At 65.4% G+C, this 56,424-nt stretch carries 55 protein-coding genes, 2 pseudogenes and 1 riboswitch (2 of these 58 running past the window's edge); of the genes and pseudogenes, 31 read left to right on the top strand and 26 right to left on the bottom strand.

What is annotated here, in order from left to right; translation table 11 throughout:
• From AB0J29_RS12755 to AB0J29_RS12745, 3 genes are all read left to right on the top strand, one after another.
• Positions 1-999, top strand: partial view of a cytochrome P450 gene (locus tag AB0J29_RS12755; protein ID WP_364783808.1) — the 3' portion only. 411 nt of this gene lie to the left of the window's left edge; the window shows 999 of its 1,410 coding nt (coding positions 412-1,410); its start codon lies beyond the left edge, outside the window; the stop codon is at positions 997-999.
• Positions 1,000-2,316: 1,317 nt separating this feature from the next.
• On the top strand, positions 2,317-3,393 hold the full coding sequence (locus AB0J29_RS12750) for a F420-dependent hydroxymycolic acid dehydrogenase (protein WP_364783805.1): 1,077 nt from the start codon (positions 2,317-2,319) through the stop codon (positions 3,391-3,393).
• A gap of 274 nt (positions 3,394-3,667) precedes the next feature.
• A complete protein-coding gene (locus AB0J29_RS12745) occupies positions 3,668-3,949 on the top strand; it encodes a hypothetical protein (protein ID WP_364783802.1) in 282 nt (93 codons plus the stop codon).
• Positions 3,950-4,021: 72 nt separating this feature from the next.
• Here AB0J29_RS12745 and AB0J29_RS12740 read toward each other — a convergent pair whose 3' ends face one another.
• Positions 4,022-4,468: a MarR family transcriptional regulator gene (locus AB0J29_RS12740; protein WP_364783799.1), complete on the bottom strand. Its 447-nt coding sequence runs from the start codon at positions 4,466-4,468 to the stop codon at positions 4,022-4,024.
• Positions 4,469-4,597: 129 nt separating this feature from the next.
• On the opposite strand from AB0J29_RS12740, the gene AB0J29_RS12735 reads away from it, so the two are divergent.
• The 3 genes from AB0J29_RS12735 (at position 4,598) to AB0J29_RS12725 (ending at position 6,610) form a co-directional block, all read left to right on the top strand.
• A complete protein-coding gene (locus tag AB0J29_RS12735) occupies positions 4,598-5,032 on the top strand; it encodes an SPW repeat protein (protein WP_364783796.1) in 435 nt (144 codons plus the stop codon).
• Positions 5,033-5,188: 156 nt separating this feature from the next.
• Positions 5,189-6,106 (top strand): alpha/beta hydrolase, encoded by a 918-nt coding sequence (locus AB0J29_RS12730; RefSeq protein WP_364783793.1) that lies wholly within the window; start codon positions 5,189-5,191, stop codon positions 6,104-6,106.
• A gap of 93 nt (positions 6,107-6,199) precedes the next feature.
• Complete coding sequence (locus tag AB0J29_RS12725; protein WP_364783790.1) at positions 6,200-6,610, top strand: hypothetical protein; 411 nt, start codon at positions 6,200-6,202, stop codon at positions 6,608-6,610.
• Positions 6,611-6,854: 244 nt separating this feature from the next.
• Here AB0J29_RS12725 and AB0J29_RS12720 read toward each other — a convergent pair whose 3' ends face one another.
• Positions 6,855-8,156 carry a VWA domain-containing protein gene (locus tag AB0J29_RS12720; RefSeq protein WP_364783787.1) on the bottom strand — a complete coding sequence of 434 codons (1,302 nt, stop codon included), beginning with the start codon at positions 8,154-8,156 and terminating at the stop codon, positions 6,855-6,857.
• Between the two features lie 503 nt (positions 8,157-8,659).
• On the opposite strand from AB0J29_RS12720, the gene AB0J29_RS12715 reads away from it, so the two are divergent.
• From AB0J29_RS12715 to AB0J29_RS12695, 5 genes are all read left to right on the top strand, one after another.
• The gene (locus AB0J29_RS12715; RefSeq protein WP_364783784.1) at positions 8,660-8,815 is read left to right on the top strand and encodes a hypothetical protein; all 156 of its coding nucleotides are present in this window, start codon (positions 8,660-8,662) and stop codon (positions 8,813-8,815) included.
• Positions 8,816-9,229: 414 nt separating this feature from the next.
• Complete coding sequence (locus AB0J29_RS12710) at positions 9,230-10,126, top strand: hypothetical protein (protein WP_364783781.1); 897 nt, start codon at positions 9,230-9,232, stop codon at positions 10,124-10,126.
• A 30-nt stretch (positions 10,127-10,156) separates the two neighbouring features.
• Positions 10,157-10,771: a MarR family transcriptional regulator gene (locus AB0J29_RS12705; RefSeq protein ID WP_364783778.1), complete on the top strand. Its 615-nt coding sequence runs from the start codon at positions 10,157-10,159 to the stop codon at positions 10,769-10,771.
• Positions 10,768-12,276: a pyruvate, phosphate dikinase gene (locus AB0J29_RS12700; protein ID WP_364783775.1), complete on the top strand. Its 1,509-nt coding sequence runs from the start codon at positions 10,768-10,770 to the stop codon at positions 12,274-12,276. The genes AB0J29_RS12705 and AB0J29_RS12700 overlap by 4 nt, the downstream gene beginning before the upstream one ends.
• Positions 12,273-13,883, top strand: a complete 1,611-nt coding sequence (locus tag AB0J29_RS12695) for a PEP-utilizing enzyme (protein ID WP_364783772.1) — start codon at positions 12,273-12,275, stop codon at positions 13,881-13,883. The genes AB0J29_RS12700 and AB0J29_RS12695 overlap by 4 nt, the downstream gene beginning before the upstream one ends.
• A 90-nt stretch (positions 13,884-13,973) precedes the next feature.
• Here AB0J29_RS12695 and AB0J29_RS12690 read toward each other — a convergent pair whose 3' ends face one another.
• Positions 13,974-14,606 carry a TetR/AcrR family transcriptional regulator gene (locus AB0J29_RS12690; RefSeq protein ID WP_364783769.1) on the bottom strand — a complete coding sequence of 211 codons (633 nt, stop codon included), beginning with the start codon at positions 14,604-14,606 and terminating at the stop codon, positions 13,974-13,976.
• Between the two features lie 649 nt (positions 14,607-15,255).
• Here AB0J29_RS12690 and AB0J29_RS12685 point away from each other — a divergent pair.
• Together AB0J29_RS12685 and AB0J29_RS12680 are read left to right on the top strand one after the other, a co-directional pair.
• The gene (locus AB0J29_RS12685; protein ID WP_364783766.1) at positions 15,256-16,503 is read left to right on the top strand and encodes a cytochrome P450; all 1,248 of its coding nucleotides are present in this window, start codon (positions 15,256-15,258) and stop codon (positions 16,501-16,503) included.
• 26 nt (positions 16,504-16,529) lie between these two features.
• Positions 16,530-16,709, top strand: coding sequence for a hypothetical protein (locus tag AB0J29_RS12680; protein WP_364783763.1), 180 nt, complete (start codon positions 16,530-16,532; stop codon positions 16,707-16,709).
• Here the strand turns inward: AB0J29_RS12680 and AB0J29_RS12675 are convergent.
• The 7 genes from AB0J29_RS12675 to AB0J29_RS12645 form a co-directional block, all read right to left on the bottom strand.
• Positions 16,696-16,848, bottom strand: a complete 153-nt coding sequence (locus AB0J29_RS12675) for a hypothetical protein (protein ID WP_364783760.1) — start codon at positions 16,846-16,848, stop codon at positions 16,696-16,698. The two genes, AB0J29_RS12680 and AB0J29_RS12675, sit on opposite strands and share 14 nt — an antisense overlap.
• Positions 16,849-17,058: 210 nt before the next feature.
• The gene (locus tag AB0J29_RS12670; protein ID WP_364783756.1) at positions 17,059-18,111 is read right to left on the bottom strand and encodes an ABC transporter substrate-binding protein; all 1,053 of its coding nucleotides are present in this window, start codon (positions 18,109-18,111) and stop codon (positions 17,059-17,061) included.
• Positions 18,112-18,232: 121 nt separating this feature from the next.
• A complete protein-coding gene (locus tag AB0J29_RS12665) occupies positions 18,233-18,997 on the bottom strand; it encodes an ABC transporter ATP-binding protein (RefSeq protein WP_364783754.1) in 765 nt (254 codons plus the stop codon).
• The gene (locus AB0J29_RS12660; RefSeq protein ID WP_364783849.1) at positions 18,994-19,986 is read right to left on the bottom strand and encodes an iron chelate uptake ABC transporter family permease subunit; all 993 of its coding nucleotides are present in this window, start codon (positions 19,984-19,986) and stop codon (positions 18,994-18,996) included. The genes AB0J29_RS12665 and AB0J29_RS12660 overlap by 4 nt, the downstream gene beginning before the upstream one ends.
• 41 nt (positions 19,987-20,027) lie before the next feature.
• A complete protein-coding gene (locus tag AB0J29_RS12655) occupies positions 20,028-21,065 on the bottom strand; it encodes an ABC transporter substrate-binding protein (protein ID WP_364783752.1) in 1,038 nt (345 codons plus the stop codon).
• Positions 21,066-21,129: 64 nt separating this feature from the next.
• A riboswitch (cobalamin riboswitch) is annotated at positions 21,130-21,198 on the bottom strand.
• 483 nt (positions 21,199-21,681) lie between these two features.
• On the bottom strand, positions 21,682-22,062 hold the full coding sequence (locus AB0J29_RS12650; protein WP_364783749.1) for a hypothetical protein: 381 nt from the start codon (positions 22,060-22,062) through the stop codon (positions 21,682-21,684).
• 447 nt (positions 22,063-22,509) lie between these two features.
• Positions 22,510-23,715, bottom strand: coding sequence for a helix-turn-helix domain-containing protein (locus AB0J29_RS12645; RefSeq protein ID WP_364783746.1), 1,206 nt, complete (start codon positions 23,713-23,715; stop codon positions 22,510-22,512).
• 883 nt (positions 23,716-24,598) lie between these two features.
• On the opposite strand from AB0J29_RS12645, the gene AB0J29_RS12640 reads away from it, so the two are divergent.
• The 5 genes from AB0J29_RS12640 to cyaB are packed head-to-tail and all read left to right on the top strand — an operon-like array spanning position 24,599 to position 27,431.
• Positions 24,599-24,880: a hypothetical protein gene (locus tag AB0J29_RS12640; protein ID WP_364783743.1), complete on the top strand. Its 282-nt coding sequence runs from the start codon at positions 24,599-24,601 to the stop codon at positions 24,878-24,880.
• Positions 24,877-25,209: a hypothetical protein gene (locus AB0J29_RS12635; RefSeq protein ID WP_364783740.1), complete on the top strand. Its 333-nt coding sequence runs from the start codon at positions 24,877-24,879 to the stop codon at positions 25,207-25,209. The genes AB0J29_RS12640 and AB0J29_RS12635 overlap by 4 nt, the downstream gene beginning before the upstream one ends.
• Positions 25,206-25,424, top strand: coding sequence for a hypothetical protein (locus tag AB0J29_RS12630; RefSeq protein ID WP_364783737.1), 219 nt, complete (start codon positions 25,206-25,208; stop codon positions 25,422-25,424). Before AB0J29_RS12635 ends, AB0J29_RS12630 begins: the two co-directional genes overlap by 4 nt.
• 52 nt (positions 25,425-25,476) lie before the next feature.
• Positions 25,477-26,856: a hypothetical protein gene (locus AB0J29_RS12625; protein WP_364783734.1), complete on the top strand. Its 1,380-nt coding sequence runs from the start codon at positions 25,477-25,479 to the stop codon at positions 26,854-26,856.
• Between the two features lie 8 nt (positions 26,857-26,864).
• A complete protein-coding gene (gene cyaB / locus AB0J29_RS12620; RefSeq protein ID WP_364783731.1) occupies positions 26,865-27,431 on the top strand; it encodes a class IV adenylate cyclase in 567 nt (188 codons plus the stop codon).
• Positions 27,432-28,033: 602 nt separating this feature from the next.
• Here the strand turns inward: cyaB and AB0J29_RS12615 are convergent.
• The 3 genes and pseudogenes from AB0J29_RS12615 to AB0J29_RS12605 form a co-directional block, all read right to left on the bottom strand.
• Positions 28,034-30,127 (bottom strand): MFS transporter, encoded by a 2,094-nt coding sequence (locus AB0J29_RS12615; protein ID WP_364783728.1) that lies wholly within the window; start codon positions 30,125-30,127, stop codon positions 28,034-28,036.
• Positions 30,128-30,136: 9 nt separating this feature from the next.
• Positions 30,137-30,265: pseudogene (locus AB0J29_RS12610) on the bottom strand (DUF6423 family protein); the annotation flags it as partial.
• Between the two features lie 131 nt (positions 30,266-30,396).
• Positions 30,397-30,498 (bottom strand): DUF2510 domain-containing protein, encoded by a 102-nt coding sequence (locus tag AB0J29_RS12605; RefSeq protein WP_364783725.1) that lies wholly within the window; start codon positions 30,496-30,498, stop codon positions 30,397-30,399.
• A 479-nt stretch (positions 30,499-30,977) separates the two neighbouring features.
• On the opposite strand from AB0J29_RS12605, the gene AB0J29_RS12600 reads away from it, so the two are divergent.
• Genes AB0J29_RS12600 through AB0J29_RS12585 form a run of 4 tightly spaced genes read left to right on the top strand, consistent with a single transcriptional unit; the run spans position 30,978 to position 35,769 of the window.
• Entirely contained in the window at positions 30,978-31,622 is a 645-nt protein-coding gene (locus AB0J29_RS12600; protein WP_364783722.1) for a Crp/Fnr family transcriptional regulator, read from the top strand.
• 51 nt (positions 31,623-31,673) lie between these two features.
• Positions 31,674-32,414: a hypothetical protein gene (locus AB0J29_RS12595; RefSeq protein WP_364783719.1), complete on the top strand. Its 741-nt coding sequence runs from the start codon at positions 31,674-31,676 to the stop codon at positions 32,412-32,414.
• Positions 32,411-34,684, top strand: coding sequence for a hypothetical protein (locus tag AB0J29_RS12590; RefSeq protein ID WP_364783716.1), 2,274 nt, complete (start codon positions 32,411-32,413; stop codon positions 34,682-34,684). Before AB0J29_RS12595 ends, AB0J29_RS12590 begins: the two co-directional genes overlap by 4 nt.
• Entirely contained in the window at positions 34,681-35,769 is a 1,089-nt protein-coding gene (locus AB0J29_RS12585) for a hypothetical protein (RefSeq protein WP_364783713.1), read from the top strand. The genes AB0J29_RS12590 and AB0J29_RS12585 overlap by 4 nt, the downstream gene beginning before the upstream one ends.
• A 45-nt stretch (positions 35,770-35,814) precedes the next feature.
• Here the strand turns inward: AB0J29_RS12585 and AB0J29_RS12580 are convergent, their stop codons facing one another.
• Positions 35,815-36,297, bottom strand: a complete 483-nt coding sequence (locus AB0J29_RS12580; RefSeq protein ID WP_364783710.1) for a hypothetical protein — start codon at positions 36,295-36,297, stop codon at positions 35,815-35,817.
• 880 nt (positions 36,298-37,177) lie between these two features.
• Between AB0J29_RS12580 and AB0J29_RS12575 the strand changes: the two genes are divergently transcribed.
• On the top strand, positions 37,178-37,843 hold the full coding sequence (locus tag AB0J29_RS12575) for a maleylpyruvate isomerase family mycothiol-dependent enzyme (protein ID WP_364783707.1): 666 nt from the start codon (positions 37,178-37,180) through the stop codon (positions 37,841-37,843).
• Positions 37,844-38,099: 256 nt separating this feature from the next.
• Here AB0J29_RS12575 and AB0J29_RS12570 read toward each other — a convergent pair whose 3' ends face one another.
• Positions 38,100-39,068, bottom strand: coding sequence for an amidohydrolase family protein (locus AB0J29_RS12570; protein ID WP_364783704.1), 969 nt, complete (start codon positions 39,066-39,068; stop codon positions 38,100-38,102).
• A gap of 88 nt (positions 39,069-39,156) precedes the next feature.
• Here AB0J29_RS12570 and AB0J29_RS12565 point away from each other — a divergent pair, with 88 nt between their 5' ends.
• Both AB0J29_RS12565 and AB0J29_RS12560 read left to right on the top strand, forming a co-directional pair.
• Positions 39,157-39,336: a hypothetical protein gene (locus AB0J29_RS12565; protein WP_364783701.1), complete on the top strand. Its 180-nt coding sequence runs from the start codon at positions 39,157-39,159 to the stop codon at positions 39,334-39,336.
• Positions 39,337-39,441: 105 nt separating this feature from the next.
• Positions 39,442-40,464 (top strand): NADP-dependent oxidoreductase, encoded by a 1,023-nt coding sequence (locus tag AB0J29_RS12560; protein ID WP_364783698.1) that lies wholly within the window; start codon positions 39,442-39,444, stop codon positions 40,462-40,464.
• A gap of 305 nt (positions 40,465-40,769) precedes the next feature.
• Here the strand turns inward: AB0J29_RS12560 and AB0J29_RS12555 are convergent, their stop codons facing one another.
• Together AB0J29_RS12555 and AB0J29_RS12550 are read right to left on the bottom strand one after the other, a co-directional pair.
• Positions 40,770-41,147, bottom strand: coding sequence for a DUF4267 domain-containing protein (locus AB0J29_RS12555; RefSeq protein ID WP_364783695.1), 378 nt, complete (start codon positions 41,145-41,147; stop codon positions 40,770-40,772).
• A 195-nt stretch (positions 41,148-41,342) separates the two neighbouring features.
• Positions 41,343-41,984 (bottom strand): hemerythrin domain-containing protein, encoded by a 642-nt coding sequence (locus AB0J29_RS12550; RefSeq protein WP_364783692.1) that lies wholly within the window; start codon positions 41,982-41,984, stop codon positions 41,343-41,345.
• A 120-nt stretch (positions 41,985-42,104) separates the two neighbouring features.
• Here AB0J29_RS12550 and AB0J29_RS12545 point away from each other — a divergent pair, with 120 nt between their 5' ends.
• The 4 genes from AB0J29_RS12545 to AB0J29_RS12530 all read left to right on the top strand — a co-directional run bounded on the left by AB0J29_RS12545 (position 42,105) and on the right by AB0J29_RS12530 (position 47,725).
• On the top strand, positions 42,105-45,413 hold the full coding sequence (locus tag AB0J29_RS12545) for a BTAD domain-containing putative transcriptional regulator (RefSeq protein ID WP_364783689.1): 3,309 nt from the start codon (positions 42,105-42,107) through the stop codon (positions 45,411-45,413).
• Between the two features lie 165 nt (positions 45,414-45,578).
• Positions 45,579-46,496, top strand: a complete 918-nt coding sequence (locus AB0J29_RS12540) for an NADP-dependent oxidoreductase (protein WP_364783686.1) — start codon at positions 45,579-45,581, stop codon at positions 46,494-46,496.
• Between the two features lie 265 nt (positions 46,497-46,761).
• Positions 46,762-47,325, top strand: coding sequence for a cupin domain-containing protein (locus AB0J29_RS12535; protein ID WP_364783683.1), 564 nt, complete (start codon positions 46,762-46,764; stop codon positions 47,323-47,325).
• A gap of 7 nt (positions 47,326-47,332) precedes the next feature.
• The gene (locus AB0J29_RS12530) at positions 47,333-47,725 is read left to right on the top strand and encodes a nuclear transport factor 2 family protein (protein ID WP_364783680.1); all 393 of its coding nucleotides are present in this window, start codon (positions 47,333-47,335) and stop codon (positions 47,723-47,725) included.
• Positions 47,726-47,770: 45 nt separating this feature from the next.
• Here the strand turns inward: AB0J29_RS12530 and AB0J29_RS12525 are convergent, their stop codons facing one another.
• Both AB0J29_RS12525 and AB0J29_RS12520 read right to left on the bottom strand, forming a co-directional pair.
• Positions 47,771-49,009: a helix-turn-helix domain-containing protein gene (locus tag AB0J29_RS12525; RefSeq protein ID WP_364783677.1), complete on the bottom strand. Its 1,239-nt coding sequence runs from the start codon at positions 49,007-49,009 to the stop codon at positions 47,771-47,773.
• A gap of 279 nt (positions 49,010-49,288) precedes the next feature.
• Positions 49,289-49,807: a MarR family transcriptional regulator gene (locus tag AB0J29_RS12520; protein WP_364783674.1), complete on the bottom strand. Its 519-nt coding sequence runs from the start codon at positions 49,805-49,807 to the stop codon at positions 49,289-49,291.
• 139 nt (positions 49,808-49,946) lie between these two features.
• Here AB0J29_RS12520 and AB0J29_RS12515 point away from each other — a divergent pair, with 139 nt between their 5' ends.
• Together AB0J29_RS12515 and AB0J29_RS12510 are read left to right on the top strand one after the other, a co-directional pair.
• Entirely contained in the window at positions 49,947-50,204 is a 258-nt protein-coding gene (locus AB0J29_RS12515) for a (4Fe-4S)-binding protein (protein WP_364783671.1), read from the top strand.
• 316 nt (positions 50,205-50,520) lie between these two features.
• Entirely contained in the window at positions 50,521-51,180 is a 660-nt protein-coding gene (locus tag AB0J29_RS12510; RefSeq protein WP_364783668.1) for an isochorismatase family protein, read from the top strand.
• A 105-nt stretch (positions 51,181-51,285) separates the two neighbouring features.
• Here the strand turns inward: AB0J29_RS12510 and AB0J29_RS12505 are convergent, their stop codons facing one another.
• The 7 genes and pseudogenes from AB0J29_RS12505 to AB0J29_RS12475 all read right to left on the bottom strand — a co-directional run.
• Positions 51,286-52,035, bottom strand: coding sequence for a DUF2071 domain-containing protein (locus tag AB0J29_RS12505; RefSeq protein ID WP_364783665.1), 750 nt, complete (start codon positions 52,033-52,035; stop codon positions 51,286-51,288).
• On the bottom strand, positions 52,019-52,384 hold the full coding sequence (locus tag AB0J29_RS12500) for a metalloregulator ArsR/SmtB family transcription factor (protein WP_364783662.1): 366 nt from the start codon (positions 52,382-52,384) through the stop codon (positions 52,019-52,021). The genes AB0J29_RS12505 and AB0J29_RS12500 overlap by 17 nt, the downstream gene beginning before the upstream one ends.
• 35 nt (positions 52,385-52,419) lie before the next feature.
• Positions 52,420-52,581: pseudogene (locus tag AB0J29_RS12495) on the bottom strand (ISL3 family transposase); the annotation flags it as partial.
• A gap of 105 nt (positions 52,582-52,686) precedes the next feature.
• Entirely contained in the window at positions 52,687-53,805 is a 1,119-nt protein-coding gene (locus AB0J29_RS12490; protein WP_364783659.1) for a glycerate kinase, read from the bottom strand.
• Between the two features lie 41 nt (positions 53,806-53,846).
• Positions 53,847-54,650: an ABC transporter ATP-binding protein gene (locus tag AB0J29_RS12485; protein ID WP_364783656.1), complete on the bottom strand. Its 804-nt coding sequence runs from the start codon at positions 54,648-54,650 to the stop codon at positions 53,847-53,849.
• A gap of 17 nt (positions 54,651-54,667) precedes the next feature.
• The gene (locus tag AB0J29_RS12480; protein WP_364783653.1) at positions 54,668-55,708 is read right to left on the bottom strand and encodes an ABC transporter substrate-binding protein; all 1,041 of its coding nucleotides are present in this window, start codon (positions 55,706-55,708) and stop codon (positions 54,668-54,670) included.
• Positions 55,709-55,751: 43 nt separating this feature from the next.
• Positions 55,752-56,424, bottom strand: the 3' portion of a protein-coding gene (locus AB0J29_RS12475) for an ABC transporter permease (protein ID WP_364783650.1). Its footprint extends 104 nt past the window's final position; the window shows 673 of its 777 coding nt (coding positions 105-777); its start codon lies off the right edge, out of view — the gene reads right to left on this strand; it ends in the stop codon at positions 55,752-55,754.

Here is a 56,424-nt window from a genome sequence, read left to right as displayed (position 1 = left end):
GCGAACGAGTTGGTCGAGTACTGGGCCGGGCGCGTCGGGCAGTGGGTCGACGTGCCGAGCGACACGAACAAGGTGGCGCTGGAGGTGATCGGCCGGGCCGGCTTCGGATACGAGTTCGGTTCGTTCACCCGCACCGACGAGCATCCGTTGGTGGCCGCGATGCTGCGCATCCTCACCTACGTCAACCGGTCCGCCTACTCACATCCACTCGTGGAACGCACCGTGTTCCGGCAGCAGCGGGCTCAGCATCTTGCGGACCTGCGGTTCGTCAACGCCGAGGTCGATGCGGTGATCGCGCAGCGCCAGCGCGATGGCGCGGGCGGGCATGGTGATCTGCTCGACCGAATGCTCACGGTGGCGGACCAGGAAACCGGTGAGCGCTTGGACGCGAAGAACATTCGTCGCCAGATCTTGACGTTCCTCGCGGCCGGACATGAAACGTCGGCGGGTGTCCTGGCGTTCGCACTGCACTACCTCTCATGCTCGCCGGAGATCGCCGAGCAGGCGCGCCGCGAGATTGCCGAGGTCTGGACCGGGGACGAGCTGAGCTACGAGCAAGTCGGTAAGTTGCGGCTGGTCCGGCGCATCGTCGACGAGTCGCTGCGGCTGTGGCCGACCGCGCCGGGCTATTTCCGGAAAGCCAAGAACGACACCATGCTCGCCGGTCGCTACCCATTCGAAAAGGGTGAATGGGTATTCGTGGTGCTGCTGCAACTGCATCGACATCGGTCGTGGGGTGGTGATCCCGAGGCGTTCGACCCGGATCGGTTCCTTCCGGAGCGGGTCAAAGCCCGGCACCCTGAGCTCTACCGGCCGTTCGGGGTCGGGATGCGAGGGTGCATCGGCCGTCAGTTCGCATACCACGAGCTTCAGTTGGTCCTCGCGACGATTCTGCGGAATTTCGATCTGACACCGGACCCGGGTTATCAGCTGCGGGTCAAGGAAACGATCACTCTGAAGCCGGATGGGTTGCGGCTCAGGCTTTCCCGGCGTGACTAGGACTGGTTGCGCTGCCGCTTGTCGAGGCTGCGCATAAGGGCTTGGCGGTCGCTGGAGGTCGACCACCCGTGGCGGCTTCTACGACAGCATCGACTCGCCCTTCCAACCATGTCCCCACCCTGCGGAGAGTCCGGTTGTCTGGTGTCGGCCAATCGTCCTCGGTGTGAGCGGTTGGGCGACCGCGTGGAGTCGCAATGAACAGACCGATGGGGTGTTCCAGCCGGAGTTGCTTGTCACAGAATCGGTTTCGGTGCTCGGCAGTCGAAGCGAAACACTCGCGCCGAAGGTGCCCACAGAAGCAGCCGCAGCCAGGGCGTCACCCGACACGCGGGCCACGTTTGCCGACCTGACCACTTCTGATGCCTCGCGTCATCGAATGTGGCCGTGGTATGGGTATGGGGTTTCTGTGGTTGTTGTCGTCGGAGCTGGCTGCTCAGTTGGCGGCTGCAGCGCAGGCGCCGCCCCCGGACCGTCGAAGGAGCGGACGGGATGGTGCTGTAGCTGGTGGAAACCGTCGCCTCGACACAGCCCCGACCGGTGTCCCGGATAGGCAGCCTGGGTGTTGAGGACGGCGCGGCCCCGAAAGACCGGGCTGGCATCCGCGCAGGTGCCATTGTTGTCCCCGCACCGTCCGCCGGAGAAATGGCTGGGCACTTGTGGGAGTTCAACGGTCGGCGTACTCACCGGAGCGCCGAACGCGATCACTGTCGCGGCCGCAAGGGATCCGAGCACGACGATAGTGGTCCGGAAAATCTTCGGCGGATGCACTGACCGACTGCCGTGACCGCCGCCGTGTTCGGGTGATCCGGCCCTCCGGGGGAGGTGGTGGGCAGTCGGCTCGTGCCGATGTACCGGCTCATGCTGGTGTGCGGGCTCCTGCGGCCAGGAGTCATGGTCGTGAGATGTCGTCATTGTGTGCTCCGCAGCGAATCGGGGACACGGCCCAGCACCGGCAGTGCCGATCGCTCCGGTGCTGTCCGCCGTTGCCGGTGGGGTGTGGTCGGAGTAATCATGAGCAGTTCCTGATGCGTGGACCGATACGACCCGTGCGCATCGGCATATTCACTGTCTCCCGGCACGATGCCCCGGAAACAGGGCAATTCGGCTCCTCCGGGCAGGGCCAGAGGTCTATCCACGAGGGCGCTGCACCCATTAGCATTTCCGGCGAAGACATGGATCCAGCCTGCTGTGAGTGGATCCCGGTTGCGAAAGGGACGGGGGAGGGTGAGGCAATAGACGTTTGTTCAGTTCGCGCGTCGGTGTGTGCTCGAGACAGGCGAACCGATTGCGGTCGGGCTGTCCGGGTATGTTGGGCGCATGAGCGGCGTCTCCCGGCGATCGCTGGGTCGAGCGGCAGCCACGACGGTAGTCGCGGGGGCCATGGCCGCGTATGGCGGGCCTTCCTCGTCGAGCGGGCCCGCCGTCGGGCCGGATGTCGGAATGGTGCTGTCGCACGAGCAATTTCCGACGTCTGTGCTGGTCGATCAGGCACAGCGGGCAGAGGCGGCCGGCTTTCGATACGTGTGGGCCAGTGATCATCTGCAGCCGTGGCAGGATGACCAGGGCCATGCGATGTCGCCGTGGCTGACGCTGGCGTTGGTGGGCGAGCGCACCACGCGACTGTCCTTCGGAACCGGCGTCACCTGCCCGATATATCGGCACCACCCGACCGATGTCGCACAGGCTTTCGCCTCGTTGGCGGTGCTGGCGCCCGGGCGGGTATTTCTCGGGGTGGGTACCGGGGAGCGGCTCAACGAACAGGCCGGGACAGGAGAATTCGGTGCCTATCGTGAGCGGCACGACCGCCTGGTGGAAGCCATTGAATTGATGCGACAGCTGTGGGCCGGTGGACGGATCTCCTTCCGCGGCAAATACTTTCGGACCGAACAGCTGAAGCTCTACGACCTGCCCGCTACGCCGCCACCGATCTACGTCGCGGCGAGCGGTCCGCGCAGTGCGCGCCTGGCCGGACAGTACGGTGACGGCTGGATCAGCCAGCCTGCCGGGGTGATGGACCCGATGCTGTCGGCCGCCTTCGCCGCGGGTGCGCAGGCATCGGGCCGCGACCCAGCGCGAATGGGCAAGCGGGTCGAATTGTTTGCGGTGGTCGGCGACCGCGATGAGGTGGACTCGGCCGCACAGCTGTGGCGGTTCGGGCCGTCCGCATCAGCCATCGATCAACCCGATCCGGTCGCGATCGAGCGAGCCGCCGCGGCAACGCCGCTCGAGCAGGTCACCTCGACGTGGGCCACCGGTACCGATCCGGCGCCGCACGTGGCGGCGGCACAGCGTGTGCTGGATTCCGGCGCGACGCCGTTTCTGCACTTCCCGCAGCACGATCCGGTCGCCGCGATCGGCTTCTATCGCGATCACGTACTACCCGCACTGCACTGATTTCACTGTCCACGGCAGTCGGGCGACAGGCTCTGCGCCCGGCCCCGCACCAGGAACTCCGCCAACGCCTGCGACACCACCAGCACCCCCCGCTGACGGCCGGTCTCCGACACGTGGTCCTGGGCATTGACGCGGGTTCGGGTGATCTCGCATGGTTGACAAGCATGAGCACTGCCGACTTCACCTCTGTCGGAGGCGGGCACGGCGGCTACAACCCCGACCACGAATTCTTCGGCCACTACCAATCCATCTGACCCGGAGACGGAGTAACGCGATGGTCCCACGTATCACGATAGAGCCCGTCATCGAGCACGAATACCGCGTCCGCATCGATGACGAGCACGGTGACACCGTCGAATCCGAGATCATCGTCGCGCCCGACGTCCTCACCGACCTCGGATTCACCTCGGCCGACGAACGTCGCGTCGTGCAACACACCGCGGCGTTCCTCATCGAACGCCAACCCGTCATCGACTTCCCGGCGCTGGTCTACCTCGACGAAGTCGCCGCCGCCTACGACGACTACCCCGAACAACTACACCACCGGCTCAGCTGACACCACCCAGACGCCCGCGCCCGCATGAATTGACGGGCGGATGCGCGGAATATGGATCTGGAAAGGGTGCGGCTATCCCGCCTGCGGGATGGCGACGGTCGGGTCGGTCAGTGCGTCGACGAGAGGGGTCAGTCGCCGAAGTTCTTCCAGGTGTGTGGCGCTGAGCAGGGCGAGGGTTTGTTTGCCTGCCTCGGTCAGGGTGAGGCGGACGACGCGGCGGTCCTTGCCCTCTTCCCGGTTGCGGGCGACGAGCCCGAGTTGCTCGGTGCGATCGATCAGCTGCACCACGCTGTGGTGCCGGGTGCTCAAATATTCCGCGATTTCGCCGATGCTGGGCCCGCCCGGGTCGAGATGGCCTCGGATCGCCAGTAGCAGTTGGTGCTGAGCGCCGGTGAGTCCGACGTCCGCCGCTTGGTGCTCACTCCAGCGCAGGAACCGGCGCAGTCCGGTGCGGAACGCCAACAGTTTCGAGTACTCCTGGTCGGTGAGTACAAGCGATGACATCGACTCATATGTCATAACGTGATAATATCATGCTATGACATATGAATCGGCGGTTGATTCGGACCGGTTCCGCCTCCTGTCGTAGCCGATCTCAGCCATCCGGTTCGAGTGCCTTCAATGCGCGTCCGAAGGGTGGTGGAAGATATGGCTAGTGAAGCCATGAATATGAGCCTGCATCCCGATATCGTGGAGTTGCGGGCCAAGCATGAGAAGTATGAACTCGCCGCGATGGAACCGGTCGCCCAAGCGGTCACCGGCCTGATGTTCCTGACCGGGCTCTACATCGCGATCTCCGCGTGGGTTGTCGGATTCAACCGGTTCCCGACCTTGACCGCGAACAACGTGATCGTCGGGATCGCCCTGGCGGTGCTGGCACTGGGGTTCGCCTCGATGTACGGGCGGGTTCACGGCATCGTCTGGACCGCTCCGCTGATCGGCGTGTGGATGATCATCAGTCCCTGGGTCGTCAGCGGCGATGTCGCCCATACCGCGACGATCTGGAGCAACGTGGTGGCCGGTGCGCTGGCCTTGCTGCTCGGGCTGGGCTCGATGGCGCTCGGCATGCGCCGGACCCGTTGAGCGCGAACGGCCTTCCATAGTGCGAGCCGGGCTATCACCAGGTTCGGCTCGCACCTCACACTCACGCGGATGACGCAATCGTCTCCTGCGGCGAAGTCAACCTGGATACCGGCCGGTTGAAACAGGCCGGGCGGTGACCCGGCATCGCTCTGATCGATGTCGTCGTGGGCACGCCGGTCGGGCTGCTCCTCCGCGGACAACGAAGTCCAGAAAGAGGCGATGACAATGATGTCAGCTACCAGCCGGCCCACGACCCTACCGCCGCTGAAAGCCCTGCACACCGGGTCCGGCGAACCCCTTCTGCTGCTGCACGGGTTCATGATGTCCCCACGCTGCTGGGCGCCGGTCGCGGCGCGGCTGTCGGGCACGTGCGAGGTGTTCGCTCCGGCTTTGATGGGGCATTGGGGCGGACCCGAGCTGCGGGGCGGATACCTGGATGTGACGGCGCTGGCCGACGAGATCGAAAACCAGCTCGATGAATTGGGTTGGCGCACTTGCCATATCGCTGGCAATTCGCTCGGTGCCTGGGTCGGTTTCGAACTGGCCGGCCGGGGCCGCGCTCGCACCCGCACTGCGATCGCGCCGGCCGGCGGCTGGCGTTGCCCGTCGCTGCTGCAACTGCGGGTGGGGCTGAAGTTCCTGGCGCTGGTGCCGGTCGTGCAGCTCGGCAAGCGCCTCGGGCCGGCGCTGCGATTCAGCGCTCCCGCCCGCCGGCTCGCGAAGCTGGCGCTGAGCGGCGATTCCTCGACGGTCCCGGCCCCCGCGGTGACCACGGCGATCACCGCGGCGCTGCACTGCTCAGCCATGCTGCCGTTGCTGCTCGGCGGCCTGCGCATGCCCGGACCGGATCACCTGTCGACGCTGAAAACCCCGGTACGGCTGCTGATCTGCGAATGCGACCGGGTGACACCCCACCGTGCCTACGCCCAACGTTTCCTGCGCGAGCTGCCCGACTCGGCCGACCGCATTCTGGTGCACGGCGCCGGACACGTCCCCATGCTGGAGGCGCCCGACCGCATCGCTGCCCTGATCGCCGAGCACGTCCACGCCGGCGTGTATCAGCGTGCCGGGTGAAGCGGTAGCCGCGGAGCATGACCCATTCATTCGGTAAGAGTCAACACCTGCGTGGGCGTGGAACGCGCTGCGTTGGGGTGGCAGGCTGGCTGTGTGGTTTCTTTGACGCTTACTGCCATCGAGCAGGCCCTGCGTGGTAGCTGGGCTGCTGACACGTGTTCGCCCGACGATATGGCCAGGGCGGCATGGGAGTTCAGTAATCCGGCGTGGGGGCATTGCGATATCACCGCACTGGTCGTGCATGACGTGTTCGGCGGTGATCTCATGCTCGGCGAGGTGTATTTGGACGGTGAGCAGCGTGGTTATCACTGGTGGAACCGGCTGCCGGACGGGGTGGAAGTCGACCTGACCTTGGACCAGTTCAGGCTCGGGGAAACCGTCACGAATCGCCGGATTGTGCCGCGGCCTCCGGGGCCGCTACGGCGCAGGGCCGAAGAGTACGACTTGCTGCGCCGTCGTGTCGCCGACCGCATCGGCGTTGCATGGCCTCCGTCCGAGTGCTGAGGAGTGCCGCGTAGCGGCTCGAGCGGCGGTGGACTCCGGAAGTCGGTAGGGCTGCGTGGTTTTCAGCATGGCGTAGCGGACGGCGCATCGGCGTCGGGCCGGGCAGATGAGAGCGGCGTTGTGTTTCTTGCCTCATCGCGGTGAGGTCGGCCCGGAACGCCGATGTCTATCGCCTGATCAAGTCAGCAACGCTCACGGAGAGTTCTGTCGCCATGACGTATACGGCTCGAACTCGTATGGCTGGTCAGTGCAGTATTCCGGCGGACTTCGCTGCGCGCAGCCAGTCGGGAAATTCATCGAGAAGCCGGTCGTATAGATCGGTGTCTGTCAGGATGTCGATGTCGTCGACGGCAAAGAAGCCGGCGTTGTCGACGCGGCGCCCGGCCATTGTGTCCAGATTGTGCAGCAGCCCGTAGTCGGCGTGGCCGAGGCCGATGAACTGCCAGAACGCGGGAAGTGCGGAGGCTTCACGCATCAGTGCAGTGATCTTGGCTCGCTCTCGGAACCCGCCGTCGGTGAAGAACAACACCAGGGTTGGTTCGGTGTGCCGGGTCAGGGAGGCGATGATCTCACGCATGATCGGGAGCTCGTTGTTGGAGCCGCCGATCTCTGCGTAGTCGATGCCGCCATGGCGGCCACGGATGTGTAGGTACTCCGCGGCCCATTCCTCAGCTCGGTCCACGGTGATGTCGGGCAGTTCGGCGTAGTCGGCGGCGTAGAGGTAGGGCCTGAGGCGGCCGTCGACATCGAGCTGGACGGCGACCGGGATCATACGTTCGACGACGCGCTGGATGGTTCCGCTGTTATAGAGGTGTCGCATGCTGCCCGTCTTGTCGATCACGAGGACAACCCGGGCACGAATGCTGCGAACGCCCTTGCCGAGTAGTACTTTGGCTACTTGTCGTTTCCGGAGGTCGAGCTTCTCGCGCTTCTCCAGCGACAGCTTCTGTTCCCCATGGGCGGTGCGTATGTCGGCTGCGGTGGCAGGTTGTTGTGTTGTGTGCGTTGGCCAGCTCGAAGGGGACGCCGCCGAGGAGTCGTCGTTCACGACGACTCCGTGATCGGTCAGCAATTCTGCGAGGCCACCCGCATACCCTTGACCGACAGCTCGGACCTTCCAGTTGCCCGAACGGCGGTACATCTCGACGGCGACAACGTTGGTCTCGCTGCCGAGGCCCTCCATCCGGTATTCGTAGATCCTGTTTCCGGCGGTGTCGATCACTGCTGCGATAGGGGCAGGGAGCTGACCGAATGTCGTGTTCGGTGCGTCGAGAGCGACCACCGCACGGATCTGGGTGATATCGGCCGGCACCGCGGTGAGCGAGACCGCCAGCACGCCTGGCCGTCCGTCGGAGCCGGGTTGCAGTCGGACTCCGGGCCCGGACAGTTGGTTGAAGAACACGAAGTCGGCATCCGAGCGGACCGTACTCTTGTCCGTGACCAGCAACGCGGCCAGATCTGCCGCTGCGGCGACTTCGACCGAGATCGACAAGTCGGTGAGGGGGAGGGGGCCATTCTGGCCTTTGGTCAGTTGTGCCGTCGCCATGGGTGTCCTTCGCCTGGAAAGTGTGTCGCTCGAGGGGCAATCGTCGTAACCATGCGATCTGTTGCCGGTCCGAGCTAGAGGTGGGCATAGTCGATGGCCTGCCGAGGATGTGGTCGGCATGTTTGCATGTGCAGGCGCGTGTAGTTGCTGTTGATGTCGGTCAACTCGTCGGACGCGACGGTTTGTCGCCGCGCTCGATCGCCGCGCTCGATCGCCGCGCTCGATCGCGCACCATCAACGGCAAGCAGACCTGACAGACCTCGGCGGTCTCACGCAGATGAGATGTTCTGACTCGCATCACTCTTCGAACCCGGTTGCCCTGTCTCACACGCTGTGCGTGGCCAGTGCATAAATTGACACCCCCGTCATTTCGTGGATAGCCTCACTTCTGCGCAGTGACTCTGAGCGTCGGCGTGATCAGCCGTCACAACCATATTCCTGTGCAGCCGTTCACTGTTCGTGTCCGCGCGTATCCACGCGGCGCCGACAACCGGAGGTGCGTCATGGGCGTCGAGGTCGGGCTCGCGAGTGTGGCCGAGCCGCCTGGCTCACAGTGGATTCGGCAGGATGCTTCGTTGCCTCTGCCCGCCGGGGAGGTCAGCGGGCTACTCGTGCGCAGCGAACGCGTCCGCGAGATCATGCCCGCCCTGCCCGAGTAACCGACCACGCGAGATGGACGAATCGAACGACGTGCCCGCGTCGGTCTGCCGTCGCACCGGGATGAGCCCGACACCGGCGTCCTCGTCCGCACTGTCGGCCCGGTGCGGGTTCCGCTGATGTTCCTGGCCCCGGAACTCGTCGTCGGCGCAACGATGGGCCGTGCCGTGCGGCCTGAGAGTGACGGTCCCTCTACGTCAACAACATCGATCCCGGCACCCGGGCCATGGACGCGACACCGTCCGCGCGTGGATTACGCAGCCGGATCTACCGTGACCGACGACACTGACCGTGTCGGACCGCAACAGCTGTATCCAACTGCGCCACAAGTACATACGACACCTGCATCGGAGCTGCCGAACCCGCCCAATGAATCCGCATTTCGTCCGCGCATCCGAAATCAGAAGGGACCCTCGATGACATCCGTGACACCAACTGAGCGAAGTTGGGGCCAGCTTTCCGAGCCGATCCACACCGACGCCGCAGGCGCGGGCGACCCGGTCTGGAAGGACAATGCCTACTTCTCGTTCTGGGACCCCGCCGCACAGGTATTCGGCACAGTGCACGTCTCGACCTCACCGAACGCGCCGAGTGCCCGCCGCGCCCGCTTCAGCATCTCGGTGGCAGGTCGGGTCACCGAGGTGATCGAACCGCTGGGGGAGGGCACATTCAGCAGCGGCAGCCTCCATTTCGGTCTCGACGGCCGGGTCCGGGTCGATCACCCGAGCGTTCAGGCCGAACTCGTCAACGCTCCGCTGTTCGTCGCCGCCGACTACGGCACGAACAATGTCATTCCGCCGCTGGTGCCCGGCCAACCGCTCCAGCACTTCCAGCAGGCATGCACCGTCGTAGGCAGCGTGACGGTCGACGGGACGACGGTCGCCGTCACAGGTCACGGTATGCGCGACCGCACCTGGGGCTTCCGTGACGAATCGTCGCAGTGGGTCGAGTTCGCCGCGCTGTTCATGGTCGACGAGTCGACCTTCATCTCCGCGATGAAGTTCCGCGGTGCCGATGACGCGCTGACCGCCGATGGTTTCGTCATCGACAGCACGCGTTCGACACAGATCACCGGCATCACCTTCGCGCGTGATGCGGCTGCCCAATACCGCTGGGCCCGACTCGAACTCGCCGACAACAGCACCCGTGTGGTGTCGATTCGCTCCCGCCTCGGCGGCTTCTGGGTACCGGCGGGCCCTGCCGAGACCGATGGACCGGCCTTGGGGGTCTATGACGACTTCATGATGCTGGACAGCGAAGGGCGTTGCGGCGAAGGAATTTTCGAGCAGGCCATCTTGCACCGGGTCGCTTAGCAGCTGTTGTCGAGAGAAAGCAGACACACCATGCCACATGTCCTGCGCATCCTTCAGGCCGCTCGACTCAAGGGGCGCCCGACCGAGGCCGATCTGGCTACCGCGGTGGGCCTTGCCGAGGCTGAAATCGCTGCTGTATTGGAGCAACTCGTCAGCGGGGGCGAGCTCGCTCAGGTGGGAGTACGCGTCAAACTCACCCCTGCGGGTCGGGCCCGGCTCGACACATTGCTGGCAGCCGAGCGCGCCACCATCGACCATGAGCTGTTGCGACAGCGCTACCTCGATTTCGACGAGTTCAATACGGAATTCAAGCAGCTGGTCAGCGATTGGCAGCTCATCGAAGGAGTGCGCCCGAACGACCACACCGACGCCGAGTACGACGCCCGCATCGTGGCGCGGCTGGCGGATCTGCACGTGCGCTTCGCCCCGCTGGTCGGGGAACTCGTACGACTCGCGCCACGGCTCACGGCATACCCGAACCGGTTCGCCTCGGCGGTGGCGAAGGTCCAGTCCGGTGAACCGACCTGGTTCGCGCGGCCGCTCATCGACAGCTACCACACGGTCTGGTTCGAACTACACGAGGAACTGATCGGCCTGGCCGGCCTGTCCCGCGCGCAGGAAGCGGCGGCGGGGAGGGCGGAATGACCTCGACAGCAGACGACCTCTCGTCGATTCTGATCCTCGACGCCGTCACCACCGCGGATCGGGACCTGCTCGGCGGCAAGGCATGGAGTATCCAACGGATGATGGCGCTCGGGATCCCCGTCCCCCCCGCTTTCGTCATCACCACCGATGTCTGCCGTCGCATGCACAGCACCGGCGAGACACTGCCCGCCGACGTCTGGCGTGATGTGCCCGCAGCCGTGGCGGAACTGGAAGCGGTCACCGCCCGCCGGTTCGGAGCCGCCCCGCGCCCACTGCTGGTCTCGGTGCGCTCGGGCGCCGCGACCAGCATGCCGGGGATGATGGACACGGTTCTCAATCTGGGCATGACCGACGAGGTCGAGCAGGCACTGGCCGAACAGGCAGGCGACACCGCCGCATTCGCCGCCGACACCCGTCGGCGATTTCGCGAGCAGTTCGAGAAAGTTGTCGGTTGCCCCCCGCCATCGGATCCGTGGGAGCAGTTGCGCCTCGCGGTGGTCGCAGTACTCGATTCGTGGAACTCGCCGCGCGCGATCAGCTATCGCGAGAGCCGCGGGCTGCCGCACGACGGCGGCACCGCGGTGACCGTGCAGGCCATGGTCTTCGGCAATCTCGACGACAGCTCGGGCACCGGCGTGCTGTTCACCCGTGACCCACTCACCGGCGGCGCCGAAGCCTACGGTGAGTGGTTGCCACGCGGCCAGGGCGAGGACGTGGTGTCCGGACGCGCCGACGCCCTTGCCCTAGCCGAGCTGGCTGCCACGATGCCAGGAGTCCACGCCGATCTGCTTGCCGCGGCTGCTCGGCTGGAGACAGACAGCCGTGACGTGCAGGATATCGAGTTCACCGTGGAGAGCGGCACCTTGTGGCTGCTGCAGGCGCGAGTCGCGAAACGATCCCCTGAGGCCGTGATCCGCCATGCGGTAATGCTTCGGCAGGAAGGTCTGATCACCGACGCCGAGGCGCTCGACCGGGTACAGCCCGAGCATGTTAGGACCTTGCTCACCGCTCATCTCGACCAAGCCGACGTGGCCGCGACCGCAGCGGTGGCGACCGGGAAACCGGCCTGCCCAGGCATTGCCACCGGCATCGTCGTCACCGATGCCGACGATGCCGAGGAACGCGCCGACCGGGGCGAAGCGGTGATCCTCGCCCGGCCGACCACCGATCCCGATGATGTGGCGGCGATGTCCGTCGCCGTCGCGGTGATCACCGAACTCGGGGGCTCGACATCGCACGCGGCGGTGGTCTGCCGGGAAATGGCCATCCCGTGTGTAGTCGGTTGCGGCACAGGGACACTCATGGCGCTGGCCGGGCGGACAGTCACCGTCGACGCGTCGACCGGCACGGTGTATCCCGGCGAGATCACCGTTGTGCCCGCCAGCACGGTCGACGATCCCGATCTTGCGCTGCTCGCCCAATGGGCACGCGCGGAATTCCCCGATAGCGCACCGGGTTCGCTACCCGAGCTGCTCCAACGACGCAAGATGGAGAAAATCCGATGAGCAGCCGCGAAACCGTCGAGGAAACGCTCGACAACACAACGATCGATCCGGCGGTCACCTGGACGACCGGCAATGTCGCGGAGGCATTCCCCGGCGTCTTCACCACACTCGGCTTCACCTTCATCAACGCGCCGGTGGAGTTGGCGACCCGCACGACGTTCCTGAATTTGGGTGTCCTCAAACGGAAGCAGGTCTATCTCCCCGACCAACCGGAGGACATGTTCTGGACGTTGTTCGCCGGGCGGGCCGCGGCGAATATCGACAAGTTCCGCGAGATCGCGAATATCACGCCCGGCACATCGGCGACCGCGGTCGAACAGCAGCTGTTCGGCTACGTCCGGCCGGAGACCGTCGACGCGAACAGCGCACGCCGCTATCCGGTCATTGCCGTCAAGGCGCCGGGAGCCGTACTTCGGCTGCCCAAGCGGCACGATGCCGAATTCGCCGAGCTGCGCCGATGGCGGCTGGCGCACCTCGACGGCATCGACGCACTCGACCATGTCGGGTGCGTCGAGCTGCTGGCCGACGCACAGCGGCGCTTCCAACGCATGTTGACCATGCACATGCTCGTCGCATTCGTCAGCTCCGGGCTGGCGGATCGGGTGACCGACATGTTGACCGGTCTCGACTTGTCCGATCTCGGGCCCGCACTGTTGTCCGGGGTCGGGACGGACGAAAGCGACGTCGCGCACGACCTGTGGGCACTGGCCCACGACGACATCAGCCTGCGCGAGTTCACCGATCGGCACGGTTACCACGGCAACAATGAGGGGCAGTTGTCCGGCGTGACCTGGCGTGAGGACCCGACCCCGGTGCTCAACCGGCTCGTCGACTACCGCGCTATCGCCGCCGACAGCCCACGGGCGCCGCGCAATCGGAGCCAAGAGCAAGTCGAGACGCGGCAACGCGCCCTGGCCGAGCTCCAGTCGGCCCTGCCCCGACGCAAGCGCCGCGCCGCTGCCTGGACTGTGCGTATGGCCAGTCGCTGGATCGCCCTTCGCGAGCAGGGCAAGGCCGGCTACCTGCTCACCTTCGATGTCGCGAGGGCCGTCATGCGCAGACAAGGCGCCCTGCTGGTCGATGCGGGCGTGATCGACCGTGTCGACGATGTCTTCCACCTGTCGTACGACGAAGTGTGCGGCGGCATCACGGGTGATCGGCGCGCCCTGGTCGCCGAACGACAGGCTCACTATGACGAGCGGTGCACCTACCGGTTGCCGCAAGCATGGGCGGGCGTGCCAGCACTGACCACAGTGGGCGAGTCCGATGCGCCCGCACTGGACGTCTCCAGTGTCATCACGGGCGTGGCCGCCAGCGGTGGTGTGGTGGAAGGCCGCGCCCGGGTGGTCCGCGATCCATCGACCACCGAGCTCGACGACGGCGACATCCTCGTCTGTGAGACGACCGACCCGAGCTGGGTGTCGTTGTTCCTTGTCGCGGCCGGGGTCGTCACCGATTACGGCGGCCTGCTCAGCCATGGCCCGATCGTGGCACGTGAACTCGGTATCCCGTGTGTCTGCGGAACCGAGAACGGTAGCTACCGGATCCGCGACGGTCAGCACATCCGCTTGGACGGTGATGCGGGCACCATCACTGTGCTCGGGTGACTCGTATGGCGCGGTAGAAATCGATTCGATCAGGCGTCGTGTCTGCCCCGTTGATCTACGAGGCAGGCACGATATCCACCTTGCGCGCTCCTACCAGAGGGTGCCGTGCAGCAGGCCTGCGAATTGCTCGACCATCGGCTCTAGTTGATCGTGCGTTCCGACGAATCCCGCGTACATGCTCATCCCCCATATCACCGCGACCAGCATTTCGGTGACGGCTGTGATATCGACGTCCTGGCGGATGGTCGCGTCCGCCACGGCGGCTTCCAATGACGACCGGATGAAGCTACGCACATAGTTGAGCTGTCCCTCGGCCCATCCACCGAACTCCGGGTTGCGAAGCGCATCGAACAGTGAAGCTGCCAGGAACCGCACGTAGGTGCGGTCCTCGGAATCCACCTGCATGGCGGTGCGCAGAAAGGTGGCCATCCTCTCGGCGAGATCCGCTTTCGCCTCGGCCTCGGCGATGCCTGCCGTGAGCACGCTGCCCTTGTCCGCTTCGAACAGCGTCCGGTAGAGCTCGTCTTTGCCCCGGAAGTAGTGGTTGACATTGGTGCGCGTGACATCGGCACGCGCCGCGATATCTGTGAATGTCGCACGGTCGTAACCGACTTCACTGAACAGTTCACGCGCTGCCCGCAGAATGCGATCTCTGGTATTCGCTCCGTCGGATCCGGCAGGGCGCCCTCGACCTCGTCGAGGCTCTCCTGCCAGGTCAGTCACAACCGCGCTACCTCTCGTCCACCGACATTGCGATCTCGTCGCCGACCGCCACCCCGCGCCCGCCGAAACGGACAGCATCGGACCGAGTCTAGCTCGATCTTTCTCGGGGTCCGTGAGCCAGCCTGCGCGCTTCGAATCGGGTGTTTCGGCGTGGTCTGCCGCAAGGTGTAACGGGCAGGTGCCGGTTCCACCTCCGGACCAGAATGGGGTTCGGCAGGGCAGCCGTCGCGGCGGCTCATACACACGCGGAACAACCGAATGCGAGACGCGACGCGGGATCATCCGTTGCCCGAAAGTGCACTCGCGCAGGTAATCTCGGCGCTTCTGCGAGCTGAGCAGAAGCCGAGCCGACTCGTGGAATCAGCGGATCGACGGGTATAGGGGTATCGTCGTCGTCCAATCATGTTGGGGAACAAAGCACATCGAGATTTTCGATGGATAGCGCCGGAGGGCGCGGATCCGGCCGAGGCGTTCGTCGAGTATCCAGATTTCGCCGGTCGCCGCCGCGGAGCCAGCCCGGTCAGGAGAACCGATCGAGTACGAAGTGATGCACCGATGCAGCCCATCCATGGCCTGATGTCCAGCAAGAACACCACCTAAGCCGTGATGCATAGTTCGCAGTACGTCATAACCGTCTGGAGTCCCATTCTTGAGTACCTCCCGGTCCGAAGCGCCCACCCCGTCCTGCCCAGCCTTTCCCGGCTCGCCCTTCGATTCCGACGGCCCACGGATGCCGCTGTTCGCGCCGGAGTTCGACGCTGATCCCCATGGCTACTACCACGAAATGCGCAAGCAGTACCCGTCTTTGATGCCGGTGGAACTGGCGCCGGGCGTTCCCGCCACGTTGGTGATCGATTACAAGACCGCGGTGCGGATACTCCACGATCCCGAGCATTTCTCCGCTGATCCGCGCACCTGGCAGAAGGGCATCGCCGCTGACTGCCCTGTCCTCCCGATGATGCAGTGGCGGCCGATGGCGACCAGGTCCGAAGGTGCGGACGCTGCCCGCTACCGGCAGGCTACGACCGAGAGCGTCGGTGAGGTCGATCTCTATGCTCTGCGTGCAACCGTGGAGGAGATTGCCATCTCGCTGATCAACTCCTTCTGCGGGGACGGCAGAGCCGATCTGATCAGCCAGTACACGTTCCCACTGGTATTCGGAGTTCTCAATGTCCTGTTCGGCTGCCCACCGAAGATCGGGCAGCGGATGGCCGCCGGTATGGCTTCGATCGTAGAGGGGGTCGACGCCGACAACGGCAACAAGCTGATCAGTGAAGCAATGTTGGAGTTGGTGAGCCTCAAACGGACCAAACCCGGCAAAGACGTCACCTCGGCACTGCTACGGCATCCAGCCGAACTCGACGATCTCGAGATGGTCCACCAGTTGGCAAGCCAATACGGCGCGGGGATCGAGTTCCAACAGAACTTGATCGTCAACACTTTGCTGCGCATCCTCACCGACGACCGTTTGGGCGGAAGCGTCCTCGGCGGGAGCTTGTCCACCCGCGAGGCCTTGGACGACGTCTTGTTCAACGATCCTCCGCTGGCGAACTATCTGCTCACCTACCCCCGTCAGCCGATCCTCATCGATGGCGTCTGGCTGCCGGCACATCAGCCGGTCGTCATCAGCATTGCCGCCTGCAACAACGATCCCGCGGTCCGAAGCGATAATCGCACCGGCAATCGCTCACATCTGGCGTTCGGCCTCGGCCCACGCACCTGCCCCGCGCAATCCATGGCGTACCTGATCGCACAAGACGCCATCGATCAGCTCCTCGATGCACTGCCCGATATCCGTCTGACCGAACCCCCGACCTGGCGGCCCGGTCCCTTCCATCGGTCACTGACGTCTCTGCCGGTCGAGTTCCCCCCTTCCGCTCCGCTGCACGTGTCCTGAGAAGGTGCGGTGAGCGTGCCCCACATGTGGTGTTCCTGCTGGCGATCGCCGGGGGCTTGATCGACGCCGGGCTGGAGCGGCGGCTGTTCGCGCCCGATGCATGGTCGCAGGCGCTTGCGCATCTCGGCAACGGGCTCCGCTTGCTCATCTCTGGCGTCCGTTCGAGGCTGAACGCGAATTCCGCTGTGCTCTTCAGGTTTTCGTGACACTGGGAACCATCGGGCGATCGTGACGATCTTGGATGAGCTCGCCGTCGTCGCCGACGGGCGTGGTGATCAGATCGGCGCGCTCGCTGTGATCGACGAGGCCGTAGCTCTGAACGCGACGCGGGCGGGCGGCGGACACGGCCGATCTATCATCGTCGCGGTGACATTCTCGCCAACGGCGAGGGCGCGCAGCGGGATTCGGCCGGTGCCGGCGAGGCCAATGTGCGCGCCACTGACCTGTCAGAGCGCGAGTCGACGGAATTCTGAAGGCCTGCGCAGAATTCGACTTCGATGTCGACCGGGCCACCGGCCAGCGACGGCTCGGCGGCCCAACCTCGGTGTTTCCGCGCTAGCGTGTCGTGAGGCCCGCCGCCAGTTTCTCGATGGCGTCGATTTCGCGGATGCCCGGATCGAGTTCCGAACCGGTCATGACGACGTAGCGCTTGCCCTGGACGGCGCGCATGCGGGCGGTGGCCGGGTTCGATTCGAGGAACTGCTTTTTGGTCTCGAGGGCGTCGCCGTCGACGCGCTTGCGGCTGAGGTCGGCGAGGACGAGGACGTCGGGGTCGCTGGCGACGACTGCTTCCCAGCTGATCTCGGGCCAGTCCGCACGGGTGTCGGCGAAGACGTTGCGTGCCCCGACCTCGCGGGCATACAGGCCTGGCGCAGAGCAACATCCGGCCATGTAGGGCGTCTTGATGCCGGAGAACCAGAACGCCACCGTCGGCTCGCCAGGGCTGTCGGTGCGCGCCGTGACCGCCTGGAGCCGGCCCTTCAGCTGGTCGACCAGTTGGGTGCCGCGGTCCTGGACGTCGAAGATCCGCGCGAGTTCGGTGATCTCCTGGAACAGCGTGTCGATACCCAGTGATGCTGTGCGAGTGACGGTCTCGCCGTCGACGGTCGCTCCGGTGCACACCGACGGCGACTGGTAGGTCGGGATGCCGAGTTGGGCGAATCGGGACCGTTCGGCGACGACGGCAGGGGTGAAGGTGTGTGCGCTGGCCGAGGTGACGAGGTCGGGTTCGGTGTCGAGCACCGTTTCCAGTGCGGGGTCGTTGTCGGCGAGGCGGGGGACCTTCGCGTTGTCGGCTGCCAGCACGGGCAGGACCGGGTCGAACCAGGTCGAGGCGCCGACCATCCGGTCGGCCAGGCCCAACGACAGCAGGATTTCGGTGGATGCCTGGTAGAGCGAGACGGCCCGTGTGGGGGCTTTGTCGAAGGTGACCTTGACGCCGCAGTTGTCGAGGGTGAGCGGGTAACTTGTGCGGCCGGGGGTGTCATGGGCCGAACCGTGGTCGTCGGAAGTCCCGGCGGGCGAGCCGCAGGCGCTGGCTGCGATGAGAAGGGTGCTGATCAGGCCGAACGCGGCCACTGTTCGCAACGATCCAGTCGTTGTCTTCATGATGTGCAACGTCATCAACCTCGGAGTCGCTCGAGACCGAACCGGACGGTGGGTGGACGTCTGGCCAGGGCCGGGTTCGGAGTCGGCCTCGGCGGACGGTGTGAGCGCAACGGTGGCTCACTCACGGGGGACGGAACGACACGATGGGATATCCGTGATCGGGGTCGGTACCGATCTGGGCTCGCACCTGATACACCTGCTCAACCATCTCGGCGGTGATCACCTCGGCGGGCGAGCCGAAATCGACGATGCGACCCCGGTCCAGGATCAGCAGCCGGTCGCAGAACATCGCGGCCAGGTTGAGGTCGTGCAGCGCGATGTAGCAGGTCACCGGCAGCGCGGTCACCAGGGCGAGGAGATCGAGCTGGTGTCGGATATCGAGGTGGTTCGTCGGTTCGTCCAGCAGTAGCTCACGCGGCTGCTGGGCCAGCGCCCGGGCGATCTGCGTGCGCTGACGCTCACCACCGGAGAGCGTGTGCCAGCGATTCTGTGCCTTGTCGGTCATCGCGGTGTGCGCCAACGCTTTCCGCACAGCCTCGGCGTCGGCCTCGGCGTCCCCGCCGAACACCCCGCGATGGGGAATACGTCCCAGCGACACCACGTCCTCGACAGTGATGTCGACTTCGGTGTCCGCGTGCTGATCGACGACCGCTACCCGGCGCGCGATCCGGTTGCGGCGCCACCCGCTGATGTCGGCGCCGTCGAGCAGCACCCGACCGCTGTCGGGCCGGCCGATACCGCTGAGCAAACGCAGCAGCGAGGATTTGCCCGACCCGTTGGGGCCGAGCACGCCGATGGTCTCGCCCGTGTCGGGCTCGACGGTGACGTCGTCCAGTATCAGGTTCCCGCCCCGGGTCCAGCTCAGGTCCTCCGCGCGCAAGGTCATACCATCGCTCGATTCCGTAGCAGCAGTGCGATGAACGCCGGAACACCGATCAGCGCGGTCGCGACCCCGACGGGAACTTCGGTGGGCGCGAACACGGTTCGCGCGGCGACGTCGACCCAGACCGTGAAGATCGCGCCTGCCAGCACCGTCACCGGGAGCAACCGGCTGTGTCGCGGCCCGACGACGAGACGTGCCGCATGCGGCAGCACCAACCCGACGAATCCGATCGCACCGGCCGCGCTCACCAGAGCGGCGGTGATCAACGCGGTGACCGCGAGCAACAGCGCCCGCGTCGCCCGTACCGGGACGCCCAGCGCCGCCGCCGAGGACGCGCCGAAAGTGAATGCGTCCAGCGCCGCGGCGCGGCTCAGGCAGATCGCAAGGCCCGCACCGGTGATCGACCCACACACGATAACGTCGGACCAGTCCGCGCCCGAGAGCGAACCGAGCAGCCAGAACAGCACACCCCGGGTCTGTTCGGCGTCGGCGCTCGACACCACGATGAACGAGGTGAGCGCGGAGAACAGCTGCGTCGCCGCGACACCGGCCAGGACGATGCGGGCGGTGCCACCACCGACAGCGGCCGCGAGGACAAGCACCAGCGCAAACGCCGCGATCGCCCCGCCGAAAGCGCCCGCGGCCAGCGATATCGCTCCGCCGCCGATACCGAGGACTGCCACCAGCACTGCGCCGGTCGACGCGCCGGAGGAGATACCGAGCACGAACGGGTCGGCGAGCGGATTGCGCAGCACCGACTGCATGATCGCGCCACACAGCGCCAGCCCGGCGCCGCAGATCGCCGCGAGCAGGGTGCGGGGCAGCCGCAACTCCCACACGATGCCGTCTTTGATCCGGCTGACGTCCGCCGCACCGAATCCGAGATGTTCGCCAACGACCGCGTAGACCTCGCCCACCGACAGGTTGGCCGGACCGATGGTCAGTGCGATCGCGATCGAGGCCACCAGCACCGCGAGCCCGGCCGCCGACATGATGGCCACCGCCGGTCCGCTGCGCCGGGCGATGGTCCCGGTCAGCGGACCGGTCCCCACTGCGCCAGTGCCGCCGCCACCTTCTCCACCCCGTCCACGGTGCGCAGCGACGGATTCATGTCGGCGCCGTTCACCACGACGAACCGGTTCTCCCGCACGGCGGCCATCCGCTGGGTGACCGGATGTGACTGCAGGAAGGCGATCTTGCTGTCGAGGGCGTCACCGTCGATCGTGCGCCTGCTCAGATCGGCGAGCACCAGCGCGTACGGATCACGGTCGGCGACACTTTCCCAGCTGACCTGCGGCCATTCGTCAGTGGTGTCGGCGAAGACGTTGCTCGCACCGATCGCGCTCGCGATGATGCCCGACGAACCGCAGCACCCGGCCATATACGGCGTGCGGATGTCGGAGAACCAGAACGCCAAGCTCACCCCGGCGTTCTTGGTGGCGGTGGTGGCGGCGTCGAGGCGTCGCTGCAACGACGCGATCAGCGTTTCGCCGCGATCCTTCACATCGAAGATCGTGGCCAGCTGGCGGATCTCGGTGTAGACCGAGTCGATACGCAGCGGTTCGGTGCGCCCACCATCTGCGTTCACACTCGAGGTTCGGCCTTCACAATCGGTCGGTGACAGATAGTTCGGCACCCCGAGCTGGTCGAACCGATCGCGGTCGGCCACACCACCGGTACCCAACGTGCCGCCGAAAGAGGCAGAGACGAAATCGGGCTCGGCGTCGAGTACGACCTCGAGCGACGGCTTGTTGTCGGCCAGTCGCGGCACCTTCGCATTGGCTTCGGCGAGATCCGCGCGCACCGGGTCGGTCCAGGTCGCGGTGCCGACCATCCGATCGGCCAAGCCCAGCGACAGCAGAATCTCCGTCGATCCCTGGTTGAGCGACACCGCCCGTCGCGGAGGAGCATCGACGGTGACCGCCCGCCCACAATTCTGGATCGTCAGGGGAAACCCGGCCCCGGACGCAGTGGAGGCGCCTGTGGTTTCGCCATGGTCGGCGCACCCGGCGAGGCTCACCATGCCGGTGAGCGCGAACAGGGCACCGAGGTGCCGGAATACCGAACGCATCGGCGTGAACTCCTTGATCAGGGCTCAGCCGCGGAGCCATGAAAACTGGTACCACGATCGCCGAGTAGTCGGGCTCCGACCCGAATCGAGCCGTTACCGTTGCGCGTCAGCCCCGGATTTACACCGGTGTTCCCTCGACGACCGCTGCGCAGATGCTACCGGGTGGGAGGAGGGGGGAGTTTGGCAGCCGTCATGGCGTCCGCGGACTTTGTGCGCGATGCCTCCGAATGTCAGCCAGATTGCTGTCAAGAACAGCGAACTTGGCCAGAGGATCCACCAGCGATGAAGTCAACAGCGTGCCCTCGATCGCAGGTGCGTGGTTTCGGTACAAAATGCTCGTGACGTGACGTTTTCTATCATGAGTATGGGGAATCCGTTCGGCCACAGCGAATTTCACTTGCACAACCTGGCGAAATCCGGCCCCGAAAAGCGCGAGGCTGCCCATCGGCCGCCTTCGCTCCCTCCAGCCCGATCTGATCGCTCTCGCCGACCGGATGTGCGCCACGGCGAGGCCGTACCGGCTAATCGCGGAAACGCTCGCGTCAGCCGCGCGACGCTGTATTGCTCTCTGGCCGAGAAGGACTGACTCGGCCATACCGCGTGGCTCTTGGCGCTGTCATGTGGTTTCGTTCCACCTCGGGAACCGTCGCGTCGCCCGTTTCTCGGGACGGCCATGGTCGCCTGACATCCAACTACCACCTTCCCCCCAAGCATTGAGGAGAACTCCGACCCAACGTCCGTCGGCATCGATCAGGCAGTGCTCTTCGGCGTCGCCGCGACAGATCGCCTCGACGAGTCTCAGTGCGGGCACCGGCTGACTGGTGTCCTCGGCGACATAGTCGGTGACGATGTTGAAACACCATCCGGTTTCTATTCGGGCGGCCTCATCGTCGAACCGGGTGACCGCGATCCTGCCCGTCTTGTCGCCAGGCGGTATCGCGCGTGCTGTCAGCAGCACCAGGGACTCATGGAGGAAAGTGTCGGCGTCGTACTTCACTGCCAGATCGCACAGCGCCACAACGAATTCGTCCCAGCCCCCTGCTCGCTCATCATTGGTCGCTCCTTATCAGCCGCAGGGGTTGATGACGGTACCCGAGTATTGCCAGGCCACGAAACTGCTTGCACACCAATCATTTACGGCAATGACCGTGCGTACCGAATGGTTGCGCCCCGATACGGCGCGTCGGCATCACACTCCATCAGACTTTCTCGTCGCCGCCTGCATCTCATTGCGGGTTGCTCGAGCTGAAGTCGGACCGTCGAGACCACTCGCATCTGCGACCGTCACCAGCCCCGTGTCAGGTCAGCCCGTTGTCAATCCCCGCGTTGAAACTCTCACCGCGAGTATTCAATTCGATTGCTTCGACTGTTCACACTACGCAGCCAGATATGAAACCTTCGGCCTTTCACCGACGCATCGCCCCCGGAGTGGGCGGACAATTGGCTACTTGGTGTGTACGTAGGTGGTCAAGGTTTCGCGCATATCTGCCGCGACGGCAGAGTCGGGGAAATTCTGGCTCAGCAATCCCTCGAGTTGGTTCAGGCGTTTTCGCACCCAAGAGAAATGCGCTGATATGGGGCTCTCCAGCACTGGTGTCACGGCAGCCAACGATGCATCCAGGTCACCTAACCGTGCGTTCGCGGACGCAAGGTAGATCTGACTCAGCATCTCGTCACCCGGTGAGCGCTGAACTTGCCAAGCATCAATGGCGCGCTCGGAGGCTTTGACCGACTTCCGCTGAATCCTCTGGTCATCGGCCCACATCAGCGAAAACCCCCGGTAATAGATCTGTTTCGCTGGGGAGAACGTAAACAGCCCCGGAATCTCATCCGGTCCCGCCGCATCACGCGCCCGATCGGCTTCGTCCAGCAGTTCAAGCGCCCGCGCCGAGTCACCCAAGTTCGCAACCGACGCGGCCAGCCCACACAGCAGGCGCGCTTCAGCGGTCCCCGTCGAACCGGTCACGTACCGCAACCCATCGGTCGCAGAATCGCGAGCCGATTCGAAATCTTTGACGAACCTGAACGCCAGCGCCTGCGTGCCACGTGCCCAAGCCCGTAACTGGTCATGGTCGGCCCGGTCTCCCAGTTCGAACGACGCTTGCGCGTGAATTCGTGCTGTATCCGCTTGCCCAAGATCAAGCGTGAGATAGGAGAGCACGCCGCAAACGCGACCGAGAGCTACATACAGTTCACGTATTTCTTCGGGCCGATGTGCGCCAGCACGAATGCGACGCATCAACTCCGATCGAATCGCCATCGCCCGCGACAGCGTCTTGTCGTATGACTCGAACCGTGCTCGGCGCGCAACGTCGATGATTCCGTCTTGCATGTCGTCGAGCGGGGCGGCATCGGGAGCGGAAAGCAGCGCCTCAGACTCGCGTCGAGATTGCTCCAACATTCGCAACGTGTCATCCCGGCGCGCGTTGTCCCGCTGGTCGTCATCCCATGCGGCCAGCAGCTCCCCGTGCGCGTCCAACGCACGGTCTACTCGCTCAGCCCATCCCCGATCTTTCGGCCAACGCCGACCGGCCTCGATGTTCGCGAGATGCGACCACGCACAGTAAGTCAGCCCAGCGAGGTCGCGCAGACTCAACCCGCGGTCGTCGCGCAACCGCCGCAGTACTCGGCCCGTCCGTTGAGGTTCCATCCCCAGCAATCCTGTTACCCCCGTGTCCATCACACACCCGCCCGCGCGTATTCAGATCCGAGAAGTGCTGTTTGAAAACAGCGTAGACCTGCACAACCGGACACAGCCGTGTTGATCTGGAATAGCGCCCGGTGGGGAGAACGGCCAGCTAGCCCTGATGCAATCCGCTCCCGCTCCGAGGACATTCAGGGGTTGTCGGAGCCGGGCGCACCTAAACATTCGCCGTACCGAGGGGGAACGATGCTGATCCCGAATCAGCCGCACCGAACGCCGTTTGTCGGCCCACCCGCCCCACTTGCGCTCGATGTCCCTGCTGATGTTGTCGAGCGATACCTAAGCGCGCTACACGAATGGCAACCCGAGCAAACGCCCACCGAACATCCTGACCAAGGGGTCTGAAATCCGATGGACCACATAGCTTTTGGCGATACCCCGTTGTCCCGATGTCACTTCTACCGGCGGGTGTGCGACCTGCCCGCCACCGTCGATCCTCCCCACCTCGGGCGGATCATCATGAAGGCCGACCACGTATGGGCACTCATCGTCCCCGCTCACCTCGGCCAAGCCGTGAAAACCTATATGCAACATTATGGTTCGGATATCGGGCCGATTCTGTCGCATCCACGTTCGAACCGGTGGACCCTGCTCGTCAGACCGGACATCCCCGACGACGTGTGCTTGTTCGCCGAGTTGTTTCGTCTGAACGTGTCGGTGGTGCGATCCGGTGGCACTGTCGCGTTGCCGTCACCGGTCGACAAGGGCGCGCAGTTCCGGCGCTGGATCGCGCCACCCCGAAGCGCGTTCCGGCCGTCCGGGCTTGTGGCGGTTGATGCGATCCGCGCGTGTTCGGCGCCGTTCCGGCCCGTCCGGAGGTGGGCCGCTCATGTCTGAATGTGACTGTGGGCCGTGGGTCAAACTCTCGATGTGCGGGATTGGGAGCTTCAACGGCAAGACCGGGGAGTTGGAGTCGGTCCAGCGTCCGTCGCGGTTCTGCATGACTATGGCCCCGCTGGTCGACGGGAAGATCGGCGACCATTACGGCATCACGGACATGCTGTCACCGTTGCCGTGCCTGTGGATCGGGGTTCGGGTTGTCAATGACGTTGACGACTTCATGCCCGATGGCTCCACACCAGTTCCGCCGATGCAGGAGCAGCGGCCATGAACACAAATACGTTCGCTCCCAAGGCAATTGGTGTTCTATCGCTTGATGTCAGCGGCCCGCACCGGTTGCGGGACGAACGAGTCATCACCGAGTTGGCGCAGCGACGCGGCTACGCCCTGACTGGACTGGTCACCATTGGTGATGACACGTTCATGCCGACAGCCCTCATTGTCGGGACGGCACGCGGCAAGGGAGCGGCAGCGGTCATCGCGCCCGACATGGCCCACTTCAGTAGCCGCGTACGGGCTATCGCTCTGGCGTGCGACCTGATCACGCCAACCAAGTTCGTGGCCTGCACCAGCACCGACCGATTACGGGAGATGTCATGAGTGAACACGCTTCCCCGCGACCGGAGGATCCAGACGTTCATCTGAGCGTGTACCTGCATGGTGCACGGTTCGACTTCGCCGCCTGCCTCACCGCCGCACTCCTATTCATTCAGGACTTCCGCGCCCATCACTACCCAGACGCGGTGCAGGTCATCCCCGGCGACACCGCTGAACTAACTAGGTTGCCCAATGAACGCCTCTATCTCGAGCCGTAGCCGCCTTCACTTCGACCGACCACACTCCCCGACCAAAGGCCAGCGGCGCGCAATGATCGGTACATCGAATTCCTTTGCTCACCAACAGAAATCCGAGGCAACCTACCTCGACGTGGCCGCCAACGACCACGGCCAGGAGAAGGGGCTACTCGTTCAACGTGCCCTGGCTCGGATTGCCGATGCCGGCCCACATATCGTCGAGATCGGCCCCGGTGGCGGCGCGGCCGTCACGTTCCTGGCGTCCCAACTGGAGGCCAAGCCCCACGATGTTCGTCTCACCCTCATCGAGGCACCTGGCATAACGTCCCACACTCTCACGCAGGCCATTGACCGTTTCAATACTGTCGGTACGTGCGCGCTGGTACGCGGGTGGGCGCAAGATATCGCGACGTTGGTCAATGGACCCGTCGATGTCATCAGCGCGTCGGCGCTGCTGCACGAGGTCTACTCCTACGGCGGTGCCTACAGCGGACTGCACACGATGATCCGGACCTTCCCGAGTGTGCTGAAACCCTATGGATTCTTCGTCTACCGCGACGTGTACGCCGTCGACGCGCCATCGCTGCACGAGCCCGCCGTCCAGTCCTACAGTGCCCCGTCATGGTTGCAGTTCCTGCGCCTGTTCCTGCCGCACTACCTCCACCACGGCACCCACCCCTACCACCACCACGACGACGAGATAATCGTCCGCCAGAACTCCCGCATCGTCACCGCCCCGGAACTCGACCCCCGCGTCTGCGCCGTCATCCACGCCCCGATCGGGCTGTTCCGTGAAGCGCAACGCCACTACATCACGCTGCGTGACCATGTATGGCGTTCGGGCATTCTGGGATTCACTCCGATACTCGACGGGCAACTCTCGGGGGACTGGATAGATTTCCGCACCGGTCACAAGCGCGTGCACTTTGCCTTCACCGATAGCGCGTGGATGTCTATCAACGACCGCGCCAACATTCAGGCGGTCAGCGAATCTTATGGCGACCATCACGTGATCGATGGCGACATCTTCGACGCCGTCACCGATGTCGCGCTGAACCTGTTCCTCGCAGCCGTCGAGCACGGCAACGACGACTGCGGCCAGATCTGGGGTAGCTGGCTCGCGCGCGAAGGCCGGGAGACCTACGCCTACCTCACCGCCGACGAGCTACTGACGGCCTTCGCCGTCCACTCCGCCGAGACCGACACGGGCATGCCGTCCGTTCTCATGCCGGTACAACCCACCGATGTCTTCGTGCGAGAACGCCACTACTACAACCGATTCCTCGGCAAGAACCTCGCCAACCCACTCAGCGACGCCAAGCAGATGGTGTTGTTCCAGAACATCCCCATCACCGACTCCGACGCCCTACAGGAGGCACTCGGAACCATCCGCCAACATTGTTCGAAACCCAGCCTTGCCCGCGTCCACACTGCCATCCACACGAGAGGATGATTCAGCCCATGCACTTGATCGAGGTCGAGCGTAAACGCGAACTCCCCGACCCCAGCTCCCTTCGCCAGCGGCTTACCGAACTCGGTTACCGCGAGGCCGGAAACCTCACCGAAGTCGACACCTACTTCAGCCGCCCCGATGTCGACTACATGAAAACCGTTGAGTGCCTTCGTATTCGGCAGCGAGACGGGTTCGCCGAAATCACTTACAAGCCACCGTCGAATGCCAGCACCCACAGCGACGCCGACGTGATCGCCAAACGCGAAACCAACGTATCTCTCAGTGGTCCCGATCAAGCCTCGGCGGCAAACCAACTGCTCGTCGCAATCGGTATGGTCGAACTCGTTCGCGTCGAGAAGGCTCGCACCATCTACGAGCACCCCGAACACGACGACATCATCGTCGCTATCGACGCCGTCACCTACGCCGGGACCTTCGTAGAAACCGAGGTCACCGCCGCAGATACCGACGCCGCAACCATCCATCTCGAAGAGGTCGAAACTGAACTCGGCATAGCCGATTACTTGGTCGTCGGCCTGTCCTACCGCGATCTGGTCATGGCCGCAGCCCACTGATAACAGCCTGAAGAGGACTTCCGCACACCCACCCTCGTCACGAAGGCAGCAACCACCAAACCCCGGTGTCAGTCCCACAGACACCGGGGTTTTCGCACATGGCGGTCCTGCGTCGTGCCGGATTCGGCTTCCCCATCCTGGAGCCTTGCGCCGTAGGTACCTGCCGGGGTGCGTCGCTGGATGTGCGGGGAATCCGATCGGTCCCGCGAAATCTGTTGTGCCGCAGGCTTGATTGGTTCATGTAGAAGAGTGAGAAGAATTGGGAGCCCCGGAAGAGAAAGAAAAGAAGAAAAAGAAGCCGGAAACCCAAGTACGAGGCGGGCAAACCGCAGCGGGCCACTGAACTGTTCGGTCAGGTGCTCGCCGATGGGGGACTGTCCCGGCGCGATGCCGGTTTCTTCAGTGCTCGACAGGCAAAAGCGCTCGCACTCAGCGGCGAACCAGACGAGGCCGCCACGGTGGCAACCCAAATCGGTCGCGGTGGCGCGCGAGACCCGTTCGGAGCGCGCGATGAATGTCGTTGTGGATGTAGTGCGGACGCTCGACCCTTGGAACCACCGGCCGAATGTGCGGCAGCTCCGTGAAGCCTTGATGCCGTCCCGCTAAGCCGTGAGCCAGTCCGCCGCGATGCGGATCACTTCGGCCTGGAACTTCTGGCTTTTCGGGTTGAGGTACTGCGGATCGTCATGGACGGCGAATCCGTGCTGTGATCCCTCGATTTCGACCAGCTCAACGGGTGCGGTGAATTGGCCGACAGCAGCGCGGGAACCATCGATTGGGACCAAGGTGTCTGCGTTGCCATGGACGATCAGAGTCGATGCCTTGATCTCGCCGAGGACTTCGTTCGGCTTCAGCCAGAACACCTCATTGAGCAGCGGCCGACCATGCCTCAGCGTCGGCGTGAACTGGATCGCTCCGGTTTCATTAAGTTCTTCGGCCTTCTCGTCGCTGATGACATCGTTCGTCCAGTAGTCGCGAGTGTCGATGGTGCGCTTCTTGTAGTCGAACTGCGGATTCAGCAACACCAACCGAGACAGATCCTCTGGGCGTTTGGCAGCGTAATAGCCACAAATGCCACCCCCGAGGCTGGCACCGAGCAGCGACAGGTCACTGGCACCTGTGGCGTCCTGCGCAGCGGCGAGGCTGACGCGGATGTCGTTGAGGATGGCGGAGAGGGTCAGTTCCTCTTGGCGGCCCTCGCTGTCGCCGTGGCCGCGAAGGTCAAACCGCAGCGACGCGATACCAGCATCGGCAAGGCCGGTCGCGAGACGGCTGAAGAAGCCTCCCTCCTCGCGGGTGACGCCACCACCATGCACCAGCACGATGGCGTGCGTCGTGGGGTGACCGGGAGTGACGAGGGTGGCTGCCAGGTGCAGGCCGTCGAGGGTGCGGACGCGGGTGATGGTGCTCGTCGGAACCACGGAGCTATATTCGACCGTAATACGTTCTGGGACATCGGGAACCCGTTCCCATGCCGGGGGCTCGGCCGGGCGGGCCGTCGAACCGGGTAGGACGAGCAGGAATACGAACGGCAGCGCGAGGGCCGCCAGGCCGAGCAGCACCGGACGCGGGCCGACCAAGTCGATCAGCGCGCCGGCGACGGCCAGGGCGAGCATGCGGACGGTGGCCGTCGCGGCTGTGTTCGCGGTGATCACCCGTCCGCGCACGGCATCCGGTGTGATGCGCTGGCGCATCGTGGCTACGATGATGAAACCCAGTGCTGAGGCGCCGTCGACTACCAGCACCGTCGCCGCCAGCCACAGCGGAGCGTTGAACAGGGCGAGCACACTGACCGCGGCACCGTTGACCGACAGCACCGCTGCCAGCAGCAGCGGCCATTCGGTGGTGTCGCAGAACCGGGCGAGCACCAAGCTGCTGATGAGGCCGCCGATACCCGAGGCCGACACGATGAGTCCCGTCGTGAGTGGTGTGAGGTGCAGTTCTTCGTTGGCGCGGACCAGCAAGGGCAGGAACGCCGCGGCCGCGAGCAGGTTCAGGTAGCACGCGCTCGCCAGCAGCACGGCCTGCGCCCGGTTCCTCCGCACCAGCCGCAGCCCGGCCAGCACGGACTCGTCGCCGCCGGATTCCCCGGGTGCTGGAATGTTCTTCGGCAACCGGGCCAGCAGCATGGCCGAGGTCACGAAGCTCGCCGCGTTGGCCATGAACGCCACCAGCGGGCCCAGCGCCTGCAGTAGCCAGCCACCGGCAGCCGGGCCTGTCAGCGTCGCTGCGGCGTCGGAGCCTTCCACGAAACCGTTGGCGCGCATGAGGTCTCGGTCTGCGACGAGGCTCGGCAGGTAGCTGCTCGCCGCCGTGTGGAACATCGCGTCGCCGACGCCGACTATCAGCGCGAGCAGCACCAGCGGCACCAGCCGCGCCCCGCCGAGCAGCACTTCCGCGCCGATCGCGACGTACACGACTGCGCGGACGATGTCGGCGGTCACCATCAGGTGCTTGCGTTCGCGGCGGTCCACCAGGGCGCCGATGTGCAGCGCGGCCAGGACCTGCGGGAGCTGGGCCGCTGCACCGACAACGCCCGCCGTGACCGCGGACCCGGAGGCCGCGAGGACTGCCAGCGGCAGGACGATGTCGGTGACGCGGTCGCCGAGGATGCTCAGCGCCCGTGCGGCGAGGAAATATGGCAGCGGTTTGCGCATCGACGCCGCGGGCGTCGGAGGCGTGGGGCCGCTGCTCACGTGGGCGAGTCAGCTAATGAGCGTGACGGGAATGATGACCTCGATGACCGGCTTCGGTGGCATCCCATTGGCGACGTACTCCTCGATGAGGCTCTTGATCTTGTCCGGGCTCTCGGTCGGGGCGGGCGTGAACCGATTGTGATTCGCAAGCGTTGGTGGCTACGATACCGCTGTTCAGGGCTTTGATCGTTGCCAAGATCACTGTCCGGCCATGAAAGCGGACGGGGCGCAAGTCGCGCAGCACTTGAGACCGTAGATCGTCATCGAGGTCAGAATTTGTGAGCTGTTCCTTCGATGTCCAGGCCGTCCCAATACCGTAGAAAGCCCTTGCGCTCCGGATCGGGATACCAGTTCGATGGCACTGTGCTCATGATCCCCCTTGCCGCAGTTCCTCTTTCGAGGATGCCAGCCCACCCCGAATGCTCGCAGGCCAAACGGGCAACTGTGTCCATGGCCATTGGTGATCAGGTTCGCACACGACATCGAAGCTGGAGACTTTCAGCGCAGCCATCTCACCCAATCGCGACCTGGTATACGCCAAGAAGCTTATGGCCGTCGGATTCTCGGCGATGTTGCATGCGAGCAGATCGACCCGCACGTGGGTGAGGTAGCCGCGCGGCTTGTGCCGACGCTTAGGTAACTCCACCCTGGCGCACGGATTCCGCAGTAGTTGGCGATCCTCTACGGCCGCCTCCGTGATCACCTCAAACCAGTCGGGCGACACGCGCTGACCGATCGATTAGTCTGTCGCGAAGTCGCCACCGTAGAACACAGTGGCTCACAAGGGGGAACAACACTGCATTTCGACACACTACCTCGGTTCGACAGCACGGAACTGCTGGAAGCCGGTGTGCGGCATCGCTGGCCGACTGGTGCGGTATTGCTACACGAAGGCGATATGTCCGATCACGTTCTGGTGATCGAGTCGGGCTGGGTGAAAGTGAGCTCGTCCGCGCCGAGCGGAAAACAGGTCGTCCTGGGCATCCGCGGCCCCGGCGAGTTGCTCGGAGAGCTCTCCGCGATCGATACAGGTGCACGCTCGGCGACCATCACCGCCATATCACCGGTCATCGCAACTGCTGTGCAGGGCAGAGTTTTTCGCGCATTGCTGATCAGCGACGGCGCGCTGACGTTCGATCTGTTGCGCACTGTGGTAACCCGGCTGCGCGAGGCCGACGTGCATCGCCTGGACTACGGCGCATACACCGTCACCGAGCGGCTGGCCCGGCTGCTGCTCGAATACGCCCAGCGATATGGGCGCCCCGACGCGGATCGGGTGGTCATCGCCCTGCCATTGACTCAGACCGAATTGGCCAACGCGGCCAACGCATCCCGCGAGGCCGTGGCCAAGGCATTCAAGCACCTGCGTGAGATCGGCGCGATCAGAACAGCTCGCCGTTGCGTGGAACTGCTGCGGCCCGACCTGCTCGCTGAAGTCGCCGAAGGTCTGCCGAATGTGTATTCGGACGCAGACACGCGCGACCCCCGCCGATAGACCTGGGGGACCGCCAGATCCACAGGCACGTCGCACAAACCAGGAGAAGTCATGCCCGAACCCACGCACCGTTCCTTTGTCGTCGTGGACGCCGAGAATTCCGAATCCTTGACCAATGTGCAGGGCGAGGCCATGCGCGCAACGCTCTACCGCATCATCGATGGCGCGCTACCACACCCCGAAGCCCTTGTGGCTCAAGAGGATCGCGGTGACGGAGCCATGCTGATACTCGGCATTCCGGTTCTGGACGTCCTCGACCGGGTCGTCGGCGCAATGCTGACCGGCGTGCGCGAACACAACAGTGCAGCGGGCCCGATGAACTGGCTGCGGGTGCGCATTGCGGTTCACGAAGGTTATGTCGGCAGGGACGACAAGGGTTGGTCCAGCGACGCGCTCACCGCGACATTCCGGATGAACTCCGAGGAAGTGGTCAAGAAGGCGCTCGAGCGCGCACCCCGGGCGGACGCGGTCGTCGTGGTCTCGGACCCGGTTTTCGGCGGCTTGGTCCGGCACAGCTACCGGGACACGGTGACGCCGGATGAATATGGCAGTGTCACAATGCATTCGAAAACCGGCGACCAGCGGATCTGGGTTCGCATACCGGGATATCCGCAGCCGCCGCTACCCCAATCCGATTCCGTCCCAGCAGGATCCGCGAAGGCCTCCACCAATGGACCGGGCACACCCGGCGCGGGACCGAATGACGCCACCATCCACACCAAGAACTTCATAGGCGGCAACGCGGTCATTGGCACTCAGGTGGGTGGCGACAACATCAACGGGCGATCATGAGGGAGGCCGATCCCGAAACACCGCCCACGGATGGTCGGACCGACGGTAAGGAAGCCGAGAATTCCAACGCCAAGCCACGCGGCGGCGACACCCCCGAACCCGCCACCGACATCAGCCGGAACCCCGACACCGCCGAGCAGGACGACAAGAACAAGCAGGACGAACAGACACAACAGCCTGAGCAGACCACCGACGATGACCTGCTCTATGAGACCCGCGCGACAGCCGCAAGCATGTACGACGCGGTCGACGCGATGCGCGGCATCCCGCCCGGAGCGCGACATGTGTTCATCCACGCCACCAACTTCATCGGCGGCGACGCAACGATCGGCACCCAGGTGGGCCGCGACAACCTCGGGAACACCACGAACCACCGCACCGTGGCGCGCGGCGAGGTAACAACCGAGCGGCTCGAGCGGATCCGCCGAATCTTTGTGGAACCAAAGGTATTTCAGGATATCCGCCGAAGACTCGGCGCGCAGTCACTCCTGCTGCTGCGCGCACCACAGGGCTGGGGGCGCACGACGGTAGCGCTGCGCGCGCTGGACGAAGAGTCCACGACGAGTGTGTACACCCTCGAACCCGACGTGGAGCTTCGCTCGCTGGAGATCGAATTCACCCGGCACACCGGATATCTGATGGAGTCGTTCGGTCCCGATCAGGCTGTTCATCTGCATCGGTTCCACCTCGAGCAGCTGAGCGGGAGACTGAGCGAGCAGGACTGCCTGATGATCGTCCTGCTGGACAACGCCACCGCCCTGCCGCCCGACCTCGGCGAATTCCTCGTCGACGCCGGCGATCCCGCAGACACAACCGAGTTGGTCCGCAACCATGTGCGGTACCGTCTGGACCGCGATCCGGCCGAGATATTCGACCTGCCCGAAGTGGGCTCACTTCTGGACAGATACATTCGGGACCGGCCGGCCGCGCGTGTTCTCGCGCAGCTGGGCGACGAGCTGGCCGATGTTGCCGACGAACGCACCGAAATCACCGAGGTTCACGACCGTCATGACGCCGCGATCGGTGAGGGTTTCCGGCAGTGGTTCGACGAACAGCCCAGCCTGGAAGCCCGCGCCTTCACGATCGCACTGGCGGTCTTCAACCGAATGCCGCTGTACATCGTGTCCGACGCGGCCCGCACGCTGGCCCGCGTCATCGCCAGCGAAGAGCAGCCCGACGAAACACCCGCATGGCCGGTGTTCGGATCACGCAACAGTGAACTCATCGCCGCGGCGCGGGCGCGGTCGTACCGGTCGACCGAGAACACCATCTACGGTGAAATACCGGTCCACGTAGTCGAATTCACCGATCCCAGTTACCCACCCAAGGTCCTCGACCGGGTATGGCAGGAGTATCACACCGCCCTCGAGCTGGTGCGCGACTGGCTGCGGACACTAGGGAGCAGCTCCGATCTCAGGGTCTGTGTGCACGCGGGAGTGGCAGCGGGCCTGCTGTCCACCTTCGAGTTCGAGCATGCGCGCACGGTGGTCATCGAACCATGGGCGCGCAGCGGCACACGATACAACCGGGCTGCCGCGATGGCCGCGTTGCAGTTCCCATTCCTGTATTCCGATCTCGCACCACTTGTTTCAAGAATGCTCGACACCTGGTTGCAGCGTGACCAGCCGCTGGCGTTGCGCGTCACCGCCGCGCGGGCACTGGGCAGCGAGATCGGGCAGGCGATGCCCGAGACGGCCATTCCACGGCTGCGACGCGCGGCGCGAAGCACCCGGTTCTCACTCCGGCTGGCCGCATCGTTCTCGATGGCCCAGCTGTTCTGGTCGGGCGGGCTCACCGACCGGATCCTGAGTGAACTGCTGCGCTGGACCAGACCCGCGGCCCGTCCTCGATTGCGCGACACCGGATTACGGTGCGTGCTGGCCCTGAGCCGCTACCGGCGCGTACGAACCGAGCAGGGCCTACTCGAGTGGCCTGTGGCAGTGTGTCTGACCGGGACACGTCGTGAGGCCATCATCGCCCTGTTCGCCCGCCTGATGGAAAGTCCCGGCCATCCACCCGACACCTATGCCGAGATCCAGGACTGGGTCAGCATCGCCGAGAAGGACCCGAATCTGCGCGAACCGCTCGCGCGCTTCCTGTTCGATCTCGGAAATGCCATGCAAGACATCGAGATTCTTCCCTACCACCTGAAGGAATGGGCCACCGAACCCAAGGGGCCCCGGCGCGCGGTGCAGGAGCTGCTCACGATCCTGGATTCGATGGGACGAGTCGACTCGAAACAACTCGATTCGAAGGAACGAACGGAATGAATGCGAATAATCCGGAGATATTGGTCCTCTACTTGGCGATGTCCGGCGAAAGCTGGCGTCAATTCCGCCCGCAATCGGAGGGATATTGGCTGACCGTCTCGCTGGACCGGAACGGCCGCCTAGCGCCGATCGAACGAAAACCGGCTGCCCTATTCGGAACCCGGCCTGCCGGGGTATTCTGGGTGAATGTCGCGGTCCATCACGCGTCATTCCAGGTCGAGGTACCCACCGCCGAGAACGCGCTCAACTTTGTCGTCCAGACGCACCTGTCCTGGCGGATCACCGATCCGGTGCGGGCGATCCGGGACAATGTGCAGGCTGCGGAGTTGGTCTACCGTCCGATCGTCGAACAACACCTTCGGACGATGGGCCGCAAGTTCGACGTCGACCAGTTCCTCGACGCCGAGCAGCATGTGAATTCATTCTTCGCTTCCCACCCCATCGAATTGGGCTACGGAATGACCTTGCTGGAATGCCGGGTGCAGCTGCGGCCGGACGCAGAAACACTCGGCCATCTCCGGCACCGGACCCTGGACCGACGGGCCGCGGAACGGCGGCTCGCCGAGCACCACGACGTGCTGCGCGACACGGAACTCAAACATGAGGAGAACGACGCCGGACACGGCCTGAACCTGCAGTCCGCCAGGTTCGAGCACGAGATCGCCAACTTGAAAGGGCAGAACTCCATCGAGCGCGAACAGATCCGGATGGATCACTATCTGCAAGCGCTGCGCGACGGCGATCTCAGCATGTTCGCGCTACGGCTGGCTTCCCGCAGGGACGATGTCGGTAAGGTGATCGCGCAGCTGGCCGTCCAGCACAACATCAACAAGCAGAGCGCGCGGGAGATCATCACCCTGTTGCTCGACAAGGGCATGCTGAACAAGCGGGACGGCGACCAGCTTCTGGCGAAAGTCAACGCGCTCATCGACAGCGCCACCAAGCCGACCGCGGTAGGAGATTCCGCCTCGAAGCCGCACATCGAGCTGAGCGCGTCATCGATCATCGCCGATACCGCAGCGCTCAGCGCTCTGGACACCGAGCCGGACGACGACGAGGAAGACGACGAGGACGAAGACATCTGACCCAATTCCACAGTGGGCCAACGTATCCCCGTCCTCGCCGAGCCGTCATTCGCCAATACCGGACAGCGACGACACGATGAACCAGACCACGAACGCGATCAGGCTCACCGCACTCCACCGCAATGCCACCGCGAACCTGCGATATTTGCCGCGGGCGACCTCGGCGAGCACCGCGGCCTCCCGCCACGCGTGATCGGCCAGCACCGCAACGCTCGGCCGCCGGTCGATCTCGGTGGGAAAGGTCGGGAAGCTGAACCAGTTCCCGGCCCCGGCGCCGCGCAGGTTCGGCCGCAAGGTGGCAGCCAAGTACAACATGCACACCAGCAGCGACACCCCGAGGGTGGCGGCCACCACGCACGTGAGCACGGTCGTGTGTATGCGGGAGGCCGCAATCAGCCCCGTCAGCGCGAATCCGTTCGCGGTCAGCAGCAATCCGACCTTCGTATCGGTTGCAGCGATGACGCGATTGATCTCCGACACCGTCCGAAGTGCCGTGGACAGATCCTCAGCTGGACCGAGCCGCCCCATTCGGAGTTTCCTGCGAGCCGTCTTCACCATGCCAGGTTTCATATGACCAGAACACCAGTGCGCCACAATGGTTTCCACGTACAAGTGCACACTCGGAGATCGATCTGGCGGGGCGCGGGTCCTGGTCGGTGACGACGTCGCCGATACCGGAGCAGCCCTTCGGCTCGTCCGCGATTTCTGCGCTGATAAGCTCGCCGAGATCCGCTGCGCGGTCATCTATTGCAGCGCCGCCGTTTTCGATTCTGACCTTCCCCGCGGTCCAGGCCGGCTACATCGGCACGGTCGATCTGGTGATGGGCCTGGCAGGTCTATCGCTGACCATGCCAGGACGGTCGGGGCGGAGGCAAATCCGGTAGCACTGTTCGAGCGCTTGTCGGTCAGACGGGGAGTCGGCGGCGCCGAACATTCTTCTGTGACAAGCCGGCCTGGCAAGGCGTATCCGGGCATGCTGCTGTTGGGCGACCACAACTTCGCAATGCAGGTGCTGCGCTGTGCTGTGCTTGGCAGAGCGGCGGGTCGTGCAGCAGCTTCTGGACAGGGTTCGTATCTGTCGCAGCCGGTGACCGATGTCGAGCCTCATTGCAGCCGTCACCATGTCCGCACGGCTTGGACACCGTGCCAGAAGGGGGGCCGTCATCGGGGACCTGTTAGGTCGTGCATGTTGGCTATCGTCGGAACGAGCGCTAATGCCGATGTGCGAGGGCGTGACGCGGCTCTTATCACCGGGAAAGTCGACATCTGGTGCAGTACCGATGATTTTGGGGGAGCGCTGTCGTCAGCACTCCGGAACGACGAATTGCACCGCGTTCCCTCGACGGGACGATGCGCGAGTTACATCTCCGTGTACCCGCCGGGCAGCACCCGAACTGGAGGTTTCCTCGTGTCGAATGTCATTTCCCGTGATGCCCTTTGGGCGATGGCTCATGCCGAACGTGCAGTCCTGGCCGACGATCTCGGTCAATTGGACGACGGGCAGTGGCGCCAGCAATCGCTGTGCGGGCATTGGGTGGTCGAGGAAGTCGTCGCACATCTCACTGCCACAGCGAGCACCGGTCGGCTGCGCTGGCTGTCCAGTGTGCTCGGTGCCCGCTTCGACTTCGACAAGCACAACAACCGGCAACTGGCCGAGCACCGCGGTGCGACCCCCGCCGAAACCCTCGAACGGTTCCGGGCGATTGTCACCAGCACCACCGCGGCATCAGGGCACACGGCAGCCTGGCTCGGTGAGGTGGTCGTCCACGCCCAGGACATCCGACGCCCTCTCGGGCTGCCCCGCACACCATCAATCGAAGCCGCCACTAGCGTCGCCCGTTTCTATGCCAGCCGTGACTTCACCGTGCCCAGCCGCGGCGCGATCGAGGGCCTGCGCTTAGAGGCGACCGACGGACTCTTTGCTGTTGGAACCGGCCCCCTGGTCAGCGGAACAACGATCGCGCTGACCATGGCGATGGCGGGCCGGTCGGCCTACTGCGATGACCTCGCCGGGCCTGGTGTGCCGACCCTGCGCAGCCGCGTGACCACTCGAGCCGGCAGCGGCAATATGTGACACCGTCGGCATCGGTATTCGACGGTCGTCGTGAAAACGGGATCTGGCAGAGAGGGGCTGTCGGATTTTCCGATAGTCCCCCTTGGTGGCACGCGAAAGCGACAGTCGCAGGCCGAGTTCGAACCGTCGGAGGTGGTTTTCCGGCTCGCCGCTCCATAGGGGCGTTCCGCACCAAGGGTGCTCGCCGCGGTGCCGATCGCGATGAACTCGGTGAGGTCGTTGCCGAATTCCCGGCCGTTCGCGAAAGTCCCAGTGATCACTGCTTCAGACGGGGGAACAATGTTTCGCAATTGCCGCGGTCGATGGCGGTGCGAAGGGTTGGGTCGAGTGGATAGTTCTCGTATTGGGAGTTGATGAGGCCGACCGCGGCCGGCGGCGCGAACGGGAAATCGCTGCCGTAAGTGATGTGATCAGGGTCGGCTACGGCCAGCAGGCTGGGTAACGCGGAGGGGCTCGCGGACAGGGCTATGTCGTAGTAGAACTGCTTCAATACCGCGAGCGGATCACCTTCGGCGTCCTGCCGGTCCGTCGGTTCTGATTGTCGTACATCAGTATTCGTGGTGAATATGGTCAGCATGATGCGGGAGGCGATGTAGGGGACGAACCCGCCGGCGTGAGCGAGGACGAACTTGATGCCCGGGTACTTGTCCATCGCGCCGGTCAGGATCAGGCTCAGCGCGGTGCGGGTGGTGTCCAGCAGGAAGTCCGCGGTGAATGTCGGGATGCCCGGCACGGGTGGGGCGGGTAGCTCGCCGGGGTGGATGAACACCACAGCTTCGCGGTCGTGCAGGAACTCCAGCAGCGGCGCGAATCCGGGATCTCCGAGATAGCGTCCGTCGTTGTTCGCCAGCAGGACGATTCCGTCGGCGTGCAGGGTGTCCAGGGCGTATCGGGCTTCGGTGAGCGCGCCGGCCACATCGGGCAGAGTGAGTGTGGCGAAGAATCCGAACCGATCAGGCCGGCCGCGCACCACTTCGGCGCTGAATTCATTTATCTGGCGCGCCCAACCGCGGGCCTCGGTGTCGTCGCCGAACCATACTCCCGGAGTCGACAGCGACAGGATTCCGGTCTGGATGCCGTGGTCGTCCATGAATGCCCGTGCGGCAGGCTCGGACCACGCGGGAAGGTCTACGCCTCCCGGGCGAATCCCCTTGGCGTGCATCCATTCCGCGTATTCGGGCGGCAGGATGTGCTGATGGGTATCGATACGCAGTGCGGTATTCACCTCGTGCTCCTCTGCTCGAATCTGGGATTGCGGTGCGACACCGACCGGATGGACCCGGTACGAGGTCGACGGACGAGTCATCGACAGCTTGGCCGGGCTGGTGGTCGCACAGTACGACGCCGATCCCGGCGTCTATCTGTTCTACCGCGACGCGGGGTGGAACACGGTTACCGACACCTACCACGACGCGTTCGCCGCAGCCCTCGACCAGGCCAGCTGTGAGTTCGGTCCGGTCGAATTCGTCGGACGCCCGATGCCACTCGGTTGATATCGATGCCAGGCATCGGGCATCCGCTTTGCAGAATTCCGTGCGTATTGGCCACGGTGAAAAAACAATTCGAAGACTGCGATGTGTGTGATTTAGCATCGCCCGGTGGTGGATACGGTGAACCGGCAGTGGATTTTGCGGAGGCGGCCCGAGGGCGCGTTGCGGGATGGGGATTTCGAGTTCAGGAGCGTTCCGGTTCCGGTTGTGGGGCCGGGGGAAGCCTTGGTCAGGGTGCATCGGCTGGGTATTGATCCCACGCAGCGTGGTTGGCTGAACGATGCGGACAACTACATCGATGCGGTACCGGTAGGCACCGTGATGCGGGGTAGCGGGGTGGGGCAGGTGGTGCGCTCGAACACTGCGAGCTATCCGGTGGGCAGCTGGGTCGCCGGTATGGTCGGCTGGCAGGATTACGCCGTCGCGTCCGAAGGTGGATTGTTCGGGCTGAACGTGGTGCCCGACGGTGTACCGCCCACGATGATGCTGAGCCTGTTCGGAGCGCCCGGCTTGACCGCGTACTTCGGCATGACGGATATCGGCCGGCCCGAGCCCGGTCAGACGGTGCTGGTGTCGGCTGCGGCCGGTGTGACCGGATCGATTGCGGGCCAGATAGCGAAAACCTTGGGCTGCACTGTCATCGGCATCGCAGGCGGTCCGGACAAGTGCTCCTGGATCACTGATCGTGCGGGCCTGCATGCCGCCATCGATTACAAACACGATGACATCGACACCTGTTTGACCCGCCTGGCCCCGGACGGTGTCGACGTCTTCTTCGATGGTGTCGGTGGCCGCGTTCTAGAGCATGGTCTGGCGCACCTGGCACCCGGCGCTCGTGTTGTTCTGGCCGGTGCCATCGCTTCCGGGTATCAAGGTGCGGATCCACAGTTCGGGCCGCGGAACTACATGCAGCTGGCCATGCGCCGGGCACGCATGGAAGGGTTCATCTTTCTCGACTACCTCGGCCGTTTTCCGGAGGCGTTCGCGGCGTTGCGCGACTGGCACGACCAGGGCAAGCTCATCATCGCCGAAACCGTAAGCAGCGGATTGGAATCCGCACCGAGTGCACTGCGCGCTGTCTTCGAGGGCGGCAATCTCGGTAAGCAGTTGGTCGACGTCGTGGAGTCCTGAAACCCACCGACCATCAAGGGCTGCCGGAGATGCAGGCCGGATGAATGGTCAACCGGATGTCACGGTCCGACTGTCCGCTATTGCCGCATACCGCGCTGACCGAAGCGGTCAGCGCGGTATGTCGGCGCCCGGAACCTGGTGCGGTGCAGAACGTCCGCTACTGCCGAATGCCGAGTGGTTGCCATGTTCGGATTGTCGGAAGTCCGGCGAGATCATCCCGTGCCCCGGTCCCCGCCCTCAACAGCGGACCCTGACCGCTCCCGGGGTGCGTAGGAGTTGAATCGTGCGTGCTTATGCGACCGGGTTCAGGCGGTCAGCAGCAGCGTTGCGGCTGTCAGTACCACGGCTGCGCTGGCGGCGTGGATGCCGTAGGCGGCCGACTTGGGCCCCTTGTTACGGAGCACGATCGCCGCGTCCCCGATCGGGATGAGGGTGAGGGTGAGCATGAACCCGCCGAGCAGTGCGGGTGTGCCGGCGGCGAGCAGGACGAATATGCCCACCCCGGAGGCGATGTCACGGACGCCCTTGACCCCCAGCCAGGCGTGGAAGGCAGGGTCCTGGATGGGGCTGTGCGGGATACCGAAGCCGGCCGCACCCTGCGGCGCCCAGAAGAAACTCGTGCCCATGACGACGACTGCGATGGCGATGACAGCAGCAAGGGAGCCGCCGATGATCGACTGCATAATGAATTCCTTTGTTCGATCGGCATTTTCAGCCGAGACTGCGGCCGCCGTCGCCAGCGAGGCAACGCGCGTGTGATCTGCGGGCAGCCTCGATCGCGACGATGAAATGTTGTGCGCCGGGCTGATGTGTTGGCGATGACGGCATTGGTGGCCAAGGTCGGCACGCCGTTGTCGACCTCGTGCGGGTGGGCAGGGTCAGGCCGCGCGGACGCGGCGGATGTGGCGGGCGTAGCGGGGGCGGCCGATGAGGTGCCAGATGGCGCGGACCGGGGCGGGGAGGCCGGACAGGAGACGAGCACGCTCGGTCGGATTCGCGTCCTCGAGGACGACGCCGAAGAGTGTGAGCAGGGTGAGCTTCGGCGTGTTCGCCACCAGGTGCTCGCCCAGCGAGGCCCATTCCGCTTCGGTGATGTAGTCGGCGGCGAGCGGCAGCAGCGTGGCCTCCTCGTCGTCGAGGTGTTCCAGCAGGACTGCCCGGTGGTCGGTCAACGCGGCCACCAGCGTGTCGCGCTCGTCGGCTCCCGCCGTGGCCTCCCACGCCGGGACGGCGGCGTCCAGCCTGGTCAGGGTGGCAGCGACGCGTTCGTGCTGCTCCTCCATCCGCAGGATGATGTCGGTGCCCAGGTCGACGCGCGCCAGCAGCGGCGGCCACAGCAGCTCGTCCTCACCCTCGTGGTGGTTCTGCAGACCCAGCCGGTAGATGCGGAAGTGGTCGGCGATCACCGCGGCGCGGGCGGTGTTGCCCGGCGCGACCGCCGCCACGAGCTCGATCAGCAGCCGCGACTCGCGGCGGAGCCCGCGGTGGACGATCTCCATCTCTTGGGTGTCGACGCTCATCTGTTGCTTCCCTTCGTGTTTCATCCGTTCCGATGTACCGAGACTGCGCTCGGGGTTTTGGAGAGCACTTGGAGACGAGTTGGAACACCGGCGGCGGCCGCGCGTACCATCGGCCGGGTCATGGTGATGGTCCGGGTTTTGGGTTCGTTCGCGGCCGAGGCCGGCGGCGAGCCCGTTCCGCTCGGCGGACCGCGGCAGCGGGGGGTGCTGGCCCTGCTAGTAGCCGCGCGTGGGCAGGTCGTGTCGGTCGATCGCCTGGTCGAGGACCTGTGGCGTGGCGAACCGCCGGGCCGCGCTCTCGCGTCGTTGCAGGCGTACGTATCCAACCTGCGCCGGCTGCTGGAACCCGGTCGCGCACCGCGCACCCCGGCCCGGCTGCTGGTCAGCGCAGCACCCGGCTACACACTGCGGCTGCCGCGGGAAGCGGTGGACGCGTGGCGCTTCGAGGAGTTGCTCGACGCGGCCCGTTCGCTCGCCGATCCCCGCGCCGCCCGCGCCCGGCTGGGTGCGGCGCTGGCGCTGTGGCAGGGACCGGCGTTCGCCGAGTTCGCCGACGAGCCGTGGGCGTCTGCCGAGATCGCGCGGCTCGACGAGTTGCGGGTGGTCGCCCGCGAACTGCGCATCGCGGCGGGACTGCGGCTCGGCGACCCCGCCGCGGTGGTCCCCGAGGCGGAGGGCCTCACCCGTGACGAGCCGCTGCGCGAGGAAGGCTGGCGCATGCTCGCCCTCGCGCTGTGGAGCAGTGGCCGCCAAGCCGACTCTCTGGCCGCGCTCCGCCGCGCCCGCGCCACGCTCGCCGACGAGCTGGGGCTCGACCCAGGCCCGGACCTGGTGGAATTGGAAGACGCGATCCTCGCCCAGCGCACGGACATCCTTCGCGCCGCCGTTCCGCCGGAACAGACGCAGGCCATCGCGGAACTGCCTGGGGCGCAGTCGAACTCGAAAACGTCGCAACGCAGGCCCAGCGAACCGCCGAGCAACAGGTCCGGTGCCGGCACATTCGTTGGCCGTGCGAGTGAGCTCACGGCGCTGGTGGCGGCCGCCGGGGAGGCCGTCGCCGATGGGGTGCGTATCGCGCTCGTCACCGGGGAGGCCGGGCTCGGCAAGTCGACGCTGCTGGAGCACCTCGCCGCGCGGCTCGAACAGGACGGGTGGCTCGTGGCCGCCGGGCGCTGTCCCGAACTGGATGGCGCCCCGCCAGCGTGGGCGTGGGGCGAGGCATTGCGGGCCGTTGCGGCGAGCACCCCGCCGAGCGAGCTGGCCGACGATCTGGCGCCGCTGCTCTGCGATTGCGCGCCGGGTGCCGGCGACGCGGCGGCCGGGCGGTTCCGGCTGCGCCGGGCCCTGTGGAAGTGGCTCACCGCCGCTGCCGCCGAGCGGCCGGTCGCGATGGTCCTCGATGATCTGCACTGGGCGGACGGCACGACACTGGAACTGCTCGGTGCCGGCGTCGGGGTGCGGGCCCCGATCCTGATCGTCGCGGCGTATCGCGGAGACGAGAGCGAGCGACTCACCGACACCCTCGGGTCCCTCGCCCGCACCGGGCCGCTGCGGCTGGACCTGCCCGGACTGCCAGCCGACGCCGTCGCGGAGCTTGTGCGCGCCGAGTGCGCGGCCGACGACACGACCGTGGCTGGGATCGCCGAGCGGACCGGCGGCAACCCCTTCTACGTGCGGGAGAGTGCGCGGCTGCTCAACGGGGAGGGCGCGCTGGTCGCGCTCTCCGAGGTCCCCGACGGTGTCCGGGATGTGCTGCGGCGCAGGCTCGCCCGGCTCCCGGAGAGCGCGGTGTCCGTCCTACGGCTGGCGGCGGTGGCCGGCCCGGAGAGTTCGGTGGACGTGCTCGTCCGGGCCGCCGACACCGACGAGGACAGCGTATTGGACGCGCTGGACGTGGGCGTCATCGCCGGATTGCTGGACGAGCCAGGGCCCGGGCGCGTCCGGTTCGTTCACGCGCTGGTCAGGGACACGCTGGTGACCGATGTCAGCCGGGTGCGGACCACCAGGATGCACGCCCGGATCGCCGCGGCCCTGCAGAGTACTGGTGACGTCGCGGCCCTCGCCCATCACTATGCGCGAGCGGGATCACCGAAGGCCGTCGGCTATTGCGTGCGGGCCGCCGAGCTGGCCGAGGTGCGCTATGCCCACGACGTGGCGGCCGCGCTGCTCACCGACGCCGTCACCAACTCCAGCGACCCGGACGAGCGCGTCGATCTGCTCGGCAGGCTGCTGCGCGCGCAGGTCCGGGCCGGGGCCTTCGCTGCGGCCAGGGACACGCGCGAGCAGGCCGCGGAGTACGCCGAGTCGATCGGGCGCGACGACCTGATGATCGCCGCGTTCACCGCCTGGACCGAGCCCACCCCCTGGCAGGCCCGCAGGTACGGCACGGTCGACCGTCCCATCGTCGACCGCCTCAGCCGCCTGCTCCAGCGAACCGGCCTGGCCCCCGACGTGCGATCTCACCTCCTCATCGCGTACGCCCATGAGCTGGTGGGCGAGGACGATCCGACGGTGATGGCGGCGGCGCGGGAAGCGCTCGACCTCGCCACCGATCCCCGCCTCCGGGCGGCGGCGCTGCTGGTCCTCGCCCGCGACTCCGGGCGGGAGGAGTACTCCCGCGAGCTGGTGGAGATCGGCGTCGAGCACGACCTGCCCGTCTACCGCGTGACCGGGCTGCTCAGCCAGGCCGCGAACGCCGCCGCGGCCAACGACCCGGCGACCATGCGCCGCGTGACCGGGGAGGCGCTCGATCTCGCCCGCGCCTACCGGATGCCGGAGGCGACCGGCGCCGCGGAGATCGCGCTGACAACGCTGGTGCTCATCGAGGGCCGGTTCGCCGACGCCGAGCGCCGCTACGCCGAGGCCACCGAACTCATGGAACGAGCGGGATCCGTGCACGCCGCGGGCTTCCTCCGCCTCGCGCTGGCGGCGATCTGGCTCAACGACGGCACGCTCGGCGACCACCTGGACGACGTGCGCGCTCTCCACGCGGCGCTCGGCCCGATGGTCGCCGACCTGCTCACGCTCGCCCTCCACGCCGCGGGCCGCAGCGATGAGGCACGCTGGGCCCGCGCGGCACCGAGCCCGATCCGGCCCGACTTCTTCTTCACCTTCCTGACGAGCCTGCGCGCGATGGCGCTCGTCGCCGTCAACGACCGCGACGCTGCCGAGCAGATCTACCTGGACCTGCTGCCATACCGTGACGGTCCCCCGGCGGGCGCGGAGAGCCTGTCGCTGGCCCTGCGCCCGGTCGCCCACACGCTCGGCGAACTGGCCCTTCTCCTCGGCCGCGCCGACCAGGCCGCCGCCCACTTCGCCCGGGCCGCCGTCATCGCCGACCAGTGGAACGCTCCCCACTGGTCCGCCGACGCCCGAACACACGCCGATCGTGCTCTCGGCGTCCATGTTTCGCCCCCGCAGCCACGCTGAACGCAAGATCGGCGTTGGGATGCCTCAGCCCGCGTCGTCGGGCCGGTAGAGCATCGAACACTCGTTTCTCCGCCGCTTCAAGCGTTCCAATTCGGCTCCTAGTGCCTTCCAAACCCCCGGAAGCAGTCTCGAGCACATCAGAACAGAACTGATAAGGAGCGCAACATGAGCACGCCCACCTTCCGGGCCGCCGTCATCCGCACACCGGGCGGACCCGACTCGATCGAGATCATCGATGTTCCCCGCACCGAACCCGGCCCCGGCGAGGTCCGCGTCGCGGTTGCGGCCGCGCCGGTCAACCCCACCGACCTCGGAGTCGTCGGCGGTTTCTTCCACGAGCTGGGCATGATCAACCAACCCTCCCACACCGGCCTGGGCTGGGACTTTGCCGGCACCGTGCTCGCCGCCGGTCCGGGCGTGGACCTGACCGTCGGCACTCGGGTTGCCGGTGTCGTCCTCGGTTTCGACCGCGACTTCGGCACCTATGCCGAACAACTCGTCGTGCCCGCCACCGATCTCGCGGTAGTGCCCGATGGGCTCGACCTGGTCGCGGCATCGACGGTGCCGCTCAACGGGCTGGGTGCGGCGCAGATCATCAACTTGCTCGGCGACGCGCCCGCCGACGGCAACCGGTTGCTGGTGACTGGTGCGGCCGGTGCGATCGGGGCCAACGTGGCCTCGCTCGCGCCCGACCGCGGCTGGCGGGTGACCGGTCTGGCCCGAGCCGCGGACGAGCAATTCGTACGCGGTCTCGGCGCCGACTTCGTCACGGACGCCGAGCCGGGCTGGGACGCGGTCGTCGACACCACGTCGCGGCAGGTGTGGGGCCTGACCCTGGTCAGCGACGGCGGCGCTTTCGTCGGCGTCCGGCCCAACATAGTGCCTGCGGCCGAGCGAAGGATCACGGTGAACACGCTGGTGACGCAGTCGGACGGTCCTCGGTTGGGGCAGCTGCTGGCCCGCGCCGCGTCCGGCCGGTTGCCGACCCGAGTGCATGCGGTCGTGCCGTTGGCCCGGGCCGCCGACGCCCACCGGGCCATGGCCAACGGCGGGACGCGCGGTCGCTACGTGCTCGAGCCCTGACCGACTCGGCCACCACGGCACCCCGCTGTTCCCAGGCCGCGTCCGAATCCCGCGACACAGTGAGGCCCGGGCTTCGGTGATCGAATCCCTGTGCCGCACACCTTTCCGAGATGAGCGAATCGGGGCTCTCGGACCGGGCGGTGGTCTGCCGGACCATGTCGACCGGCAAGTGGTGTGTCCGTCGCACATTGTTATCGGATCTGGCCGGAAATAGCGTGTGATCAGGCGTTCAGGAGGGGGCGCCCGATACTACGAAGGAGTGGTAATGACCGAAGTGACCGAGAAGCTCACCCCCGCGAAGGTGGAGGCGCCCGGTGGTGCCTACGTTTCCGACCCGGAGCGTGCGACGATCGTCATGGGCGGATCCGAGTGGGACGGTGCCCCGCAGATCCCCGGCACGAAGCTGATCTACCACGCCCTGTACGACCGGACCGACGGTCAGGCGACGATCGCCGAGGTCACCTTCCCCGCTGGGCAGCGCCCGTGGTTCCACATCCACCACGGTGAGGACGAGGCGTTCTATGTCGTGGAGGGCCAGCTCACCGTGACCGTGATCGACCACGAGGGCGTCCGCCACAAGATGGTCGCGAACGCCGGCGAGATGGTGTGGGGTCCCAAGGACTACGCACACAGCTACCACGTGACCAGCGATGGCCCGACCCGCACGATCATCGTGCTGACCCCTGGCAACACCCTGCCCGCGTACTTCCAGTACTACCAGAACCTCGAGCTCGACCCCAACGACCCGGTGGCCGTTGCGGCGTTCGTCGAGGAGGCCCGTGAGCGCTACAACCTCGAGTTCCTGCCGCATCTCTCGCTCGACGACTGAGACCGACATGTCTACCGATGACGCGACAGTGCGGGCGCTGTTGGACGCGATGGGTCGGATGGACCTCGGGGCGATCGAGAGCCTTCTTACCGACGACGTCCAATGGTGGCTCGCGGGAGACAGCGTGGTCTCGGGGCGCCATGTCGGGCGCGAGGCGGTCCTACGCGACTTCCTAGCCGCCGCGGCCGAGATGTTCGAGCCGGGCTCGCTCGCCTTCGAGATCACCCACCTCTTCGCTCACGACGGCACTGTCGTGGTCGAGTATGTGGGAACGGCACGGTCGCGCCGCGGCAATGCCTATCGCAACCACTACTGCGTGGTTTTCAGGTGTCGGGCAGGTCAGGTCAGCGAGGTGCGCGAGTACCTCGACACCGAGCATGTCGCACGGGTGCTGGTCTGATGTGAATGACCGAAGGGGTGGCGGCGCGAGAGCGTCGTCACCCCTTCAACGTATCTGCTCCGCGGGATCGAGAAGATCGTCGCCGAGAATTTCCAGGACGGTGAGCGCCACGTGCAGATCGATCTCGCGCTTGGCGGCGTCATCGCCGACCAGTTCGTAGGCGCGCGCGACGCGCTTGACGACAGTGTTCTTGTGCAGGTGCAGATCACGCGCGGTCGCGGTGTGGCTGCGATTGCGAGCGAGGAACGCGTACAGCGTCGTACGCAACTCGCGCGAGCGTGGATCGGAGCCGGCCAGCCCGCCGAGGACAGAGGCGAGGAACAGCCTGGCGCGCGCCTTCTCCGCAGCGACGAGCGCGACGAGGCGGACATCGGCGTAAGCGACGATGCGCTCGTTCGGCGCCGTGGGGCTGGATGCCTGCAGCACCTCGAGCGCCTGAAAAGCCTCCGCGTGCGAGCGTCGGAAGCCGGCGACACCGACACCGGCGCTGCCGTAGCCGGCCTCGACGCCGTCGGAGAGCGGACCGGTCAGTGCCCGATCGGTTGGCACCGCGAGCCAAGCGTGCAGCCGGCGCCGGCCGGCGGGCGCGGTCGTGACGGCGAGCGCGTGGGCCCGTGCGGCGAGCGCGCGGGCCTCGGATTCGAGCAGCGCGAGCGGATCCAGCGCGGAGGTGTCCTCCGCGAGGCTGAACACGACGGCGATGTGATGGCCGTGCAACGGGTAGTCCAGTGTCCGCGATCCGGCATCGACGTCGACCTTGTCGCCAGCGAGCACAGCGCGCAGCAGGGCGAGGCGCCGCGCGGCGCCCACGCTCGCGCGTCGATTCATCTCGCGCTCGTACTCGGTGACCACGGCTTCGGAGAGCTGATCGATATGGCGGACCGCAGCCTGCGTCGCCTCGCGGAAGTCGTCCAGCCGATCGGTGGATGCACTGTGACTCTCGATCGCGGGGGCCGCCCACCGTATCCAGTGGTCCAGTCCCAGCCGATAACCGCGCAGGATCGCCCACAGCGGCACATGGCGCAGGGCCGCGTCGCGGACGAAGTTGAGTGCCTCTATGGGCGGATCTCCATCGGCGGGGGAGCCGTCGAGCGCGAGCAGGATGCGCAGCACGTTGACTTCGGCGCTACGGGCGAGGGCCTTCGCGAAATCGGTCGTGTCGGCGAGCTCGGGGATCGTGTTCTCGATGAAGTCTCGGGCGATCTCCTCGGCAAGCGCGTGTGCCCAGTCCAGCGCTCCGGCCCCGAGGCTTGACCGCGCCTCCTGGTCGATCGACAGCGGCACGCGCGCACGCCGAGCGGCGACGACGGCATCGTCGACCTTCAGTTCTTGCCACCATGCCATCCCGCCAGCCTAGGTTGCCTCCGCTGCCTGCCCACCGCACCCGCCGAGTCTCAACGCAAGGCTTAAGCGCGGGACTCATGGCATCCATACGTCCGACCCGCCGGCGGTGGGGTCGTCGAGCAGATGTTCGTCACCGAACTCGATGAATCCACCGAGGAACCGCTGGACTGCCCTAGCACCATCCGAACACGCGCTGCTGGCGCTCTGACTCAGCAGCATCTATCGGTCCTGTGTCCCGAGGTTCATCGCGGGCAGTCCGATCAGCGCAGGATGGTTGGGGTCGATCGCGGCGACAACGCGCCGCCCGATGCCTGTCAACTGCCTGATCTGAGCGCGGGTCAGATTGTCGAAGACGAAGCAACGCACCGCGTCGACATGACCAGGCGCGGCGGCGACGACGACCTGATAGCCCGCGTCGGTGAGGTCGGCAATGGTGGAACGGCCGTCGACGGGATCCGGCCGGCGCGACACCCATCCGCGCTTCTCCAGCCGAGTGACCACCTGGGACAACCGGGGCAGCGACCCGCCGGCGAACGCGGCCAGATCCTTCATGCGCAGGGCGCGGTTGTCGGTCATCGACAGGCCGGCCAGGACCAGGTACTCGAAATGACTGATGCCGGCATCACGCTGCAGCTGCGCATCGAGTGATGTCGGCAGTCGGGTCAGGATGCTCTCGAGCATGATCCAAGCATCTCGTTCTTCGTCGTCGAGCCAGCGGGGCTCGTCAGCCGGTGTCATGCCGCCAAGCATAACTTAATGATTGAAGTCATCAATCCGCTCAATCACTTGCATCTTTAACTAATCGAGCGTAGTTTTCGAGTCATGGCCGATGTGAATGCACGCAGCTGCCGCCGCTGCTCGACAGGACGGTGATCGCATGTCCCACAACAGATCCGACACGATCCGCGAGTATCGAGCGGTCGGATTGACCGTCACCTGGGAACCGAATCGTTGTCGCCACGCTCAGGAGTGCGTACGAGGACTGCCCGAGGTTTTCGACCATCAGCGGCGGCCGTGGATCGACCCGACCGCAGCCCCGATGGACGGCGTCGTCGAAGTCATCGATCGCTGCCCGAGCTTCGCGCTCGGGTACCGCACCGACGACGGCCGCGTCCGGACCGCGCCACCGGAGTGAAGACCGTGCAGAACAGGCAGCCTCGCGAGGTGTGTGCGAATCACGCTCGGCTGCCGCGTATTTCGATACGGGGTGCCGGCCACACCGGGCCCGTGCTGGCGCGAGTCCTGATCGAGGCCGGATGTCCGGTGTCGATCGCGGCCCCCAGGGATCCGAAGGACATCGCACTGATCATCGAGCCCTGCGGCACAAAGTCATCGCCAGGTCCGCGAACTCCTCGCGGACTGAAGACTCGATTGCCCAATAGTGCATCGAGTTCCGAAAGTCCTTATCTACCAGTTTGATTCGCTGCAATTTCACACCGAAGGGAAGATCCATGTCCGAGAATCCGAATGAGCTCACGATCGAGAACTCCGTCGTCGTGCTCATTGACCATCAGCCGGGTGTCGCGCTGATGACCATGCCGCCCTCCCACTCGGATCTGGTCAACAACGTGGCCGGGCTGGCCGAGGCCGCCAAGGCCCTCGGCGTGCCGACCGTTCTCACGACGGTAGGTGCGGCCGGCGGCCCACTGGTCGACCCGATCTTCAAGGAGATCCGTGCGGCTTTCCCGGACCTCACCCCGATCGACCGGGTGACCACCGCCGCGTGGTCGCACCCCGAGGTGCGGGCGGCGGTGCAAGCCACCGGCCGCCGAAAGCTCGTCATGGCGGGGCTTTCGACCGATGTGTGCTTGGCCCAGACTGCCCTCGGCGCGCTGAAGGACGGCTACGAGGTCTACTTCGTCACGGACTGCTCGGCAGGTGTCACCCCGGAGGCTCACCAGGACGCGAAGACTCGGCTCAGCATGGCGGGCGCCAGGCCGATCAACTGGGTCGCGGTGGTCGCCGAATGGGCTCCGGACTACACCTCGCCGGAGAAACAGGCGATCACCGAAGTCATGGCGCGGCGGGGCGGAGCGGCGTCGTTCTACACCGACTTCGTACTCGATCAGGTTGCCGCCGGCGTGGCAAAGGCACCCGAATATCTGTCCTGACTCCTGATCCGGGCCATACGACGAATGGTGGATTTGATCGCTGGTGTGCCGTAGTGGTCGACGATGGAACCTCGGGTGATCGCGTGGATTACTGGCGCAGTGCACTTATTCCAGACGTGCGCTATGCCCTGCAGTCGCGGAGCCAGCAACGACCCGCAGAGGCGGAAGGGGGCGCCAGGTTACCGGCACCTGGCGCATGAGTAAGGCGCAGTCGAGCACCGCGCTGCCCGGCGGGAACCGGTTCCGGTCGTCGAAGACCGTGGACCGAACCGACTGGATGTCGACCGGCTCGACGTGCCATGAGTCAGTTCGGAGTTCGAGCCCATCAAGGCATTGACCGCCACGCGTGGCCGAGAATCCGGCTGAGCCATGCCGAAAGAAGTCCGATGCCTGCGCCAGATCGGCGAACAGTTCGCTTCCCTGGAACCGCTCGGCGGTCCGGACGTCCACACTCACGGACATGGTCTCGTCATGACTGGCGAAGGCCACATGCAGGTCCTGCGCCGTCTCCCGCACGTCGAACCGCGCCAAACTGTGCTCACCCGGAAACAGTCGACCGCCGGCAAGGACATTGGTCATCGAGCCGCTGTCGCGGCGCGAGATATACACACCGGTCGAGCGTCCACGCGGACCATCCCACTCAACCGCGATGCGATGTGCCGCGTTCTCGCTGCGTAGCCCGACCCAGCCGGGGAGCCGACTGGGCCGGAACTGTCCGAGGCGGATCAGGCAGATGCCGGCAACCGCCCAACCGCCAACCAATTGAGGTCGCATCGGCGGCGGCACCAAGCTCGCGGCGGCATCAGGGTCGACTCGATAGTTCACAAGAAGGCGTCGCTCAACGACGCTGGACATCCGCGGAGGTTTCATCCGGCTTCCTGTTCTTGGTGGTTCGCAGTCTGCGCTGCCTGACGATGACCTGCTCCGGGCAGATCGCGCTCAGAAACCTGCCGACACACAACGCCAGTCGTTCCTCAACAAGCGAGTAGAAGATTCGATTGGCGGCTCTTCGCTCTCGGACGAGCCCGGCTGCCTTGAGTACGCCCAGATGCCGGGAGATCGAGGGACCACTGATCGGAAATCTCGCGGCGATATCACCCGCGGTCAACTCGCCGGAGCGGAGGTCCTCCAGGATCTGCCGGCGCGTCGAGTCGGCCAGCGCGCGGAACACTCCAGCTTCCTCTTCAGGGCCGAACTCGGTCATATTTGCAATTTAGCACTGTAGCTAAATAGCGAACAAGGATGGATTCCAATCCGTTCGTGGGTGACCGCATCGATCACCGCTGTGCCGTAACGATTTCGACGCCGCAGCGCAAAGCCGTCCACGCTGACAACCCGAGGAATCGCCCGGTGCGGGAGCGGAATCTGCAGCAGTGCCCGCACCGCGATGTGGCGGGGGACAACCGAACCTGCAAAGAGAGCACTCGGCATGGGCAGAGAGTTGGGCGACTGTGTGTCTCTGGTCGGCAAGGAGATTCACCAGGTTCGCGCGACGGATGGGCGTGTTCATGGCGCCACGGCCGTGATGCGGCCGATCTGCTGGCCGATCCGGGTCAGCACGTGCCGGGTCAGTTCAGGGTCAGCGGCGGTATCCCTGTCGGTGTAGTCACCGAGGGAGTAAATGGTCGTGAATCCTGCCGGGCCCCACTGGCCTGGGGACAGCGTGCTCCGACCGACGACGGCGACGACCGGAACGGGGTGGGAGCGGCGGGCCAGAACCGAGGGCAGTTTGCCGTTCGCGGTCTGCTCATCGATACTTCCCTCCCCGGTGACCACCAGGTCGAAACCGGGCAGGTGCCGATCGAACTCGTGCAAGTCGAGAAAGTACTCGGCACCTGACACGATTTTGCCGCCGAGCAGTAACGCGGCGAAGCCGATTCCGCCCGCGCTGCCCGCTCCGGCTGCGGCCGCGACAGCCATCGCGTCCGGGTAGCCGCTGCGGGCGAACGCTTGGACGAGGTTGTTCAGGCCGGCGTCGAGAAACCGCACCTCGGCGTCGGTAGCCCCCTTCTGCGGCCCGTACACCGCCGCCGCACCGTCCGGTCCGAGCAAGGGATTGGTGACATCCCCGGCAACCACGATCTCGACCCCCGTCAGCTTTGCCGCCCGCGATGAGTCGACGGTGTGGACTCGCCCCAAACTCCGCCCGCACGCTCGCAGTTGAAGTCCCCTCGCATCGGCGAAGGTGAAGCCGAGCGCAGCCAGCAGTCCCATTCCGCCGTCGGTGCTGGCACTGCCACCGAGGGCAAGGACCAATCGGTGCGGCCGATACCGCAACGCTTGCGAGATAGCTTGTCCCATACCGAGACTGCTCGCATCCAGTGGCAGCGTGCGGCCGTTCGGCAGGGTGGTGAGGCCGCAGGTATTCGCGACCTCGACCACAGCGGTACCGTCGCCGACGGCGATCCGCCCGTATCTCGGGGTTCCCGCCGCCCCTGCGACCGTCACCGGATGCGGAGCGAAACCGGCCGCTACCGCAGCGTCGACGCTCCCATCACCGCCGTCGGCCAGCGGCATTCTGTAACTGTCGACCCCTGCCGCCGCCAAGCCCTCCGCCAGCCGGTCGGCCACCTCGGATGCGGAGAGGCTTCCTTTGAACTTGTCCGGGGCAACCAGAACCCTCACGCGGTTGACTTTCTATCCAGTGAGTCGGCGGAGATCGAATATCAGTCCGCTTGCGCCACCGAGCCGAGCAGATCCCGGACCCGGTTGGCGACCGTGATGAATTCCGGCGTCTCCATCGTCGTGGCGTAGTTCCGGTGCGCGGGCAGGTCGACGTCGAGTAGTTCGATGATCCTGCCCGGCCTCGGGCTCATCACGACCACCCGGTTGGCGAGGTATACGGCCTCGGCCACCGAATGGGTGACCAGCAGTACCGTTGTGCCCGTTTCCCGCCAGATCCGATGCAGCTCGACGTTCATCCGTTCCCTGGTGAGCGCGTCGAGTGCACCGAACGGCTCGTCCATCAGCAGCACTTCCGGTTCATGCAGCAGGGCCCGGCACAGCGAAACCCGTTGCTGCATACCGCCGGAGAGCTCGTGCGGCAGGGCGTCCTCGAATCCGCTGAGGCCGGTCATCTCGATGAGACGCGCACATTCGGCCGCGGCCGCCTGTTTGTTCATGCCGCGCATCTCGGCTTGGAGCAGGATGTTCTTGCGTACAGTCCGCCATTCCAGCAGTGCGGCGCGCTGGAATACGTAGCCGATATTGCGCTGCGGCCCACGCACGAGGGTGCCGCCGAGTTCGACGCTGCCTCCGCTCGGATCGGTGAGACCAGCGACGACTTTCAGCAACGTCGATTTGCCGCAGCCGGACGGGCCGACGATCGAAACGAATTCGCCTCGACGGACGTGCAAATCGACATCTTGCAGTGCGGTGACCTCGCCGCGTTTGGACGAGAACCGTACGGTCAGGTCGTCTACCGCGACCGCGGTATCGGTGCGGGCGATGGTGTTGGTGGGTGTGCTCATATCGTCACCTGCTCCGGTCACGGCTTGCTGGTGGGTGTGAACTTCGAGTCCCAGTACTTGCCCGGGTCCTCGGCTTTGTCGAGGAGCTTCGCACTGCTGAGCACAGCAACGGTGGTGCGCCAATTCGCTTCGGAATTGGTTCCCGGCGCCTTACCCGCGGTCTCCGGTGTGCTGAGCAGCGGGATGGTCTGCTGCCACTGCTGGAGCAGTACTTGCTGCGGCGGCAGTTGCGGATCCGCACCCTCCATCGCGGCGACTGCCGCCTCCGGCTTCGCGACCGCGGCGGCGAAGGCCTCGCTCGTCGCATCCACCATGGCCTGTACCAGCTTTGGCGAGGATTCGATGGTGGCCTTATTCGCGATCAGCCCGTTACTGAAGAAGTTCAGGCCCTGATCCGAATACCGCAGGTAGCGGACTTCTTTGCCGCTCTTGCTCGCGATGGTGGGGCCCTGGTCGTGCGCGAATCCGATAAGCCCATCGACGCGACCGGAGAGCATCGCCGACATCTTGCCCGCCGAGTCGAGGCTCTGCTGGGTTACCTGATCCGCCGGAACGCCCGCCTTGTCGAGATAGATCGGGAAGGTCGTGGTCGGTGCGTCACCCGCGGAGACGGCAATGGTCTTACCCGCCAGATCGGCCGGTGTCCGGATGTTCGAATCGGCGAATACCTGCACTGCCGATGGCGTGGTCTGGAGGAAAACGCCGACGCTCTTGATCTTGACGCCCTTATCGATATTGCTGAGGACGGCCGGGGTATCGGCCCAGCCGAAGTCGGTCTGCTTCGAACCGGTGGCCTGCGCGGTTTTAGTCGAGCCCTGTCCGGCCGAGATCTTCAGATCGATGCCGTGCTTGGCGAATATGCCTTCTTTCACGCCGTAATAGAACGGGGCGTGCTCGCCGTAGGGGTACCAGTTGAGCATCAGCGACACCGCGGTGGTCTTCCCGTCGGTGCCGGGATCCTTCGCGCCCTTGCCGCCGCCCCCGCAGCCGGTCAACACCAGGACCGATGCCACCGCGGCGGCGCCGATCGTCGTGAGTGTGCGAGTTCCGAATTTCATGCGAGTTCTCCAACTGTGGAGCGAATACGGTTGTTCGACATGCTCATGCCGCGCCGACGGCCGAGGCCGTGGATCGACGGGAGGCGTGCCACGGAATGAGGAACTGCTCGGCGATTTCGATGATCGCGAACAGGATGATGCCCAGCATGGACATGATGATCAGGGCAGCGAAAAGCATTGCCGTGTCGATATTTCCGTTGGCCTGCAGGATCACATAGCCGAGACCTTCATTGGCGCCGACGAATTCGCCGACGACGGCGCCGGTGACCGCGAGGGTGGCGGCGATCTTGAGGCCGGACATCAACTGTGGCAGTGATGCCGGAAAACGCACCTTCACGAACGTCTTCCAATTGCTCGCGCCCATGGTGGAGGTGAGCTCGAGAATCTCGGGATCCACCGAGCGCAGCCCGGCCATACCGGAGATGACGATCGGAAAGAATGCCATCAGTACGGCGACGAGGATCTTGGGGCTGGTGCCGAACCCGAGCCATACGATGAACAGCGGGGCGATTGCGATTTTGGGGATGACCTGCGCGAAGAGGATGAGCGGATACATTGTTCGCTCGATACCGCGTGAGTAGATCATCACCAGTGCAACGACTTCGCCGATCAGCGCGGCGATAACGAAGCCGACCACCGTTTCGTAGGTCGTAACCCAAGTGTTCTGGAGCAGGTACGTCGAGTTGTCGGCGGCGGTGCGCCAGGTATCCGCCGGC

The sequence above is a fragment of the Nocardia sp. NPDC049707 genome, from assembly GCF_040674855.1.
Lineage (GTDB): Bacteria > Actinomycetota > Actinomycetes > Mycobacteriales > Mycobacteriaceae > Nocardia.
The sequence above is the reverse complement of the archived record's forward strand: the minus strand, read 5'-3'. Positions and strand labels throughout refer to the sequence as shown.

Bases quoted from the DNA above. Each gene is read 5' to 3' on its own strand.
- AB0J29_RS12750 (WP_364783805.1), top strand. From the start codon at position 2,317: ATGAGCGGCGTCTCCCGGCGATCGCTGGGTCGAGCGGCAGCCACGACG.
- AB0J29_RS12745 (WP_364783802.1), top strand. From the start codon at position 3,668: ATGGTCCCACGTATCACGATAGAGCCCGTCATCGAGCACGAATACCGC.
- AB0J29_RS12740 (WP_364783799.1), bottom strand. From the start codon at position 4,468: ATGACATATGAGTCGATGTCATCGCTTGTACTCACCGACCAGGAGTAC.
- AB0J29_RS12735 (WP_364783796.1), top strand. From the start codon at position 4,598: ATGGCTAGTGAAGCCATGAATATGAGCCTGCATCCCGATATCGTGGAG.
- AB0J29_RS12730 (WP_364783793.1), top strand. From the start codon at position 5,189: ATGTCGTCGTGGGCACGCCGGTCGGGCTGCTCCTCCGCGGACAACGAA.
- AB0J29_RS12720 (WP_364783787.1), bottom strand. From the start codon at position 8,156: ATGGCGACGGCACAACTGACCAAAGGCCAGAATGGCCCCCTCCCCCTC.
- AB0J29_RS12715 (WP_364783784.1), top strand. From the start codon at position 8,660: ATGGGCGTCGAGGTCGGGCTCGCGAGTGTGGCCGAGCCGCCTGGCTCA.
- AB0J29_RS12710 (WP_364783781.1), top strand. From the start codon at position 9,230: ATGACATCCGTGACACCAACTGAGCGAAGTTGGGGCCAGCTTTCCGAG.
- AB0J29_RS12705 (WP_364783778.1), top strand. From the start codon at position 10,157: ATGCCACATGTCCTGCGCATCCTTCAGGCCGCTCGACTCAAGGGGCGC.
- AB0J29_RS12700 (WP_364783775.1), top strand. From the start codon at position 10,768: ATGACCTCGACAGCAGACGACCTCTCGTCGATTCTGATCCTCGACGCC.
- AB0J29_RS12695 (WP_364783772.1), top strand. From the start codon at position 12,273: ATGAGCAGCCGCGAAACCGTCGAGGAAACGCTCGACAACACAACGATC.
- AB0J29_RS12670 (WP_364783756.1), bottom strand. From the start codon at position 18,111: ATGAAGACAACGACTGGATCGTTGCGAACAGTGGCCGCGTTCGGCCTG.
- AB0J29_RS12665 (WP_364783754.1), bottom strand. From the start codon at position 18,997: ATGACCTTGCGCGCGGAGGACCTGAGCTGGACCCGGGGCGGGAACCTG.
- AB0J29_RS12660 (WP_364783849.1), bottom strand. From the start codon at position 19,986: ATGTCGGCGGCCGGGCTCGCGGTGCTGGTGGCCTCGATCGCGATCGCA.
- AB0J29_RS12655 (WP_364783752.1), bottom strand. From the start codon at position 21,065: ATGCGTTCGGTATTCCGGCACCTCGGTGCCCTGTTCGCGCTCACCGGC.
- AB0J29_RS12645 (WP_364783746.1), bottom strand. From the start codon at position 23,715: ATGGAACCTCAACGGACGGGCCGAGTACTGCGGCGGTTGCGCGACGAC.
- AB0J29_RS12640 (WP_364783743.1), top strand. From the start codon at position 24,599: ATGTCTGAATGTGACTGTGGGCCGTGGGTCAAACTCTCGATGTGCGGG.
- AB0J29_RS12635 (WP_364783740.1), top strand. From the start codon at position 24,877: ATGAACACAAATACGTTCGCTCCCAAGGCAATTGGTGTTCTATCGCTT.
- AB0J29_RS12630 (WP_364783737.1), top strand. From the start codon at position 25,206: ATGAGTGAACACGCTTCCCCGCGACCGGAGGATCCAGACGTTCATCTG.
- AB0J29_RS12625 (WP_364783734.1), top strand. From the start codon at position 25,477: ATGATCGGTACATCGAATTCCTTTGCTCACCAACAGAAATCCGAGGCA.
- cyaB (WP_364783731.1), top strand. From the start codon at position 26,865: ATGCACTTGATCGAGGTCGAGCGTAAACGCGAACTCCCCGACCCCAGC.
- AB0J29_RS12605 (WP_364783725.1), bottom strand. From the start codon at position 30,498: ATGAGCACAGTGCCATCGAACTGGTATCCCGATCCGGAGCGCAAGGGC.
- AB0J29_RS12595 (WP_364783719.1), top strand. From the start codon at position 31,674: ATGCCCGAACCCACGCACCGTTCCTTTGTCGTCGTGGACGCCGAGAAT.
- AB0J29_RS12590 (WP_364783716.1), top strand. From the start codon at position 32,411: ATGAGGGAGGCCGATCCCGAAACACCGCCCACGGATGGTCGGACCGAC.
- AB0J29_RS12585 (WP_364783713.1), top strand. From the start codon at position 34,681: ATGAATGCGAATAATCCGGAGATATTGGTCCTCTACTTGGCGATGTCC.
- AB0J29_RS12580 (WP_364783710.1), bottom strand. From the start codon at position 36,297: ATGGGGCGGCTCGGTCCAGCTGAGGATCTGTCCACGGCACTTCGGACG.
- AB0J29_RS12555 (WP_364783695.1), bottom strand. From the start codon at position 41,147: ATGCAGTCGATCATCGGCGGCTCCCTTGCTGCTGTCATCGCCATCGCA.
- AB0J29_RS12550 (WP_364783692.1), bottom strand. From the start codon at position 41,984: ATGAGCGTCGACACCCAAGAGATGGAGATCGTCCACCGCGGGCTCCGC.
- AB0J29_RS12545 (WP_364783689.1), top strand. From the start codon at position 42,105: ATGGTGATGGTCCGGGTTTTGGGTTCGTTCGCGGCCGAGGCCGGCGGC.
- AB0J29_RS12540 (WP_364783686.1), top strand. From the start codon at position 45,579: ATGAGCACGCCCACCTTCCGGGCCGCCGTCATCCGCACACCGGGCGGA.
- AB0J29_RS12535 (WP_364783683.1), top strand. From the start codon at position 46,762: ATGACCGAAGTGACCGAGAAGCTCACCCCCGCGAAGGTGGAGGCGCCC.
- AB0J29_RS12530 (WP_364783680.1), top strand. From the start codon at position 47,333: ATGTCTACCGATGACGCGACAGTGCGGGCGCTGTTGGACGCGATGGGT.
- AB0J29_RS12520 (WP_364783674.1), bottom strand. From the start codon at position 49,807: ATGACACCGGCTGACGAGCCCCGCTGGCTCGACGACGAAGAACGAGAT.
- AB0J29_RS12515 (WP_364783671.1), top strand. From the start codon at position 49,947: ATGTCCCACAACAGATCCGACACGATCCGCGAGTATCGAGCGGTCGGA.
- AB0J29_RS12510 (WP_364783668.1), top strand. From the start codon at position 50,521: ATGTCCGAGAATCCGAATGAGCTCACGATCGAGAACTCCGTCGTCGTG.
- AB0J29_RS12505 (WP_364783665.1), bottom strand. From the start codon at position 52,035: ATGTCCAGCGTCGTTGAGCGACGCCTTCTTGTGAACTATCGAGTCGAC.
- AB0J29_RS12500 (WP_364783662.1), bottom strand. From the start codon at position 52,384: ATGACCGAGTTCGGCCCTGAAGAGGAAGCTGGAGTGTTCCGCGCGCTG.
- AB0J29_RS12485 (WP_364783656.1), bottom strand. From the start codon at position 54,650: ATGAGCACACCCACCAACACCATCGCCCGCACCGATACCGCGGTCGCG.
- AB0J29_RS12480 (WP_364783653.1), bottom strand. From the start codon at position 55,708: ATGAAATTCGGAACTCGCACACTCACGACGATCGGCGCCGCCGCGGTG.